This is a genomic window from Pseudomonas sp. SWRI68 (assembly GCF_014269165.1).
In the GTDB taxonomy this organism is placed as follows: domain Bacteria; phylum Pseudomonadota; class Gammaproteobacteria; order Pseudomonadales; family Pseudomonadaceae; genus Aquipseudomonas; species Aquipseudomonas capeferrum.
On sequence record NZ_JABWRU010000019.1, the window covers coordinates 57,672 to 103,686 of the forward strand.

Annotated in this window: 53 protein-coding genes and 4 tRNA genes (1 of these 57 running past the window's edge); 3 read left to right on the forward strand and 54 right to left on the reverse strand. The window is 58.2% G+C overall.

Annotation, left to right across the window (positions count from 1 at the left end):
* Together HU770_RS21835 and HU770_RS21840 are read right to left on the reverse strand one after the other, a co-directional pair.
* Window positions 1–693: the 5' portion of a TSUP family transporter gene (locus HU770_RS21835; protein ID WP_033703479.1), read on the reverse strand. 93 nt of this gene lie to the left of the window's left edge; 693 of the gene's 786 nt are visible here — the first part of the coding sequence; its start codon is at window positions 691–693; the stop codon falls past the left edge of the window.
* Window positions 694–724: 31 nt separating this feature from the next.
* Complete coding sequence (locus HU770_RS21840; protein WP_033703480.1) at window positions 725–1,750, reverse strand: TauD/TfdA family dioxygenase; 1,026 nt, start codon at window positions 1,748–1,750, stop codon at window positions 725–727.
* 442 nt (window positions 1,751–2,192) lie between these two features.
* Here HU770_RS21840 and HU770_RS21845 point away from each other — a divergent pair, with 442 nt between their 5' ends.
* Window positions 2,193–3,581: a PLP-dependent aminotransferase family protein gene (locus HU770_RS21845; RefSeq protein ID WP_186661168.1), complete on the forward strand. Its 1,389-nt coding sequence runs from the start codon at window positions 2,193–2,195 to the stop codon at window positions 3,579–3,581.
* A gap of 128 nt (window positions 3,582–3,709) precedes the next feature.
* Complete coding sequence (locus HU770_RS21850) at window positions 3,710–4,204, forward strand: heme-binding protein (RefSeq protein WP_186665518.1); 495 nt, start codon at window positions 3,710–3,712, stop codon at window positions 4,202–4,204.
* 109 nt (window positions 4,205–4,313) lie between these two features.
* Here HU770_RS21850 and HU770_RS21855 read toward each other — a convergent pair whose 3' ends face one another.
* Window positions 4,314–4,865, reverse strand: a complete 552-nt coding sequence (locus HU770_RS21855) for a single-stranded DNA-binding protein (protein WP_033703483.1) — start codon at window positions 4,863–4,865, stop codon at window positions 4,314–4,316.
* 9 nt (window positions 4,866–4,874) lie between these two features.
* Window positions 4,875–6,269 carry an MFS transporter gene (locus HU770_RS21860; protein ID WP_095065585.1) on the reverse strand — a complete coding sequence of 465 codons (1,395 nt, stop codon included), beginning with the start codon at window positions 6,267–6,269 and terminating at the stop codon, window positions 4,875–4,877.
* Between the two features lie 129 nt (window positions 6,270–6,398).
* On the opposite strand from HU770_RS21860, the gene uvrA reads away from it, so the two are divergent.
* Window positions 6,399–9,233 (forward strand): excinuclease ABC subunit UvrA, encoded by a 2,835-nt coding sequence (gene uvrA / locus HU770_RS21865; RefSeq protein WP_186661303.1) that lies wholly within the window; start codon window positions 6,399–6,401, stop codon window positions 9,231–9,233.
* Window positions 9,234–9,301: 68 nt separating this feature from the next.
* On the opposite strand, the gene bfr is transcribed toward uvrA, so the two are convergent.
* The 50 genes from bfr to birA form a co-directional block, all read right to left on the reverse strand.
* Entirely contained in the window at window positions 9,302–9,766 is a 465-nt protein-coding gene (gene bfr / locus HU770_RS21870) for a bacterioferritin (RefSeq protein ID WP_008089766.1), read from the reverse strand.
* Between the two features lie 162 nt (window positions 9,767–9,928).
* Window positions 9,929–11,368, reverse strand: coding sequence for a catalase (locus HU770_RS21875; RefSeq protein WP_186661306.1), 1,440 nt, complete (start codon window positions 11,366–11,368; stop codon window positions 9,929–9,931).
* A gap of 172 nt (window positions 11,369–11,540) precedes the next feature.
* The gene (gene rplQ, locus HU770_RS21880) at window positions 11,541–11,927 is read right to left on the reverse strand and encodes a 50S ribosomal protein L17 (RefSeq protein WP_003255451.1); all 387 of its coding nucleotides are present in this window, start codon (window positions 11,925–11,927) and stop codon (window positions 11,541–11,543) included.
* A gap of 42 nt (window positions 11,928–11,969) precedes the next feature.
* On the reverse strand, window positions 11,970–12,971 hold the full coding sequence (rpoA, locus tag HU770_RS21885) for a DNA-directed RNA polymerase subunit alpha (protein WP_003255452.1): 1,002 nt from the start codon (window positions 12,969–12,971) through the stop codon (window positions 11,970–11,972).
* A gap of 22 nt (window positions 12,972–12,993) precedes the next feature.
* On the reverse strand, window positions 12,994–13,614 hold the full coding sequence (gene rpsD / locus HU770_RS21890) for a 30S ribosomal protein S4 (protein ID WP_009681977.1): 621 nt from the start codon (window positions 13,612–13,614) through the stop codon (window positions 12,994–12,996).
* A gap of 15 nt (window positions 13,615–13,629) precedes the next feature.
* Entirely contained in the window at window positions 13,630–14,019 is a 390-nt protein-coding gene (rpsK, locus tag HU770_RS21895) for a 30S ribosomal protein S11 (RefSeq protein WP_003255454.1), read from the reverse strand.
* An 18-nt stretch (window positions 14,020–14,037) separates the two neighbouring features.
* Complete coding sequence (gene rpsM / locus HU770_RS21900; RefSeq protein ID WP_003255457.1) at window positions 14,038–14,394, reverse strand: 30S ribosomal protein S13; 357 nt, start codon at window positions 14,392–14,394, stop codon at window positions 14,038–14,040.
* A 131-nt stretch (window positions 14,395–14,525) separates the two neighbouring features.
* On the reverse strand, window positions 14,526–14,642 hold the full coding sequence (gene rpmJ, locus HU770_RS21905) for a 50S ribosomal protein L36 (RefSeq protein ID WP_002555468.1): 117 nt from the start codon (window positions 14,640–14,642) through the stop codon (window positions 14,526–14,528).
* Window positions 14,643–14,670: 28 nt separating this feature from the next.
* On the reverse strand, window positions 14,671–16,002 hold the full coding sequence (secY, locus tag HU770_RS21910) for a preprotein translocase subunit SecY (RefSeq protein WP_003255459.1): 1,332 nt from the start codon (window positions 16,000–16,002) through the stop codon (window positions 14,671–14,673).
* Window positions 16,003–16,437, reverse strand: coding sequence for a 50S ribosomal protein L15 (rplO, locus tag HU770_RS21915; protein ID WP_003255461.1), 435 nt, complete (start codon window positions 16,435–16,437; stop codon window positions 16,003–16,005).
* A gap of 3 nt (window positions 16,438–16,440) precedes the next feature.
* Complete coding sequence (rpmD, locus tag HU770_RS21920; protein WP_008089798.1) at window positions 16,441–16,617, reverse strand: 50S ribosomal protein L30; 177 nt, start codon at window positions 16,615–16,617, stop codon at window positions 16,441–16,443.
* A 2-nt stretch (window positions 16,618–16,619) separates the two neighbouring features.
* Window positions 16,620–17,120 (reverse strand): 30S ribosomal protein S5, encoded by a 501-nt coding sequence (gene rpsE / locus HU770_RS21925; protein WP_003255465.1) that lies wholly within the window; start codon window positions 17,118–17,120, stop codon window positions 16,620–16,622.
* A gap of 3 nt (window positions 17,121–17,123) precedes the next feature.
* A complete protein-coding gene (gene rplR, locus HU770_RS21930; RefSeq protein WP_008089801.1) occupies window positions 17,124–17,474 on the reverse strand; it encodes a 50S ribosomal protein L18 in 351 nt (116 codons plus the stop codon).
* Window positions 17,475–17,484: 10 nt separating this feature from the next.
* Complete coding sequence (gene rplF, locus HU770_RS21935; RefSeq protein WP_003255469.1) at window positions 17,485–18,018, reverse strand: 50S ribosomal protein L6; 534 nt, start codon at window positions 18,016–18,018, stop codon at window positions 17,485–17,487.
* A gap of 12 nt (window positions 18,019–18,030) precedes the next feature.
* On the reverse strand, window positions 18,031–18,423 hold the full coding sequence (gene rpsH, locus HU770_RS21940; protein WP_027594873.1) for a 30S ribosomal protein S8: 393 nt from the start codon (window positions 18,421–18,423) through the stop codon (window positions 18,031–18,033).
* Window positions 18,424–18,632: 209 nt separating this feature from the next.
* Window positions 18,633–18,938 (reverse strand): 30S ribosomal protein S14, encoded by a 306-nt coding sequence (rpsN, locus tag HU770_RS21945; protein ID WP_012316516.1) that lies wholly within the window; start codon window positions 18,936–18,938, stop codon window positions 18,633–18,635.
* A gap of 13 nt (window positions 18,939–18,951) precedes the next feature.
* Window positions 18,952–19,491 (reverse strand): 50S ribosomal protein L5, encoded by a 540-nt coding sequence (gene rplE, locus HU770_RS21950; protein WP_003255474.1) that lies wholly within the window; start codon window positions 19,489–19,491, stop codon window positions 18,952–18,954.
* A 20-nt stretch (window positions 19,492–19,511) separates the two neighbouring features.
* Complete coding sequence (rplX, locus tag HU770_RS21955) at window positions 19,512–19,826, reverse strand: 50S ribosomal protein L24 (RefSeq protein WP_003255476.1); 315 nt, start codon at window positions 19,824–19,826, stop codon at window positions 19,512–19,514.
* An 11-nt stretch (window positions 19,827–19,837) separates the two neighbouring features.
* Window positions 19,838–20,206, reverse strand: a complete 369-nt coding sequence (gene rplN, locus HU770_RS21960; protein WP_002555479.1) for a 50S ribosomal protein L14 — start codon at window positions 20,204–20,206, stop codon at window positions 19,838–19,840.
* 23 nt (window positions 20,207–20,229) lie between these two features.
* Window positions 20,230–20,496, reverse strand: a complete 267-nt coding sequence (gene rpsQ, locus HU770_RS21965) for a 30S ribosomal protein S17 (protein WP_023534981.1) — start codon at window positions 20,494–20,496, stop codon at window positions 20,230–20,232.
* A gap of 2 nt (window positions 20,497–20,498) precedes the next feature.
* Window positions 20,499–20,690 carry a 50S ribosomal protein L29 gene (rpmC, locus tag HU770_RS21970; protein WP_002555481.1) on the reverse strand — a complete coding sequence of 64 codons (192 nt, stop codon included), beginning with the start codon at window positions 20,688–20,690 and terminating at the stop codon, window positions 20,499–20,501.
* Entirely contained in the window at window positions 20,690–21,103 is a 414-nt protein-coding gene (gene rplP / locus HU770_RS21975) for a 50S ribosomal protein L16 (protein ID WP_003255479.1), read from the reverse strand. The genes rpmC and rplP overlap by 1 nt, the downstream gene beginning before the upstream one ends.
* A gap of 12 nt (window positions 21,104–21,115) precedes the next feature.
* On the reverse strand, window positions 21,116–21,802 hold the full coding sequence (rpsC, locus tag HU770_RS21980; RefSeq protein WP_003255481.1) for a 30S ribosomal protein S3: 687 nt from the start codon (window positions 21,800–21,802) through the stop codon (window positions 21,116–21,118).
* A gap of 13 nt (window positions 21,803–21,815) precedes the next feature.
* Window positions 21,816–22,148 carry a 50S ribosomal protein L22 gene (rplV, locus tag HU770_RS21985; RefSeq protein ID WP_003103908.1) on the reverse strand — a complete coding sequence of 111 codons (333 nt, stop codon included), beginning with the start codon at window positions 22,146–22,148 and terminating at the stop codon, window positions 21,816–21,818.
* 11 nt (window positions 22,149–22,159) lie between these two features.
* Window positions 22,160–22,435 (reverse strand): 30S ribosomal protein S19, encoded by a 276-nt coding sequence (gene rpsS, locus HU770_RS21990; RefSeq protein WP_003255482.1) that lies wholly within the window; start codon window positions 22,433–22,435, stop codon window positions 22,160–22,162.
* A 16-nt stretch (window positions 22,436–22,451) separates the two neighbouring features.
* Window positions 22,452–23,276: a 50S ribosomal protein L2 gene (rplB, locus tag HU770_RS21995; RefSeq protein WP_008089816.1), complete on the reverse strand. Its 825-nt coding sequence runs from the start codon at window positions 23,274–23,276 to the stop codon at window positions 22,452–22,454.
* A 14-nt stretch (window positions 23,277–23,290) separates the two neighbouring features.
* Entirely contained in the window at window positions 23,291–23,590 is a 300-nt protein-coding gene (rplW, locus tag HU770_RS22000; RefSeq protein ID WP_003255484.1) for a 50S ribosomal protein L23, read from the reverse strand.
* The gene (gene rplD, locus HU770_RS22005; RefSeq protein WP_003255485.1) at window positions 23,587–24,189 is read right to left on the reverse strand and encodes a 50S ribosomal protein L4; all 603 of its coding nucleotides are present in this window, start codon (window positions 24,187–24,189) and stop codon (window positions 23,587–23,589) included. The genes rplW and rplD overlap by 4 nt, the downstream gene beginning before the upstream one ends.
* A gap of 12 nt (window positions 24,190–24,201) precedes the next feature.
* A complete protein-coding gene (rplC, locus tag HU770_RS22010) occupies window positions 24,202–24,837 on the reverse strand; it encodes a 50S ribosomal protein L3 (protein WP_027594871.1) in 636 nt (211 codons plus the stop codon).
* An 80-nt stretch (window positions 24,838–24,917) separates the two neighbouring features.
* On the reverse strand, window positions 24,918–25,229 hold the full coding sequence (rpsJ, locus tag HU770_RS22015) for a 30S ribosomal protein S10 (RefSeq protein ID WP_003186070.1): 312 nt from the start codon (window positions 25,227–25,229) through the stop codon (window positions 24,918–24,920).
* 141 nt (window positions 25,230–25,370) lie between these two features.
* Window positions 25,371–26,564: an elongation factor Tu gene (gene tuf / locus HU770_RS22020; protein ID WP_028614144.1), complete on the reverse strand. Its 1,194-nt coding sequence runs from the start codon at window positions 26,562–26,564 to the stop codon at window positions 25,371–25,373.
* A 27-nt stretch (window positions 26,565–26,591) separates the two neighbouring features.
* Window positions 26,592–28,736, reverse strand: coding sequence for an elongation factor G (fusA, locus tag HU770_RS22025; RefSeq protein ID WP_033703490.1), 2,145 nt, complete (start codon window positions 28,734–28,736; stop codon window positions 26,592–26,594).
* 30 nt (window positions 28,737–28,766) lie between these two features.
* Complete coding sequence (gene rpsG, locus HU770_RS22030; RefSeq protein ID WP_008089143.1) at window positions 28,767–29,237, reverse strand: 30S ribosomal protein S7; 471 nt, start codon at window positions 29,235–29,237, stop codon at window positions 28,767–28,769.
* 106 nt (window positions 29,238–29,343) lie between these two features.
* Window positions 29,344–29,715 (reverse strand): 30S ribosomal protein S12, encoded by a 372-nt coding sequence (gene rpsL / locus HU770_RS22035; protein ID WP_003255492.1) that lies wholly within the window; start codon window positions 29,713–29,715, stop codon window positions 29,344–29,346.
* Between the two features lie 211 nt (window positions 29,716–29,926).
* A complete protein-coding gene (gene rpoC / locus HU770_RS22040) occupies window positions 29,927–34,126 on the reverse strand; it encodes a DNA-directed RNA polymerase subunit beta' (RefSeq protein ID WP_033703491.1) in 4,200 nt (1,399 codons plus the stop codon).
* A gap of 64 nt (window positions 34,127–34,190) precedes the next feature.
* Window positions 34,191–38,264 carry a DNA-directed RNA polymerase subunit beta gene (gene rpoB / locus HU770_RS22045; RefSeq protein WP_047583916.1) on the reverse strand — a complete coding sequence of 1,358 codons (4,074 nt, stop codon included), beginning with the start codon at window positions 38,262–38,264 and terminating at the stop codon, window positions 34,191–34,193.
* A 220-nt stretch (window positions 38,265–38,484) separates the two neighbouring features.
* Window positions 38,485–38,850: a 50S ribosomal protein L7/L12 gene (gene rplL, locus HU770_RS22050; RefSeq protein WP_033703494.1), complete on the reverse strand. Its 366-nt coding sequence runs from the start codon at window positions 38,848–38,850 to the stop codon at window positions 38,485–38,487.
* A gap of 78 nt (window positions 38,851–38,928) precedes the next feature.
* Window positions 38,929–39,429: a 50S ribosomal protein L10 gene (rplJ, locus tag HU770_RS22055; protein WP_027595468.1), complete on the reverse strand. Its 501-nt coding sequence runs from the start codon at window positions 39,427–39,429 to the stop codon at window positions 38,929–38,931.
* Window positions 39,430–39,626: 197 nt separating this feature from the next.
* Entirely contained in the window at window positions 39,627–40,322 is a 696-nt protein-coding gene (gene rplA / locus HU770_RS22060) for a 50S ribosomal protein L1 (protein ID WP_033703496.1), read from the reverse strand.
* Window positions 40,322–40,753: a 50S ribosomal protein L11 gene (gene rplK, locus HU770_RS22065; RefSeq protein ID WP_028633698.1), complete on the reverse strand. Its 432-nt coding sequence runs from the start codon at window positions 40,751–40,753 to the stop codon at window positions 40,322–40,324. The genes rplA and rplK overlap by 1 nt, the downstream gene beginning before the upstream one ends.
* Window positions 40,754–40,872: 119 nt before the next feature.
* Window positions 40,873–41,406: a transcription termination/antitermination protein NusG gene (gene nusG / locus HU770_RS22070; RefSeq protein ID WP_003255501.1), complete on the reverse strand. Its 534-nt coding sequence runs from the start codon at window positions 41,404–41,406 to the stop codon at window positions 40,873–40,875.
* Window positions 41,407–41,415: 9 nt separating this feature from the next.
* Entirely contained in the window at window positions 41,416–41,784 is a 369-nt protein-coding gene (secE, locus tag HU770_RS22075) for a preprotein translocase subunit SecE (protein WP_027595465.1), read from the reverse strand.
* A gap of 44 nt (window positions 41,785–41,828) precedes the next feature.
* Window positions 41,829–41,904, reverse strand: a tRNA-Trp gene (locus HU770_RS22080).
* Window positions 41,905–41,958: 54 nt separating this feature from the next.
* Window positions 41,959–43,152 carry an elongation factor Tu gene (gene tuf, locus HU770_RS22085; RefSeq protein WP_028614144.1) on the reverse strand — a complete coding sequence of 398 codons (1,194 nt, stop codon included), beginning with the start codon at window positions 43,150–43,152 and terminating at the stop codon, window positions 41,959–41,961.
* 78 nt (window positions 43,153–43,230) lie between these two features.
* Window positions 43,231–43,306 (reverse strand) — tRNA-Thr (locus HU770_RS22090).
* Between the two features lie 29 nt (window positions 43,307–43,335).
* Window positions 43,336–43,409, reverse strand: a tRNA-Gly gene (locus tag HU770_RS22095).
* A 24-nt stretch (window positions 43,410–43,433) separates the two neighbouring features.
* Window positions 43,434–43,517, reverse strand: a tRNA-Tyr gene (locus tag HU770_RS22100).
* 152 nt (window positions 43,518–43,669) lie between these two features.
* Window positions 43,670–44,095, reverse strand: coding sequence for a hypothetical protein (locus HU770_RS22105; protein ID WP_033703501.1), 426 nt, complete (start codon window positions 44,093–44,095; stop codon window positions 43,670–43,672).
* A gap of 7 nt (window positions 44,096–44,102) precedes the next feature.
* Window positions 44,103–44,852, reverse strand: coding sequence for a pantothenate kinase (locus HU770_RS22110; RefSeq protein ID WP_033703503.1), 750 nt, complete (start codon window positions 44,850–44,852; stop codon window positions 44,103–44,105).
* Window positions 44,842–45,801, reverse strand: coding sequence for a bifunctional biotin--[acetyl-CoA-carboxylase] ligase/biotin operon repressor BirA (birA, locus tag HU770_RS22115; protein ID WP_047583918.1), 960 nt, complete (start codon window positions 45,799–45,801; stop codon window positions 44,842–44,844). Before birA ends, HU770_RS22110 begins: the two co-directional genes overlap by 11 nt.
* Between the last annotated feature and the right edge of the window lie 214 nt (window positions 45,802–46,015).

The window sequence follows — 46,015 nt, forward strand, 5'->3', positions numbered from 1 at the left end:
CAGGGCACTGCCCATGTGGTTGCCGAGGATGTTGCAGGCCACCAGTGGCAGGGCAAGCAGGTACACAACCTTGCCGGCCATGATGAACGCCACCAGTGCGCCGATGTTGGAGGCGAAGTTGAAGGTCTTGGAGTTGGCCGAGCTGGAGACCAGGTCCATGCGCAGCAGGTAGTGGAAGGCGATGATGAACATGCTGCCGGTGCCAGGGCCGAAGAAGCCGTCATAAAAGCCGATGGTCAGGCAGGTCAGCGGCACCACGGTGTAAAGCACCCGCGGTGACAGCTCGCGCTCCTCGACCGGGCGGTCCTTGGGGGTGAGGAAAATCAGGATGCCGACCGGGATCAGCGCCAGGATGATCTTGCCCACGGTCTCCTGGGAGATCGACACAATCAGGTGCGCCCCCAGGTAGGCCCCGAGCAACGAGAACGGCACGCCGACCAGCGCCACCTTCCAGACCATCTTGCTGTTGGCCAGAAAGTTGCGAATGGCCGCCAGCGTGCCCAGGGTGCTGACCAGTTTTTCTTGCCCCAGGGCCACTTGCGGCGGCATGCCCACCAGCAAAAACCCAGGGACCAGAAACAGCCCGCCACCGCCGGCAATGCTGTCGACGAAGCCGGCAATGAACGCGATCGCACCCAGCATCAGGATCGCCAGCAGCCAATGTTCCGCCCAGAAAGCGCCTAACAGTTCCATAACATTACGTCCATCGAGTGGTTGAGTGAGATCAGGAGCGCACTTCGTAGAGGTGATCGGCGCGGGTGAAATGCACACGGTTCAGGTCGTTGACCGCGAACAGGCGCATCAGCCAGCGGTCGGCACCGTCGTTTTGCGGCTCGAAGCCATCACGGGCATGCAATACGCGCTGGTTCTTGAACACCATGAAGTCACCCGGCAACAGCAGGTGCGGCTCATCGAAGCGGCGGGTTTCCAGCACGCCGCGCAGGCTGGCCAAGGCTTGCTCGGCGCGCAGGTTCAGCCCGTGGGTGTTTTCACTGTCGAAACGGCACAACCACTCGCCCGCGTTGCCACGTGCCAGCACGGGCAGCTCGGCGGTGCAGCGCCGATTGGCGGTGAACGAGTCGGGGCGGCGAATTTCGAACTGTGGCTGGCAAAGCTCGCGCACGCTGGCCGCGGGCAGCGCCGCCACTACGGCATCGAGGTTGACCAACGTTGTGCTGATACGTGGGTCACAGCGCATGCCGAAGAACGACAGGTACTCCGGGCAGCACGAAGCGCTGCCCAGTGGCTCGGACGACAACGGCAAGTCGGGGTTGTCCACATGATAGGAAAAGCGCAGCCGCGAGCCGTGGGAGCTCTTGTGGCTGGACGAGGTACGCGCCGGGATGACATGGCGGAACAGGCGCCCGTCGTTCTCCCCTTCATAAACGATCGGGTTGATCCCCATCAGGCTCTGCATGGTCAGGCTTACCAGGCAGGCTATCGGCGTGCTGCGCGGGCTGAGTACCCCGGAGTACGGCGTAGGGGGGACGTCGCGGTCGCGTGGGCAGTTGCGCACGATCATGCAGGTCAGCTGCGGGTCTTCGACGAAGCCACGAATCTGTTGGCAGAGTGCTTTGCCCAGCACCTCCTGTGCCTGGTCCTTGAGCTGCGGATAGAGCTCTTTGCTGGTTTCAAAATCGAGGGGGGTATTGTTCAGTACGGTTTGCCAGGCACTTGAAGTCACCCAAGGCAGGCGAATCTCCAGTGAAGTCTGAGGCTCGGCTGCTTGTTGCAGGTGTGCGCTTTCCATTTCGAGTGATAGTCCATTGAGCTAGCTTGTGGCCATTCGGTGTCGTGCTAAGCCGGGCAGAGGCGGCAGACATTGTCTTTTTTTTGAAGCCGTTCACAGCTGTGCGATGGGGTGGCGGAGGCAGAAAGGGCACCCGTCAATTGCATCGACTCAATCATTGTAATTACAAAAATAGAATCGACTCAATTTATTTCATCATCAAGAAAGAACATCGATTGAATCGATTCAATCAACTTATTGATTTCAAAAGATTTCTTGATAATCGAGCGCAGACGCTGGCGCCTGATGACGAGTACAGCCGCAAACCGACTTACCCGCCCTTCCACTTTTGCTTCTCCGAACCACCTCAATCGGTGCAATTTACCCACAAGAAAACACAATTACTCCTATCAGACCTTTCGTGCTAGGCTTTCGCGTTCTTGCAGCTTCTGGTGCCATTTCCATGTGGGTTCCTCACTACAGCGACCTGGCACAGCCGGTCTATCTGATGATCGCCGACGCCCTTGAACAGGACATCGGCAGCGGCCGGCTGACCGCTGGCGAACGCTTGCCAACACTCAAGGACCTGGCCGAATCACTGAACGTGACGCCTGGCACCATCGGCCGAGCCTATGACGAAGCGGCCAAACGTGGCCTGGTGGTTGGCGAGGTAGGGCGCGGCACCTTCGTGCTGCAGCAACGCCAGGCGCAGGCCCCGGCAGCACGCCCCGTACCGGCGCCAGCCGAACGCGAGAGCGGGCAGATCGACCTTTCGATCATCAAGCCCAATGACGCGCACATGACCGACTGGCTGCGCGGGGCAATAAACGAACTGGCCGCGTCACCCGACCTGGCCCAGGTGCTCGATTACGTCACCGAGGGTGGCCATGCGACGCACAAGCAGGCCGGTGCGGCCTGGATCCAGCGCTGGATGCCTGAAGCCAACTGGCAGCAGGTAGTGCTGACCTCGGGTGCCCAGCATGGCCTGCTGGTGGCCATCAGCAGCCTGTCCAAAGGCGACGACGTCATACTGTGCGAGTCGTTCTGCTACCCAGGCATCATTTCGCTGGCCCATAGCATGGGGCGCCGCCTGCGCGGTGTGGCCATGGATGAACATGGCCTGATTCCCGAGGCCTTGCGCGCAGCGTGCGTAGAACACCGCCCTTCCCTGCTGGTGTGCGTCACCACCCACCAGAACCCGACCAACTCGATCATGCCCCACGCGCGCCGCGAAGCCATCGCCGCCATTGCCCGCGAGTTCGACCTGTTCATCGTCGATGACGATATTTACGGCTTCCTGGAGCCAGCACCTGGCTACAAGCCCTTGGCCGCCTATGCACCCGAACGCTCGGTATACCTGACCAGCTTGTCCAAGAGCGTGCTGCCAGCGCTGCGTATCGGCTACCTGTATGCCCCGCCGCAAACCCTGTCGCGGCTGTCGTCGATGGTGCGCAGCAGCGTGTGGATGCCATCGCCGTTGATGGCACAACTGGCCAGCAACCTGATCAACAGCGGCATGGCCGAGCAACTGGTGCAGGTGCAGCAGGACGAAGCGGCCACGCGCCAGCAGATGGCCCGTGAAATCCTTGGCAAGTACAAGATCCGCAGCCAGCCCTACAGTTTTCATATCTGGCTGGAACTGCCCGAGCCCTGGACCAGCGACGAATTTGCCAACCTGGCGCGCAACAATGGCGTCACCGTGGTCAGCGGCAGCCAGTTCCTGCCTGAACGCAGCGCTGCCACCTGTGGCGTGCGTATCGCCCTGATGACGCCGAGCCGTGCGGAACTGGGCTTTGCCCTGACCAAGCTGGTCAGCCTGCTGGATTCGCCGGAGCCGCGGCTTTTCTACTAGGCGAATGACCCTGGACGGCTCGCTGCCGTCCTTTTGAGACAGGCCGACATCAGTTTCAGAAACGGACTACATCAACAAACGCCAGTCGCCTGCTAGGTTGCCCGAAAAATCCTAAGGGTAATGCTTGCATGAAAACCTATTACGGCCGTGCCAGTCTCCTCATGTGCTCGCTGTTGCTGGCGGCACCCTCGCTGGCTGATCCCTTGACAACCGCCCCGCCTCCCTGCGCCTCGATCACTGCCGAAGCCGCCCGGGCAATGGCCTCAGCCGCCGAACGCGCTGCCCAGGCCGAGGGCTTTGCCATCGTCATCAGCATTGTCGACAACCAGGGCAACCTCAAGCACTTCCATCGCATGGACGGCACCAGCAGCGGCAGCATCCAGGTCTCGAAGCTAAAGGCCGCGACTTCCGCCCGTTTCCCGCTTGCCTCCAGAACACTTGCAGAGCGCAGTGCTGGCCTGCCGGCGAACCCCTACGCGTCACTGCCTGGCTTCACGCTACTGGGCGGTGGCCTGCCAATCATGGATGCGAATGGCCAGCATCTCGGCGGCATCGGTATCAGCGGGGCTACGCCGGAGTTGGATGTGCAGTTTGCCCAGGCGGCGCTGGATGGCGATGCCTGACGCTCGGGGGCTTACCTTTCATTTGCGCCCGTGAAGTTTCCTCGCACATAAAAAAACCCAGGGCAAATGCCCTGGGCTTTCGATGTAGCGTGACGCCTAACCGCGCTGATCAGAACGGAATATCGTCATCAAAGCTGTCAAAGTCAGCCGCCGGCTGCGGCGCTGGCTGCTGCGGCGCTGGGCGCTGAGGAGCCTGTTGCGGGCGCTGGGCCTGCTGACGTGGTGGCGCCTGGTTGTATTGTTGCTGCTGGCCACCCTGGTTGTAGTTGTTGCCACCACCCTGGTTGTACTGGTCGCCGCCACCTTGCTGGTTCTGCGGACGGCCGCCCAGCAGCTGCATGGTGCCCTGCATGTCGACGATGATTTCGGTGGTGTAACGCTTGATGCCGTCTTTTTCCCACTCGCGGGTCTGCAGCTTGCCTTCGATGTACACCTGCGAACCCTTGCGCAGGTATTCGCCGGCAATTTCGGCAACCTTGCCGAACATCGACACACGGTGCCACTCGGTACGCTCGACCTTCTGGCCCGACTGCTTGTCGGTCCACTGCTCGCTGGTAGCCAGGCTCAGGTTGGTCACGGCGTTACCGTTGGGCAGGTAGCGGACTTCGGGATCCTGGCCACAGGTGCCGACCAGAATGACTTTGTTAACCCCACGGGCCATAACGTTCTCCTAGGCTTCGCACGCCGAAGAGGCTGGGTTCACCAGACGCTCGAGGGTCGTACGGTCCAAAATTTTCGTATCCAGTTTGATATAGATGGCGGCTTCTTCTGCCACCACAACGGCGTCGGTTACACCCGGCACGGCCATCAGGCGTTCGGTCAACCCGGCTTCCCGGACTGCCTCGGGCGTCAACGGCATGCGCAGGCTGGTCACATACGGCGGCTCGTTCATGCGCAAGGCAACGACCAGCCACACGGCACACAGCGCCGCACAACCCAGAAACACCATGTTCAGCCCACCGTGCTGGAACAACCAGCCACCGAGGATTCCGCCTAGGGCGGCGCCCAGGAACTGGCTGGTGGAATACACCCCCATCGCCGTTCCCTTGCCACCCGCAGGCGACACCTTGCTCACCAGCGAAGGCAGCGAGGCTTCCAGCAGGTTGAATGCAGTAAAGAATACCACGGTGCCAATCACCAGTCCGCGCAAGTTGTCAGCCCACTGCCAGAAGAACACCTCCACCAGCAGCAACACACTGACCGCTCCGGCCAGCACGCGTTTCATCTTGCGCTTCTTCTCGCCGTAGATGATGAACGGCACCATTGCAAAAAATGAGATGAACAGCGCGGTCAGGTACACCCACCAGTGTTCTTCCTTCGGCAGGCCGCCCCGTTCGACGAAGGCCAAAGGCAGGGCGACGAAGCTGGCCATGAGAATGGCATGCAGGATGAAGATACCGACGTCCAGGCGCAGAAGGTCCGCATGGCGCAGGGTCGGGCCGAGTGCCTGGCGCGCGACACCCGACTCGCGGTGCTGCAGGGTGCTGTGGGAATTGGGTACGACGAAGGCAATCAGCAGGATACCGACCAAGGCAAGCCCCGCCGTGGCGAGGAACAATCCTGACAAGCCGAAGGCACTGGTCAACAGTGGCCCGACGACCATGGCGACGGCGAATGACAGGCCGATGCTCATGCCGATCATGGCCATGGCCTTGGTGCGGTGTTGCTCGCGGGTAAGGTCGGACAGCAGCGCCATGACCGCCGCAGAAATCGCCCCCGCGCCCTGCAGAATGCGCCCGGCGATCACGCCCCAGATAGAGTCGGCCTGGGCCGCCAAAATGCTGCCCAAGGCGAAGATCACCAGCCCCAGGTAGATCACCGGACGCCGCCCGATGCGGTCGGACACCATGCCGAACGGGATCTGCAGTACCGCCTGGGTCAGGCCATAGGCGCCAATGGCCAGGCCGATCAGCGCGGGCGTGGCGCCAGCCAGGTCCATGCCGTAGGTGGCCAGCACCGGCAAGACCATGAACATGCCCAGCATACGAAAGGCAAAGACCAGGGCCAGGCCGCTTGCGGCGCGGGTTTCGCTGCCACTCATGCGCTCGTTGTGGGTGTCGTGCATGGATTAACCTCGTGTGAACCGGCGGCGATTCTATCAGTCCGACAGCTAGACGGCATATACGCGACGCTTTGCCGCGTAATGGCAGCGCGCCGTATACTTCCTTGTTTATGCCCGCCGAGCGAGGCCGCAGTGGACAAGATCCTGATTCGTGGGGCACGTACCCACAACCTGAAGAACATCGACCTGACCCTGCCGCGGGACAAGCTGATCGTGATCACCGGCCTGTCCGGATCCGGCAAGTCCTCACTGGCGTTCGACACGCTGTACGCCGAAGGCCAGCGCCGCTATGTCGAATCCCTGTCGGCCTATGCCCGGCAGTTCCTGTCGATGATGGAAAAGCCCGACGTCGACACCATTGAAGGGCTCTCCCCGGCCATCTCCATCGAGCAGAAGTCGACGTCGCACAACCCGCGCTCTACCGTGGGCACGATCACCGAGATCTACGACTACCTGCGCCTGCTTTATGCCCGCGTCGGCACCCCGCGCTGCCCGGACCACGACATCCCGCTGGAAGCGCAGACCATCAGCCAGATGGTCGACCTGGTACTGGAGCGCCCTGAAGGCAGCAAGCTGATGCTGCTGGCCCCGGTAATCCGCGAGCGCAAGGGCGAGCACCTGGCGGTGTTCGACGAGCTGCGCGCCCAAGGCTTCGTCCGCGCACGGGTCAACGGCAAGCTCTACGAGCTCGATGAACTGCCCAAGCTGGACAAGCAGAAGAAGCACAGCATCGATGTGGTGGTAGACCGCTTCAAGGTCCGCGCCGACCTGCAGCAGCGCCTGGCCGAGTCGTTCGAGACTGCGCTCAAGCTGGCCGACGGCATCGCCCTGGTGGCGCCGATGGACGATGAGGAAGGCGAAGAGATGATCTTCTCCGCCCGCTTCGCCTGCCCGGTCTGCGGCCATGCGATCAGCGAGCTGGAACCCAAGCTGTTCTCGTTCAACAACCCGGCCGGTGCCTGCCCGACCTGTGACGGCCTGGGGGTCAAGCAGTTCTTCGACACCAAGCGCCTGGTCAATGCCGAGCTGACCTTGGCCGAGGGCGCGATACGTGGCTGGGACCGGCGCAACGTCTATTACTTCCAAATGCTCGGCTCGCTGTCCGCGCATTACGGGTTCAGCCTGGAGGCGCCGTTCGGCGAGCTGTCGGCCGAGCACCAGAAGGTGATCCTGCAAGGCAGCGGCAAGCAGAGCGTGGACTTCAAGTACCTCAACGACCGGGGCGACATCGTCAAACGCTCGCACCCGTTCGAGGGCATCGTGCCGAACCTGGAGCGGCGCTACCGCGAGACCGAATCGGCCACCGTGCGTGAAGAGCTGGCCAAGCTGCTCGGCACCCAGCCCTGCCCCGACTGCCGCGGTACTCGCCTGCGGCGCGAGGCCCGCCACGTGTGGGTTGGCGAGAAAACCCTGCCGGCAGTTACCAACCTGCCCATCGGTGAAGCCAGCAACTACTTCGGCGAGCTGACCCTGACGGGGCGCCGAGGCGAAATTGCTTCGAAGATCCTCAAGGAAATCTGCGAGCGCCTGCAATTTCTGGTCAACGTCGGCCTGGACTACCTGACACTGGACCGCAGCGCCGACACCCTGTCGGGCGGTGAAGCCCAGCGCATCCGCCTTGCCAGCCAGATCGGCGCGGGCCTGGTCGGGGTGATGTACATCCTCGACGAACCGTCCATCGGTCTTCATCAACGCGACAACGACCGCCTGCTGGCCACCCTCAACCACCTGCGCGACCTTGGCAACACGGTGATCGTGGTAGAGCACGACGAGGACGCTATCCGCCTGGCTGACTACGTGGTGGACATCGGTCCGGGGGCCGGGGTGCATGGCGGCCAGATCGTCGCCGAGGGCACGCCTGAAGAGGTCATGGCGCACCCTGACTCGCTGACTGGCAAATACCTGTCCGGGCGCAAGAAGATCGCCGTGCCAGCCAAACGCACACCGCGCGACAAGAAGCTCTCGCTGAAACTCAAAGGTGCCCGCGGCAACAACCTGCAGAACGTCGACCTGGAAATCCCGATCGGCCTGCTGACCTGCGTGACAGGGGTATCGGGTTCGGGCAAGTCGACGCTGATCAACAACACCTTGTACCCGCTCGCCGCGACCGCGCTGAACGGTGCCAGCAGCCTGGAAGCCGCGCCGCACAGCAGCATGGACGGCATGCAGCACCTGGACAAGGTAGTCGATATCGACCAGAGCCCGATTGGCCGCACACCGCGCTCCAACCCGGCAACCTACACCGGTATCTTCACGCCTATCCGTGAACTGTTCTCGGGCGTGCCCGAGTCGCGCTCGCGCGGCTATGGCCCCGGTCGCTTCTCGTTCAACGTCAAGGGGGGGCGTTGCGAGGCGTGCCAGGGTGACGGCCTGATCAAGGTCGAGATGCACTTCCTGCCAGACATCTACGTGCCGTGCGATGTGTGCAAGAGCAAGCGCTATAACCGCGAAACCCTGGAGATCAAGTACAAGGGCAAGAACATCCACGAGGTGCTGGAAATGACCATCGAGGATGCCCGCGAGTTCTTCGATGCGGTGCCGGCGCTGGCGCGCAAGCTGCAAACGCTGATGGACGTGGGCCTGTCATACATCAAGCTGGGGCAGTCGGCGACGACCTTGTCCGGCGGTGAGGCGCAGCGGGTTAAGCTGTCGCGCGAGCTGTCCAAGCGCGACACCGGCAAGACCCTGTACATCCTCGACGAGCCGACCACCGGCCTGCACTTCGCCGATATCCAGCAGTTGCTCGATGTGCTGCACCGCCTGCGCGACCACGGCAACACCGTGGTGGTGATCGAGCACAACCTGGACGTGATCAAGACGGCCGACTGGCTGGTGGACCTGGGGCCGGAGGGTGGCTCCAAGGGTGGGCAGATCATTGCCAGCGGTACGCCGGAAGAGCTGGCCAAGATGAAGCAGTCCTACACCGGGCATTACCTCAAGCCGCTGTTGGAGCGTGACCGGGCCTGATCCGCCTGTGCATAAAAAAGCCCCTGGTACCGTAGGTGCCAGGGGCTTTTTCGTGGGCTGTGGATAACTTACATCTGCGACTGCAGGTAGTTCTCCAGGCCGATCACCTTGATCAGGCCCTGCTGCTTCTCCAGCCAGTAGGTGTGATCTTCTTCGGTGTCAGCCAGCTGGGCGCGCAGGATGTCGCGGCTGATGTAGTCCTTGTGCAGCTCGCACAGCTCAATGCCTTTGCACAGCGCGGCACGCACCTTGTATTCGAGCTTGAGGTCAGCCTCGATCATTTCCGGCACGGTGCTGCCCACTTCGAGGTCATCGGCACGCATGTCGGGGGTGCCTTCGAGCATGAGGATGCGGCGCATCAGCGCATCGGCGTGCTGCGTCTCTTCTTCCATCTCGTGGTTGATACGCTCGTAGAGCTTGGACAGGCCCCAGTCTTCATACATACGCGAGTGAATGAAGTACTGGTCGCGTGCTGCCAGTTCGCCCTTCAGCAACGTGACGAGGTAGTTGATTACGTCCGGGTGACCTTGCATCGCCCTGCATCTCCATGTGAAAACATCAATGGACATAGTGTGAACCAGGTTTTGCTCGCGGTCACGGATAAACGCGCAATAACAGGCAAAAAATCGGCTAAACAGTAGTGATATTCATTGAAAAACCGCCCAAATGAGGGCGGTTCTTCTTATCACTTCGAGTTAAGCGAGGTTCACGCCCAACGCCTTGGCAATGCCTTCGCCGTAGGCGGCGTCAGCCTTGTAGAAGTACTGGAGCTGGCGCTGGATCACATCCTCGCTCACCCCTGCCATGGCACCGGCGATGTTACTGATCAGCAAGGCCTTCTGCTGTTCGTTCATCAGGCGGAACAACGCACCGGCGTGGCTGTAGTAGTCGTTGTCCTCGCGGTGATCGTAGCGATCAGCCGAACCATTGAGGGCCAGTGCAGGCTCGGCATGGCGTGGCGACTGCTTGGGTGCATCGGCGTAACTGTTGGGCTCGTAGTTCGGCGCGCTGCCGTAACTGCCGGTGGCCATCGAACCGTCACGCTGGTAGCTGTTGACTGGGCAGCGCGGTGCATTGACCGGCAGATGCTGATGGTTGGTACCCACTCGGTAGCGGTGCGCATCAGCGTAGGCAAACACGCGGCCTTGCAGCATGCGGTCTGGCGACAGCCCTACACCAGGGACCATGTTGCTAGGGCCAAAAGCGGCCTGCTCGACTTCGGCGAAGTAGTTGAGCGGGTTGCGGTTGAGCTCCAGCACACCCACTTCGATCAATGGGTAGTCCTTTTGCGACCAGGTCTTGGTCACGTCGAACGGGTTCTCGTCGCGGCTGGCCGCCTCGGCTTCACTCATCACCTGAATGCACACGGTCCAGCGCGGGTAGTCGCCACGCTCGATGGCCTCGAACAGGTCGCGCTGGGCGTAGTCCGGGTCTGTGCCGGCCAGGCGTGCAGCGTCGGCTGGGGCGAGGTTCTTGATGCCTTGCTGGGTCTTGAAGTGCCATTTGACCCAGGTGCGCTCGCCTGCAGCGCTGATCAGGCTGTAGGTGTGGCTGCCGAAGCCGTGCATGTGACGATAGCCGTCCGGAATGCCGCGGTCGGAGAACAGGATGGTGACCTGGTGCAGTGCCTCGGGTGAGTGCGACCAGAAGTCCCACATCATCTGGGCGTTCTTCAGGTTGGATTGCGGGTGGCGCTTCTGGGTGTGGATAAAGTCCGGGAACTTGAGCGGGTCACGGATGAAGAACACCGGGGTGTTATTGCCAACGATGTCCCAGTTGCCTTCCTCGGTATAGAACTTCAGCGCAAAACCTCGCGGGTCACGCTCGGTGTCGGCCGAACCCCGTTCGCCACCGACGGTGGAGAAACGCAGGAAGGTTTCAGTCTGTTTGCCGACCTGCTCGAACAGCTTGGCGCTGGTGAGCTCGGTGATATCGCGGGTGACGGTAAACGTGCCATAGGCGCCCGAACCCTTGGCGTGAACACGACGCTCGGGGATGTTTTCGCGGTTGAAGTGGGCAAGCTTCTCGATCAGGTGGAAATCGTCGAGCAGCAGCGGGCCGCGGGGGCCGGCAGAGCGGGAATTCTGGTTGTCAGCTACAGGTGCACCGCTGGCGGTGGTGAGAATCTTGCTCATGGGCTCTCCTTATCGGTCTTGAAGTGCCGGCTAATCGGCTTGGATAGGAGTATTGACGAGCGGTTGTTTCAGGACAAATTCATTACATGACTTGTATCAATAGAAATTAACAATACGTGCAGAAACAAAAAACCGGGCACTAGGCCCGGTTTTTTGTAGCAGACAGAACGTCTTACTCGGCAGCTTCTACAGCACCACCGACTGGACGATCAACCAGCTCGACGTACGCCATAGGCGCGTTGTCGCCAGCGCGGAAACCGCACTTCAGGATGCGCAGGTAGCCGCCCTGACGGGTGGCGTAACGCTTGCCCAGATCGTTGAACAGTTTGCCAACAGCGGACTTCGAACGGGTACGGTCGAAGGCCAGACGACGGTTAGCAACGCTGTCTTCCTTGGCCAGGGTGATCAGCGGCTCGGCAACGCGGCGCAGTTCCTTGGCTTTCGGCAGGGTGGTTTTGATCAGCTCGTGCTCGATCAGCGACACTGCCATGTTCTGGAACATAGCTTTGCGGTGAGAGCTGGTACGGCTCAGGTGACGTCCACTTTTACGATGACGCATGATTCATTCCTTACCAAACACTACGTTCGGTGATTACGACGATCAGGCGGTCGCCTTGTCGTCTTTCTTAAGACTTGCAGGCGGCCAGTTGTCGAGGCGCATGCCGAGAGACAGACCACGAGAGGCCAGGACGTCCTTGATTTCAGTCAGGGACTTCTTGCCCAGGTTAGGAGTCTTCAACAGCTCTACTTCGGTACGCTGAATCAGGTCGCCGATGTAGTAGATGTTCTCCGCCTTGAGGCAGTTGGCCGAACGTACAGTCAGTTCCAGGTCGTCAACCGGACGCAGCAGGATCGGATCGATCTCGTCTTCCTGCTCGACAACAACCGGCTCACTGTCACCTTTGAGGTCGACGAACGCGGCCAGCTGCTGTTGCAGGATGGTCGCAGCGCGGCGGATAGCCTCTTCAGGATCCAGGGTGCCGTTGGTTTCCAGATCAATGACCAGCTTGTCCAAGTTGGTACGCTGTTCAACACGGGCGTTTTCGACCACATAGGCGATACGACGCACCGGGCTGAACGAAGCGTCCAACTGCAGACGGCCAATGCTACGGCTTTCGTCTTCGTCGGTCTGACGGGAGTCGGCCGGCTCGTAACCACGACCACGAGCTACGGTGAGCTTCATGTTCAGGGCGCCATTCGACGCCAGGTTCGCGATTACGTGATCGGGGTTGACGATCTCGACATCGTGATCCAGCTGAATATCGGCAGCGGTAACCACCCCCGAACCCTTTTTCGACAAGGTCAGCGTAACTTCGTCACGACCGTGCAGTTTGATAGCCAGGCCTTTCAGGTTCAACAGGATTTCAATGACGTCTTCCTGAACACCTTCGATCGCGGAGTACTCATGGAGTACGCCATCGATCTCGGCCTCGACTACTGCACAGCCAGGCATGGAGGACAACAGGATGCGGCGCAGCGCGTTGCCCAGGGTATGGCCGAAGCCACGCTCGAGAGGCTCGAGCGTGATCTTGGCGCGGGTCGGACTGACTACCTGCACATCAATGTGGCGGGGAGTCAGGAACTCATTTACCGAAATCTGCATGGATGCACCTATTTTCTAGCCCTTACTTGGAGTAGAGCTCGACAATCAGGTTCTCGTTGATGTCGGCGGACAGGTCGCTGCGAGCAGGAACGTTCTTGAAAACGCCCGACTTTTTAGCAGCATCCACATCAACCCACTCAACGCGGCCACGCTGGGCGCACAGTTCAAGGGCTTGAACAATGCGCAGCTGGCTCAGCGACTTCTCGCGAACCGCGACCACGTCACCCGGACGAACTTGGTAGGATGGAATGTTTACAGTCTTACCGTTGACGCTGATCGCTTTGTGCGAAACCAGCTGACGGGACTCGGAACGAGTCGAGCCGAAGCCCATACGGTAAACGACGTTATCCAGACGGCACTCGAGCAGTTGCAGCAGGTTCTCACCGGTTGCGCCTTTTTTCGAGGCAGCAGCTTGGTAGTAACCGCGGAACTGACGCTCCAGAACACCGTAGATACGACGGACTTTTTGTTTCTCGCGCAGCTGGGTACCGTAGTCGGACTGACGGCCACGGCGCTGGCCGTGGATACCTGGGGCTGCTTCGATGTTGCACTTCGATTCCAGAGCGCGAACGCCGCTCTTCAGGAACAGATCGGTGCCTTCACGACGAGACAGTTTGCATTTTGGACCAATGTAACGTGCCATTCTTCTGTCTCCTGATTACACGCGACGCTTCTTCGGCGGACGGCACCCGTTATGCGGGATTGGCGTCACGTCGGTGATGCTGGCGATCTTGTAGCCGCAGCTGTTCAATGCACGAACGGCGGACTCACGACCTGGACCTGGACCCTTGACGTTAACGTCGAGGTTCTTCAGACCGTATTCCAGCGCAGCTTGACCAGCACGCTCAGCAGCAATCTGAGCTGCGAACGGGGTGGATTTGCGCGAACCACGGAAACCCGAACCACCGGAGGTCGCCCAGGACAAAGCATTGCCCTGACGGTCGGTGATGGTCACGATGGTGTTGTTAAAAGAAGCGTGGATGTGGGCGATGCCATCAACCACTGTCTTTTTGACTTTCTTACGAGGACGAGCAGCAGGTTTTGCCATGTCTATATTCCTGGGCGGTTACTTGCGGATCGGCTTACGCGGGCCCTTACGGGTGCGTGCGTTGGTCTTGGTGCGCTGACCGCGAACCGGCAGACCTTTACGATGACGCAGGCCGCGGTAGCAACCCAGGTCCATCAAGCGCTTGATCTTCATGTTGATGTCACGACGCAGGTCACCTTCGGTGGTGAACTTCGCGACTTCGCCACGCAGGGTTTCGATTTGCTCGTCGCTCAGATCCTTGATCTTAGCGGCTGGGTTTACACCAGCGTCTGCACAGATCTTCTGCGCAGTTGTGCGACCGACACCATAGATGTAGGTCAGCGAGATAACAGTATGCTTGTTATCTGGAATGTTGACGCCTGCAATACGGGCCATTCAGTGGGACTCCAATTGACAGCTACCTACGCCCCGGAAGCCAAGAAATAGGGCGCGAGATAATATCGCTGTAGAAACGAATAATCAACCCAGCAGCACACTAGCTGCTGGGTTTGAAGCGACGATCACAATCAGCCTTGGCGCTGTTTGTGACGCGGTTCCGCGCTGCAGATCACTCGTACGACGCCTTCGCGACGGATGATCTTGCAGTTACGGCACAGCTTTTTCACCGATGCACGAACTTTCATTACCGACTCCTCGAACCTTAGGGGCGTATCAGCGCAGCAAACCGCTGCCACCGTAGCCTTTCAGGTTGGCTTTCTTCATCAGGGATTCGTACTGGTGCGAAACGAGGTGCGATTGTACTTGGGACATGAAGTCCATCACAACCACTACCACAATCAGCAACGAGGTCCCGCCAAGGTAGAACGGCACATTTGCTGCCACCACCAGGAACTGGGGCAGAAGGCAGACGGCCATCATGTATAGAGCACCGAACATGGTCAAACGGGTCAGAACGCCATCAATGTAGCGCGCCGACTGCTCACCAGGACGGATACCCGGAATAAAGGCACCGGACTTCTTCAGGTTTTCCGCTACGTCTTTCGGATTGAACATCAACGCTGTGTAGAAGAAGCAGAAGAAAATGATCCCTGCACTAAACAGCAAAATGTTCAACGGCTGACCAGGAGCGATCGACTGCGAGATGTCCTGCAGCCAGCCCATACCTTCGGACTGACCGAACCAGGCACCCAGCGAAGCCGGGAACAGCAAAATGCTGCTGGCGAAAATGGCCGGGATAACCCCTGCCATGTTCACCTTCAACGGCAAGTGGCTGGTCTGCGCAGCGAAGACCTTGCGGCCCTGCTGACGCTTGGCGTAGTGAACGGCGATACGACGCTGACCACGCTCAATGAACACCACGAAACCGATAATCGCTACTGCCAGCAAACCGATAGCGACCAGGGCGAAAATGTTGATATCGCCTGTGCGCGCAGACTCGAAAGACTGCCCGATTGCTCTCGGAAGACCGGCAACGATACCCGCGAAGATCAACATCGAGATACCGTTGCCCACACCGCGCTCAGTGATCTGCTCGCCCAGCCACATCATGAACATCGCGCCTGCCACAAACGTGGAAACCGCGACGACATGGAAGCCTAGACCGGCAGAAAACGCCACGCCCTGGTTGGCCAGGCCAATGGACATGCCAATGGCTTGGACCAGCGCCAGAATAACGGTGCCGTAGCGGGTGTACTGGCTGATCTTGCGACGGCCAGCTTCACCTTCCTTCTTCAACTGCTCCAGTTGCGGGCTGACCGCCGTCATCAGCTGCATGATGATCGATGCCGAAATGTACGGCATGATCCCCAGTGCAAAGATGCTCATGCGCTCAAGCGCACCACCGGAAAACATGTTGAACAAGCTAAGAATGGTCCCCTCATTCTGCCGAAACAGATCCGCCAAACGGTCCGGATTGATGCCTGGAACCGGGATATGCGCACCTATCCGATAGACGATGATCGCCATGAACAGAAAGCGCAGACGAGCCCAGAGTTCCGACATCCCGCCCTTACCGAGCGAAGAGAGAGCACCTTGCTTAGCCATTTATTCCTCGAATTTGCCGCCAGCTGCTTCGATAGCCGCACGCGCACCCTTGGTGGCTGCGATGCCCTTGATGGTGACTGCGCGAGTAACTTCGCCAGACAGCATGATTTTCACACGCTGAATGTGCTGGTTGATCACGTTGGCATCCTTCAGGGATTGCACGGAGATCACGTCGCCTTCCACTTTGGCCAGCTCGGACAGACGCACTTCTGCGCGGTCCATGGCTTTCAGCGAAACGAAGCCGAATTTCGGCAGACGACGGTGCAGCGGCTGTTGACCGCCTTCGAAGCCCGGAGCGATCGAACCACCCGAACGGGAGGTCTGACCTTTGTGGCCACGGCCGCCGGTCTTACCCAGACCGCTACCGATACCACGACCCGGACGATGTTTTTCGCGACGGGAACCCGGCGCTGGACTCAGATCATTGAGTTTCATCGATTAACCCTCGACGCGCAGCATGTAGTAAGCCTTGTTGATCATCCCGCGATTCTCGGGAGTATCCTGGACTTCTACAGTGTGACCGATGCGACGCAGACCCAGACCCTTAACGCACAGTTTGTGGTTAGGAATACGGCCCGAGACGCTCTTGATCAGCGTTACTTTAACGGTTGCCATGATCAGAAGATCTCCTCGACGCTCTTGCCGCGCTTGGCAGCAATGGATTCAGGAGATTGCATGGCTTTCAGACCCTTGAAAGTGGCGTAAACCACGTTCACTGGGTTGGTCGAACCGTAGCACTTGGCCAGAACGTTCTGAACACCAGCAACTTCCAGGACAGCACGCATTGCGCCGCCGGCGATGATACCGGTACCTTCCGAAGCAGGCTGCATGTAAACCTTCGAGGCGCCGTGGGCAGCCTTGGTGGCGTACTGCAGGGTAGTGCCCTTCAGGTCAACCTGGATCATATTGCGACGAGCAGCTTCCATGGCTTTCTGGATCGCGGCTGGTACTTCGCGCGACTTGCCACGGCCGAAGCCAACACGACCTTTACCATCACCTACCACGGTCAACGCGGTGAAGGTGAAGATACGGCCGCCTTTTACGGTCTTGGCAACGCGGTTAACTTGAACCAGCTTCTCGATGTAGCCTTCGTCGCGCTTTTGATCGTTATTTGCCATAACTTAGAACTCCAGCCCGCCTTCACGAGCAGCATCAGCCAGCGCTTTGACGCGGCCATGGTACTTGAAGCCGGAACGGTCAAAGGCAACTTGAGATACACCGGCGGCTTTCGCACGCTCAGCTACCAGCTTGCCAACCTTAGTGGCCGCGTCGATGTTGCCAGTGGCGCCATCACGCAGGTCTTTGTCCAAGGTCGAGGCGCTTGCCAGAACCTTGCTGCCGTCGGCCGAAATGACCTGGGCATAGATGTGCTGCGAGGAGCGGAACACGCACAGGCGCACGACTTCGAGTTCGTGCATCTTGAGACGTGCTTTGCGAGCGCGACGCAGTCGAGTAACTTTTTTGTCGGTCATTTGCTAGGCCCTACTTCTTCTTGGCTTCTTTACGACGGACTACTTCGTCCGCGTAACGCACACCTTTACCTTTGTAAGGCTCTGGCGGACGGAAGTCGCGGATTTCAGCGGCCACCTGACCTACCAGCTGCTTGTCGATACCCTTGATCAGGATGTCGGTCTGGCTAGGTGTTTCAGCGGTGATACCGGCTGGCAGTTCGTAGTCCACTGGGTGCGAGAAGCCCAGGGCCAGGTTCAGGACGGTGCCCTTGGCCTGAGCCTTGTAACCAACACCGACCAGCTGGAGCTTACGCTCGAAGCCTTGGCTTACGCCTTGGACCATGTTGTTGACCAGAGCGCGGGTAGTACCGGCCATGGCGCGAGCTTGCTGGTCACCATTGCGAGCGACGAAACGCAGCTCACCAGACTCTTCGGTAACTTCAACAGACGAGTGAACGTTCAGTTCGAGAGTGCCTTTGGCACCCTTCACCGAAAGCTGCTGGCCGGCGAATTTGACTTCGACACCAGATGGCAGCTTAACGGGGTTCTTAGCGACGCGAGACATGTCTATCCCCCCTTAGAACACTGTGCAGAGAACTTCGCCGCCGACGCCGGCAGCGCGCGCAGCGCGATCAGTCATCACACCTTTGTTGGTGGAGACAATAGACACGCCCAGACCGCCACGTACTTTCGGCAGATCGGTGACGGCCTTGTACTGGCGCAGGCCTGGACGGCTGGAGCGCTTCAGTTCCTCGATGACCGGACGGCCTTCGAAGTACTTCAGTTCGATCGACAGGGAGGGCTTGGCTTCGCCACTGACTTGGTAGCCAGCGATGTAACCTTCATCCTTCAGAACTTTGGCAACCGCAACCTTCAGCGTAGAGGAAGGCATGCTCACGACGGACTTTTCAGCCATCTGGGCATTACGGATGCGAGTTAGCATGTCCGCTAACGGGTCCTGCATACTCATGGGCTAGATGCTCCTGATACAAGAATTATTAGCCTTGCGGCTATCACAACCACCCGAGCGGGTTGGGTAAAAAACCCAGGCTCAGGTGAGCCGGTCATTCTAGACACAAGGCAGAAACGAAACAAGCCCCATATAGGGGCTTGTTTGTTGGCGAGGTCACCGGCGGTCGGAAGATTGCTCCCCTTCCGCCGGGATCACACCTGCAGCGATTACCAGGAGGCCTTGACCAGACCTGGTACGTCACCACGCATTGCCGCTTGACGCAGCATGTTACGGCCCAGGCCGAACTTACGGTATACACCGTGAGGACGACCGGTCAGGCGGCAACGGTTGCGCAGACGCGCAGCGCTGGCATCACGTGGCTGCTTCTGCAGAGCGACAACGGCAGCGAAACGCTCTTCAGGAGAGGCGTTCAGGTTGACGATGGTCGCTTTCAGCTCAGCACGCTTTTTGGCGAACTTGGCTACCGTGAGCTGACGCTTCAGCTCGCGGTTTTTCATGCTCTTCTTGGCCATTTTCCTACTCCAATCAGTTGCGGAACGGGAATTTGAAAGCACGCAGCAGAGCGCGGCCTTCGTCATCCGAACGAGCAGTGGTGGTCAGGGTGATGTCCAAACCGCGCAGAGCATCGATCTTGTCGTAATCGATTTCCGGGAAGATGATCTGCTCTTTCACGCCCATGCTGTAGTTGCCACGGCCATCGAAGGACTTGGCATTCAGGCCGCGGAAGTCGCGAACCCGAGGCAGGGAGATCGCCAGCAGGCGGTCCAGGAATTCGTACATCTTGTCGCTACGCAGGGTCACCTTGACGCCGATCGGCCATCCTTCACGGACTTTGAAGCCCGCGATGGATTTACGAGCGAAAGTCACGACCGGCTTTTGACCGGTGATCTTTTCCAGGTCGGCAACAGCGTGCTCGATGACTTTTTTGTCGCCGATCGCTTCGCCCAGACCCATGTTCAGGGTGATTTTGGTAACGCGCGGAACTTCCATCACGTTCGACAGCTTAAGTTCTTCCTTAAGCTTGGGAGCGATTTCGTTCCGGTAAATCTCTTTCAGTCGTGCCATGGTCTTCTACCTAGCAGTGTTCAAGCATCAACCGCTTTTTGGGTCGACTTGAAGACACGAATTTTCTTACCGTCTTCTACTTTGAAACCAACGCGGTCAGCCTTGTTGGTTTCGCCGTTGAAGATGGCAACGTTGGAAGCGTGCAGAGGCGCTTCTTTCTCGACGATACCGCCCTGAACGCCCGCCATCGGGTTAGGCTTGGTATGACGCTTGACCAGGTTCACACCACCGATAACCAGACGGTCATCAGCAAGAACCTTCAGCACCTTACCGCGCTTACCTTTGTCTTTGCCGGCGATCACGATGATCTCGTCGTCACGACGAATCTTTTGCATGTCGGATCTCCTTACAGCACTTCAGGGGCGAGCGAGACGATCTTCATGAACTTCTCAGTACGAAGTTCACGGGTCACTGGCCCGAAGATGCGAGTGCCGATCGGCTCTTGCTTGTTGTTCAGCAGAACAGCAGCGTTGCCGTCGAAACGAATGATGGAACCGTCAGCGCGACGCACACCGTGACGGGTACGGACGACAACAGCGGTCATCACCTGGCCTTTTTTGACCTTACCGCGCGGAATTGCTTCCTTGACGGTTACTTTGATGATGTCACCGATGCCAGCGTAACGACGGTGCGAACCGCCGAGTACCTTGATGCACATGACGCGACGAGCGCCGCTGTTATCGGCCACATCGAGCATGGATTGAGTCTGAATCATAAAATTTCTCCGACCCCTAGCCCTTAGACTTCAACAGCGCGTTCGAGGACTTCAACCAGTGCCCAGGACTTGGTCTTGGCCAGCGGACGGGTTTCGGTAATCGAAACTTTGTCGCCGATCTTGCACTGGTTGGTTTCGTCGTGCGCGTGCAGCTTAGTCGAACGCTTAACGTATTTACCGTAGATCGGGTGCTTTACGCGACGCTCGATCAGAACGGTGATGGTCTTGTCCATTTTGTCGCTGACGACACGGCCAGTCAGCGTACGGACGGTTTTTTCAGCTTCAGCCATGATCACTTACCTGCCTGCTGGTTGAGCACAGTTTTCACGCGAGCGATGTCACGCTTAACTTGCGAGAGCAGGTGCGACTGCCCCAACTGGCCAGTTGCTTTCTGCATGCGCAGATTGAACTGGTCGCGCAGCAAGCCGAGCAGTTGCTCGTTCAGCTGCTGTGCCGATTTTTCACGAAGTTCATTCGCTTTCATCACATCACCGTCCGCTTAACAAAGGAGGTGGCGAGAGGCAGCTTTGCAGCAGCCAGGGCGAAAGCTTCGCGCGCCAGCTCTTCAGAAACACCCTCGATCTCGTACAGGACTTTGCCTGGCTGGATCTGGGCAACCCAGTATTCCACGGAGCCCTTACCTTTACCCATACGAACCTCGAGAGGCTTCTTGGAGATCGGCTTGTCCGGGAACACACGGATCCAGATCTTGCCGCCACGTTTAACGTGACGGGTCAGAGCACGACGTGCCGACTCGATCTGGCGGGCGGTGAGGCGACCGCGAGCAACAGCTTTCAGGGCGAATTCGCCGAAGCTGACTTTGCTACCGCGCAGTGCCAGACCACGGTTGTGGCCAGTCATCTGCTTGCGGAATTTTGTACGCTTTGGTTGCAACATTTGGCGTACCCCTTACTTAGCAGCTTTTTTACGAGGCGCTGGTGCTTGTGGTTTCAGTTCTTCTTGGCGACCACCAATAACTTCGCCTTTGAAGATCCAAACCTTCACACCGATCACACCATAAGTGGTGTGAGCTTCGTAGGTGTTGTAGTCGATATCGGCACGCAGGGTGTGCAGAGGCACACGACCTTCGCGATACCACTCGGTACGAGCAATCTCGGCGCCGCCGAGACGACCGCTCACCTGGATCTTGATGCCCTTGGCACCAATACGCATGGCGTTCTGTACGGCGCGCTTCATGGCGCGACGGAACATTACGCGGCGTTCCAGCTGCTGAGCTACGCTCTGCGCAACCAGCATAGCGTCGAGCTCCGGCTTGCGGATCTCTTCGATGTTGATGTGCACAGGCACACCCATCTGCTTGGTCAGGTCCTGACGCAGCTTCTCGACATCCTCACCTTTCTTACCGATAACGATACCGGGACGAGCAGTGTGGATGGTGATGCGTGCAGTTTGAGCCGGACGATGAATATCGATACGGCTTACGGACGCGCTTTTTAGTTTGTCTTGGAGGTACTCACGTGTTTTCAGATCCTTCAACAGGTAATCTGCGTAAGTAGCACCGTCTGCGTACCAGACGGAGGTGTGCTCCTTGACGATTCCCAGGCGAATGCCAGTGGGATGTACTTTCTGACCCATCTGATCGACTCCGTTACTTGTCCGCAACCTTGACAGTGATATGGCAAGACCGCTTGACGATGCGATCAGCACGGCCTTTGGCACGTGGCATGATGCGCTTCAGCGAACGCCCTTCGTTGACGAAGACGGTGGAGACCTTCAGGTCATCAACGTCTGCGCCTTCGTTGTGTTCGGCGTTGGCAACGGCCGACTCGAGGACTTTCTTCATGATTTCAGCGGCTTTTTTGCTGCTGAAGGCCAACAGGTTGAGCGCTTCGCCCACCTTCTTCCCGCGGATCTGGTCGGCGACCAAGCGGGCTTTCTGGGCGGAGATGCGAGCGCCCGACAACTTAGCGGCTACTTCCATTTCCTTACCCCTTAACGCTTGGCTTTCTTGTCAGCCACGTGCCCGCGATAGGTGCGGGTACCGGCGAACTCGCCCAGTTTGTGGCCGACCATGTCTTCGTTCACGAGAACTGGGACATGTTGGCGACCGTTATGAACCGCGATGGTCAGACCGACCATTTGTGGCAGGATCATCGAGCGACGCGACCAGGTTTTAACTGGCTTGCGATCGTTCTTCTCCACCGCCACTTCGACCTTCTTCAACAGGTGAAGATCGATAAAAGGACCTTTTTTCAGAGAACGTGGCACTGTCGTATCCCTCTAGTTACTTGCGACGACGGACGATCATGTTGTCGGTACGCTTATTACCACGGGTTTTAGCACCCTTGGTTGGGAAGCCCCATGGCGATACCGGATGACGACCACCAGAGGTACGACCTTCACCACCACCATGCGGGTGGTCAACCGGGTTCATGGCAACACCACGAACGGTTGGGCGAACGCCGCGCCAGCGTTTGGCACCAGCTTTACCCAGCGAACGCAGGCTGTGCTCGGAGTTCGAGACTTCGCCCAGGGTCGCACGGCACTCAGCCAGTACTTTACGCATCTCACCGGAGCGCAGACGCAGAGTCACGTAGACGCCGTCACGAGCGATCAGCTGAGCCGAAGCACCAGCGGAACGAGCGATCTGAGCACCTTTACCCGGCTTCAGTTCGACGCCGTGAATGGTGCTACCTACTGGGATGTTGCGCAGCTGCAGGGAGTTACCGGCCTTGATTGGGGCCAGGGCACCTGCGATCAGCTGGTCGCCAGCGCTCACGCCTTTAGGGGCGATGATGTAGCGACGCTCACCGTCTGCGTAGCACAGCAGGGCGATGTGAGCAGTACGGTTTGGATCGTATTCGATACGCTCGACAGTGGCTGGGATGCCATCTTTGTCGTTGCGACGGAAGTCGACCAGACGGTAATGCTGCTTGTGACCACCACCAACGTGACGAGTGGTAATGCGGCCATTGTTGTTACGACCACCAGACTTCGATTTCTTCTCGAGCAGCGGTGCGTGAGGAGCGCCTTTATGGAGCTCCTTGTTGACCACCTTGACCACGAAACGGCGGCCAGGGGAAGTCGGTTTGCATTTAACGATTGCCATGATGCACCCCTTCCTTACTCAGCACTGCTGCTGAAATCGAGATCTTGGCCTGGCTGAAGGGAGACAATTGCCTTCTTCCAGTCATTACGCTTGCCCAGACCACGTGCGGTACGCTTGGTTTTACCCAGAACGTTAACGGTCGACACGTTTTCAACTTTTACGTTGAACAGGCCTTCGACAGCTTTCTTGATTTCCAGCTTGGTTGCGTCGGTAGCAACCTTGAATACGAACTGGCCTTTCTTCTCAGCCAGAACGGTAGCCTTCTCGGAAACGTGCGGGCCAAGGAGGACTTTGAATACGCGTTCCTGGTTCATCCCAGCAGCTCCTCGAATTTCTTCACGGCCGAGACAGTGATCAACACTTTCTCGTATGCGATCAGACTGACCGGGTCGGAACCTTGAACGTCACGTACATCGACGTGCGGCAGGTTGCGAGCAGCCAGGTACAGGTTCTGATCAACAGCGTCCGAAACGATCAGAACGTCGCTCAGACCCATGCCGTTCAGCTTGTTCAGCAGATCTTTGGTTTTCGGTGCTTCAACAGCGAAGTCCTGAACCACGACCAGACGGTCGCTACGCACCAGCTCAGCGAGGATGGAGCGCAGTGCTGCGCGATACATCTTCTTGTTGAGCTTTTGCGAGTGATCTTGAGGGCGAGCTGCGAAGGTAACACCACCGCCACGCCAGATCGGACCACGAGTGGTACCAGCACGAGCACGGCCAGTACCCTTCTGACGCCATGGGCGCTTACCGCCACCAGCCACGTCGGAACGGGTCTTTTGCTGCTTGGTGCCCTGACGGCCGCCGGCCATGTAGGCCACGACTGCTTGGTGAACCAGCGTCTCGTTGAATTCGCCACCGAAAGTCAGTTCGGAAACTTCGATCGCCTGAGCGTCATTTACATTAAGTTGCATGTCAGTTTCCCCTTAACCGCGAGCCTTGACAGCCGGACGTACAACCACGTCGCCGCCAGTAGCGCCAGGAACGGCACCCTTGATCAGCAGCAGGTTGCGTTCAGCGTCTACGCGTACTACTTCCAGGGACTGAACAGTCACGCGCTCGGCGCCCATGTGGCCGGACATTTTCTTGCCCTTGAACACACGACCAGGAGTCTGGCACTGGCCGATGGAGCCTGGGACACGGTGCGACACGGAGTTACCGTGGGTGTTGTCCTGACCACGGAAGTTCCAGCGCTTGATGGTACCGGCGAAGCCTTTACCTTTGGACTGACCAGTAACGTCTACCAGCTGGCCTGCAGTGAAGAGTTCAGCTTTGATCGAGTCGCCAGCCTGGAACTCGCCTTCTTCAAGGCGGAACTCCCAGACACCGCGACCAGCGGCAACGTTCGCTTTAGCGAAGTGACCTGCTTGAGCAGCAGTCACACGCGAAGCACGACGCTCGCCGACAGTGACTTGCACTGCACGGTAGCCATCGGTTTCTTCAGTCTTGAACTGGGTGACGCGATTCGGCTCGATCTCAATGACCGTGACCGGAATGGAGACACCTTCTTCGGTGAAAACGCGGGTCATACCGCATTTACGACCGACTACACCAATAGTCATGTTGTAACCTCATGAGTGTACGGGGCTTTCACCCGCTATGGCCGCCCATTTCAGAGCGTTACACGGACAAGACCGAAGTCTTAGCCGAGGCTGATCTGCACTTCCACACCTGCCGCGAGATCAAGCTTCATCAGCGCATCAACGGTTTTATCCGTTGGCTGGACGATGTCCAGAACGCGCTTATGAGTGCGAATCTCGTACTGGTCACGCGCGTCTTTGTTGACGTGCGGGGAGACCAGAACGGTGAAACGCTCTTTGCGGGTAGGCAGTGGAATTGGACCACGCACTTGTGCACCAGTACGTTTCGCGGTTTCCACGATTTCCTGGGTGGATTGGTCGATCAGGCGATGGTCGAAAGCCTTCAACCTGATACGGATTTGCTGATTTTGCATTGGATTTCAGACTCCAGGCTGTTCCCAACGGACGCACTACGCCCGCTAAAAGGAGGCGTGATTCTATAGACGGCTCAATTTAGTGTCAACCCAATAAAAAAAACCCCCGCTGAGCGGGGGTTTTTTCAATCGATCGAGTGATTACTCGATGATTTTGGCTACGACGCCGGCGCCGACGGTACGACCGCCTTCACGGATAGCGAAGCGCAGACCGTCTTCCATTGCGATGGTCTTGATCAGCGTGACAGTCATCTGAATGTTGTCACCTGGCATTACCATTTCAACGCCTTCCGGCAGTTCGCAGTTACCGGTCACGTCAGTGGTACGGAAGTAGAACTGAGGACGGTAGCCTTTGAAGAACGGAGTGTGACGGCCGCCTTCTTCCTTCGACAGGACGTAGACTTCTGCGGTGAACTTGGTGTGCGGCTTGACCGAACCTGGCTTGACCAGAACCTGGCCACGCTCAACGTCGTCACGCTTGGTACCACGCAGCAGAACGCCGCAGTTCTCGCCAGCACGACCTTCGTCCAGCAGCTTGCGGAACATCTCAACACCGGTGCAGGTGGTGGTGGTGGTGTCACGCAGACCAACGATTTCCAGCGGATCCTGAACGCGGACGATACCACGCTCGATACGACCGGTAACAACGGTACCACGACCCGAGATCGAGAATACGTCTTCGATTGGCATCAGGAACGGCTTGTCGATAGCACGCTCTGGCTCTGGGATGTAGCTGTCCAGAGTTTCAACCAGCTTCTTGACGGCAGTGGTGCCCATCTCGTTGTCGTCTTTGCCTTCCAGCGCCATACGAGCCGAACCGATGATGATCGGAGTGTCGTCGCCTGGGAAGTCATAGGTGGACAGCAGGTCGCGAACTTCCATCTCGACCAGTTCCAGCAGCTCAGCGTCGTCTACCAGGTCAGCCTTGTTCAGGAAGACCACGATGTACGGAACGCCAACCTGACGGGACAGCAGGATGTGCTCACGGGTTTGTGGCATCGGGCCATCAGCGGCCGAGCAAACCAGGATCGCGCCGTCCATCTGGGCAGCACCGGTGATCATGTTCTTCACGTAGTCAGCGTGACCTGGGCAGTCGACGTGAGCGTAGTGACGAATGTTCGAGTTGTACTCGACGTGAGCGGTGTTGATGGTGATACCGCGCGCTTTTTCTTCCGGAGCCGAGTCGATCTTGTCGAACTCAACGACTGCCGAACCGAAAACTTCGGAGCAGACGCGAGTCAGAGCTGCGGTCAGAGTGGTCTTACCGTGGTCAACGTGGCCGATAGTGCCGACGTTAACGTGGGGAAGGGAACGATCAAATTTTTCTTTAGCCACGACAGTGAACCTCTTGCCTAAAGGGGATTAGCCTTGTTTTTTAACGAGTGCTTCGACGATGTTCGACGGAGCTTCGGCGTATTTGGAGAATTCCATGGAGTAGCTTGCGCGACCCTGAGACATGGAACGAACGTCGGTCGCATAACCGAACATCTCTCCGAGCGGTACCTCAGCAGTGATTACCTTGCCGGACACCGAGTCTTCATTACCCTGGATCATCCCGCGACGACGGCTCAGGTCACCCATCACGTCACCCAGGTAGTCTTCCGGAGTTACAACTTCGACCTTCATGATCGGCTCAAGCACCACGCCACCACCCTTCTGGGCCAGTTGCTTGGTCGCCATCGAAGCGGCGATCTTGAACGCCATTTCGTTGGAGTCGACGTCGTGGTACGAACCGTCGAATACCGTAGCCTTCAGGCCGAGCAGCGGATAGCCGGCAACAACGCCGTTTTTCATCTGCTCTTCGATACCCTTCTGGATCGGGGCGATGAATTCCTTAGGAATCACACCACCAACGACTTCGTTGGTGAACACCAGACCTTCGGTGATGTTGCCTTTCTCGTCGACGTCCGGCTCCGAGAAACGGATCCAGCAGTGACCGAACTGACCACGACCGCCCGACTGACGAACGAACTTGCCTTCGATCTCGACGTTGGACTTGGTGATCTTCTCGCGGTACGAAACCTGAGGCTTACCGATGTTGGCTTCGACGTTGAACTCGCGCTTCATGCGGTCAACGAGGATATCCAGGTGCAACTCACCCATGCCCGAGATGATGGTCTGACCAGTCTCTTCGTCGGTCTTGACGCGGAACGACGGGTCTTCCTGGGCCAGCTTGCCCAGAGCGATACCCATCTTCTCCTGGTCAGCCTTGGTTTTCGGCTCTACGGAGAGCGAAATAACCGGCTCAGGGAAGTCCATACGCTCAAGGATGATTGGCTTGTCAGCGTTGCACAGGGTTTCGCCTGTGGTCACGTCCTTCATGCCGATCAGGGCCGCGATGTCGCCAGCGCGTACTTCCTTGATCTCTTCACGCTGGTTGGCGTGCATCTGCACCATACGACCAACGCGCTCTTTCTTGCCCTTGACCGAGTTGATGACGGAGTCACCGGAGGTCAGAACACCCGAGTAGACGCGAACGAAGGTCAGAGTACCCACGAACGGGTCAGTCGCGATCTTGAACGCCAGAGCCGAGAACGGCTCGTCGTCGTCAGCGTGACGCTCGTCTTTACGAACAGCCGGATCGTCTTTGTCCAGATCCTTGTCGTCCGGGTTGATACCCTGGATTGCAGGAATCTCGGTCGGAGCAGGCAGGTAGTCGATGACGGCGTCGAGAACCAGGGGAACGCCCTTGTTCTTGAACGACGAACCGCAGACGGCCGGTACGATTTCGCTGGCCAGGGTGCGCGCGCGCAGACCGGCTTTGATTTCGTCGACGGTCAGCTCTTCGCCTTCCAGGTACTTGTTCATCAGCTCTTCGCTGGCCTCGGCAGCCGCCTCAACCATGTTGGAGCGCCACTCTTCAGCCAGCTCCAGCATATCGGCAGGAATTTCTTCCTCGCGATAGGTGGTGCCTTTGTCGTCGTCGTTCCAGTAGATAGCCTTCATCTTGATCAGGTCGACCTGACCCTGGAAGTTATCTTCCGAACCGATGGCCAGCTGAACAGGAACCGGGGTGTGACCCAGACGGTTCTTGATCTGACCTACGACGCGCAGGAAGTTTGCACCGGCACGGTCCATCTTGTTCACGTAAACAACACGTGGAACGCCATATTTGTTGGCCTGACGCCATACGGTTTCGGACTGAGGCTCAACGCCGGAGGTACCGCAGAACACAACGACCGCGCCGTCGAGTACACGCAGCGAACGCTCTACTTCAATGGTGAAGTCGACGTGGCCGGGGGTATCGATGACGTTTACGCGGTAGTTGTCATACTGACCAACAGAACCTTTCCAGAAGGTGGTAACGGCAGCGGAGGTAATGGTGATACCCCGCTCCTGCTCCTGCACCATCCAGTCGGTGGTCGCGGCGCCGTCGTGCACCTCGCCCATCTTGTGGCTCAGGCCTGTATAGAACAGGATCCGCTCGGTAGTGGTGGTCTTGCCCGCGTCAACGTGGGCACAGATACCAATGTTACGGTAGCGGTTAATTGCTGTAGTACGAGCCATAAAGCCCTCGCAAAATGATTGATGCTTGAATTAGAAGCGGTAGTGCGAGAACGCTTTGTTGGCTTCGGCCATACGGTGAACGTCTTCACGCTTCTTGACTGCAGCACCTTTGCCTTCAGCAGCATCCAGCAGCTCGCCAGCCAGGCGCAGAGCCATCGACTTCTCGCCGCGCTTGCGGGCGTAGTCTACGAGCCAGCGCATTGCCAGAGCATTACGACGGGATGGACGAACTTCAACCGGGACCTGGTAAGTGGCACCGCCGACACGACGGGACTTTACTTCGACCAGCGGAGCGATGGCGTCGAGAGCTTTCTCGAAGATTTCCAGGGGGTCGCTGTTCTTGCGCTCTTTGACCTTGTCCAGTGCACCGTAAACGATGCGCTCGGCCACGGCCTTTTTGCCGCTTTCCATCACGTGGTTCATGAACTTGGCGAGGATTTGGGATCCGTATTTAGGATCGTCCAGAATCTCACGTTTTGCTGCTACACGACGTCTTGGCATGATAAGCCCTCAAACGGTCTTCAGGTTAGCCCGGGACGTGGGTCTGCGACCCCTGCCCGACCTTACTCTTATCGACTCAAAAAAATGGATGTGTGCAAACGGCCGATTACTTCGGACGCTTGGTACCGTACTTCGAACGACCCTGGTTACGGCCTTTAACGCCCGAAGTATCCAGAGAGCCGCGAACGGTGTGGTAACGAACACCTGGCAAGTCTTTTACACGGCCGCCACGGATCAGGACGACGCTGTGCTCTTGCAGGTTGTGGCCTTCACCGCCGATGTACGAGGAAACCTCGAAACCGTTGGTCAGGCGAACACGGCAAACTTTACGCAGTGCCGAGTTAGGTTTTTTCGGCGTGGTGGTGTACACGCGGGTGCACACGCCACGACGTTGCGGGCAGTTCTGCAGCGCAGGAACGTCGGACTTCTCGACCGAACGCTTACGCGGCTGACGTACCAGCTGGTTGATAGTTGCCATCTACTAGCTCCACTGATTGTCTTGCGACTCTATTGTCTTGCAAGAAAGCCAAAAATTGGCGAGACGGAGCCTCACCAAATTTAAGGGTACAAAAGTCTACGGAGGATCTTGCACCCAGTCAAGACGAGGCCCCGGCCATCCCCGCCCGGTCATCGGCAACAATTTATGTCGCCGACGGCCGTTCGGGGCTTGCCGGGGCCCTGCCCTGTACTTAGTTACCGCTGGAATTCAGCGCTTCGGTCAGTGCGGCTTCAACCTCACTGGCGCTCACACGCAGCGGTTTGTCGGCTTCACGGCGACGCTTGCGCTCGCTGTGGTAGGCCAGACCGGTACCGGCCGGGATCAGACGACCCACGACCACGTTCTCTTTCAGGCCGCGCAGGTAATCGCGCTTGCCGGTGACGGCCGCTTCGGTCAATACGCGGGTGGTTTCCTGGAAGGAAGCCGCGGAAATGAACGATTCGGTCGACAGCGACGCCTTGGTGATACCCAGCAGCACGCGCGAGAACTTCGAGATGAACTTGTCTTCGCTGGCCAGACGCTCGTTCTCGACCAGTACGTGAGTCAGTTCCATCTGGTCGCCCTTGATGAAGCTGGAATCACCCGACTCGGCAATCTCGACCTTACGCAGCATCTGACGCAGGATGGTCTCGATGTGCTTGTCGTTGATCTTAACGCCTTGCAGACGGTAAACGTCCTGAATCTCGTTGACGATGTACTTCGCCAGCGCGCTCACACCCAGCAGACGCAGGATGTCGTGCGGATCGCTCGGGCCGTCGGAGATAACTTCGCCGCGGTTTACCTGTTCGCCTTCGAAGACGTTCAGGTGGCGCCACTTCGGAATCAGCTCCTCGTACGGATCGCTACCGTCGGTCGGAGTAATGACCAGACGACGCTTGCCCTTGGTCTCTTTACCGAACGCGATGGTGCCGCTGACTTCAGCCAGAATCGAGGCTTCTTTCGGACGGCGCGCTTCGAACAAGTCGGCGACGCGTGGCAGACCACCGGTGATGTCACGGGTTTTCGACGTTTCTTGCGGGATACGCGCGATAACGTCACCCACACCGATCTGAGCACCGTCAGCCACGCCGACGAGGGCGTTGGCCGGCAGGAAGTACTGAGCCGGTACGTCGGTACCTGGCAGGTACAGGTCCTTGCCGTTGGCATCGACCATCTTGATTGCCGGACGGATTTCCTTGCCTGCGGCAGGGCGATCCTTGACGTCCAGAACTTCGATGTTGGTCAAACCCGTCAATTCGTCGGTCTGACGCTTGATGGTGATGTTTTCTTCCATGCCCACGAAGGTCACGGTACCTTTCAGCTCGGTAACGATCGGGTGGGTGTGCGGGTCCCACTTGGCGACGATGGCGCCAGCTTCGACCTTGTCACCTTCCTTGACCGAAATCACCGCACCGTAAGGCAGCTTGTAACGCTCACGCTCACGACCGAATTCATCGGCAATGGCCAGCTCGCCGGAACGCGATACGGCAACCAGGTTGCCATCGGCGCGCACGACATGCTTCAGGTTGTGCAGACGCACCATACCGCCGTTCTTCACCTGGACGCTGTCGGCAGCCGAGGTCCGGCTTGCAGCACCACCGATGTGGAACGTACGCATGGTCAGCTGGGTACCCGGCTCACCGATCGACTGTGCAGCGATAACGCCGACAGCTTCACCGATGTTGACCTGGTGACCGCGAGCCAGGTCACGACCGTAGCACTTGGCGCAGATGCCGTAGCGAGTTTCGCAGTTGATCGGCGAACGCACGATAACTTCGTCGATGCTGTTCAGCTCGATGAACTCGACCCACTGCTCGTCGACCAAGGTACCGGCCGGAACGATGACGTCCTCGGTGCCTGGCTTGAACACGTCACGGGCAATGACACGGCCCAATACGCGCTCACCCAGCGGCTCGACAACATCACCGCCTTCGATGTGCGGCGTCATCAGCAAACCGTGGTCGGTGCCACAGTCGATCTCGGTCACGACCAGATCCTGCGCAACGTCTACCAGACGACGAGTCAGGTAACCGGAGTTCGCAGTCTTCAGTGCGGTATCCGCCAGACCCTTACGAGCACCGTGAGTCGAGATGAAGTACTGCAGTACGCTCAGACCTTCACGGAAGTTCGCGGTGATCGGCGTCTCGATGATCGAGCCGTCCGGCTTGGCCATCAGACCACGCATACCTGCCAGCTGACGGATCTGTGCAGCGGAACCCCGCGCACCGGAGTCAGCCATCATGTACATCGAGTTGAAGGACTCTTGCTCGACTTCGTTGCCTTCGCGGTCGATGACCTTCTCTTTCGAGAGGTTGGCCATCATCGCCTTGGACACTTCGTCGTTCGCCTTGGACCACAAGTCGATGACCTTGTTGTACTTCTCGCCCTGGGTTACCAGGCCGGAGGCGTACTGGCTCTCGATTTCCTTCACTTCGTCGGTAGCGGTACCGATGATGCGGGCTTTTTCGTCCGGGATAACGAAGTCGTTAACACCGATCGAAACGCCGGAAATGGTCGAGTAGGCAAAACCGGTGTACATCAGCTGGTCAGCGAAGATAACGGTCTCTTTCAGACCAACCACGCGGTAGCACTGGTTGATCAGCTTGGAGATCGCCTTCTTCTTCATCGGCTGGTTGACCACGTCGTACGGCAGACCTGCCGGCACAACCTGGAACAGCAGCGCACGGCCGACAGTGGTGTCGACGATGCGGGTGTTCTTGGTGACGCTACCATCGCGGTCGTTCACGGTCTCGTTGATACGGACCTTGATTTTCGCGTGCAGGGCAGCTTCGCCGGCGCGGAATACGCGGTCGACTTCCTGCAGGTCAGCGAATACGCGACCTTCGCCCTTGGCGTTGATGGCTTCACGGGTCATGTAGTACAGACCCAGTACAACGTCCTGCGACGGAACGATGATTGGCTCACCGTTGGCTGGCGACAGGATGTTGTTGGTCGACATCATCAGCGCGCGCGCTTCGAGCTGGGCTTCCAGCGTCAGCGGCACGTGAACAGCCATCTGGTCACCGTCGAAGTCGGCGTTGTACGCCGCACAGACCAACGGGTGCAGCTGGATCGCCTTACCTTCGATGAGCACAGGCTCGAACGCCTGGATACCCAGACGGTGAAGGGTCGGTGCACGGTTGAGCAGCACGGGGTGTTCGCGGATGACCTCGGCGAGCACGTCCCACACCTCTGGCAGCTCGCGCTCGACCATCTTCTTGGCAGCCTTGATGGTGGTCGCCAGACCACGCATTTCCAGCTTGCCGAAAATGAACGGCTTGAACAGCTCGAGGGCCATCTTCTTCGGCAGACCGCACTGGTGCAGACGCAGGGTCGGGCCAACGGTAATTACCGAACGGCCGGAGTAGTCCACACGCTTACCGAGCAAGTTCTGACGGAAACGACCTTGCTTACCTTTGATCATGTCAGCCAGGGACTTCAGCGGACGCTTGTTCGAGCCAGTGATGGCGCGACCGCGACGGCCGTTGTCCAGCAGGGCGTCGACCGCTTCCTGCAGCATGCGCTTTTCGTTGCGCACGATGATGTCCGGCGCCGACAGATCGAGCAGGCGCTTCAGACGGTTGTTACGGTTGATCACCCGACGATACAGGTCGTTCAGGTCGGAGGTCGCAAAGCGGCCGCCATCCAGCGGAACCAGCGGACGCAGGTCCGGCGGCAGTACTGGCAGGACGGTCAGGACCATCCACTCAGGCAGGTTACCCGAGCCCTGGAAAGCTTCCATCAGCTTCAGGCGCTTGGACAGCTTCTTGATCTTGGTTTCCGAGTTGGTCTGCGGAATCTCTTCGCGCAGGCGGCCAATCTCGTGCTCCAGGTCGATAGCGTGCAGCAGCTCGCGGACAGCCTCGGCACCCATGCGGGCGTCGAAGTCGTCACCGAACTCTTCCAGCGCTTCGAAGTACTGCTCGTCGTTCAGCAGCTGACCCTTTTCCAGGGTGGTCATGCCTGGGTCGATAACGACGTAGCTCTCGAAGTAGAGAACGCGTTCGATATCACGCAGGGTCATGTCCATCAGCAAACCGATACGGGACGGCAGCGACTTCAGGAACCAGATGTGGGCAACCGGCGAGGCCAGTTCGATGTGCGCCATGCGCTCACGACGAACCTTGGCCAGGGCAACTTCAACGCCGCACTTCTCGCAGATCACACCGCGGTGCTTGAGGCGCTTGTACTTGCCGCACAGGCACTCGTAGTCCTTGACTGGGCCAAAGATCTTGGCGCAGAACAGGCCGTCACGCTCAGGCTTGAACGTACGGTAGTTGATGGTTTCCGGCTTCTTAACTTCACCGAACGACCACGAACGGATCATTTCAGGCGACGCCAGACCGATGCGGATGGCGTCGAACTCTTCGACTTGACCCTGGTTTTTCAGCAAATTCAGTAGGTCTTTCAAGGCCTTTCCTCCTGGCGGAGCAGGAAGCGGGCTGTGCCAGCCCCGCTCCCCTTCGCGTCACGTGTTATTCGGTTTCCAGATCGATATCGATACCGAGCGAACGGATCTCTTTGATCAACACGTTGAAGGACTCGGGCATGCCCGGCTCCATACGGTGATCGCCATCCACGATGTTCTTGTACATCTTGGTACGGCCGTTCACGTCGTCCGACTTCACTGTGAGCATTTCTTGCAGGGTGTATGCCGCGCCGTATGCTTCCAGCGCCCACACTTCCATCTCCCCGAAACGCTGACCACCGAACTGCGCCTTACCACCCAGCGGCTGCTGAGTAACCAGGCTATAGGAACCAGTGGAACGCGCGTGCATCTTGTCGTCCACCAAGTGGTTCAGCTTGAGCATATACATGTAACCAACGGTCACAGGACGCTCGAATTTGTTGCCGGTACGGCCGTCGAACAGCACCATCTGGCCGCTTTCTGGCATGTCTGCCAGTTTCAGCATGGCCTTGATCTCGCTTTCCTTGGCACCGTCGAAGACCGGGGTAGCCATAGGCACGCCCTTCTTCAAGTTGTGCGCCAGGGCGAGGATCTCTTCGTCGGTGAACTCTTCCAGGCTTTCCTGACGACCGCCGATCTCGTTGTAGATCTCGGTAAGGAACACGCGCAGCTCAGCAGCTTTGCGTTGCTCTTCGATCATCCGGTCGATCTTCTCGCCCAGGCCTTTGGCCGCGAGGCCCAGGTGGGTTTCAAGGATCTGTCCGACGTTCATACGCGAAGGTACGCCCAGCGGGTTCAGTACGACGTCGACCGGAGTACCGTTGGCGTCGTGCGGCATGTCTTCGACCGGCATGATCACCGAGACCACACCTTTGTTACCGTGACGACCAGCCATCTTGTCGCCCGGCTGGATGCGGCGGCGGATAGCCAGGTAGACCTTGACGATCTTCAGTACGCCCGGTGCCAGGTCATCGCCTTGCTGCAGCTTGCGCTTCTTGTCTTCGAACTTGTCATCCAGCAGACGACGGCGATCGACGATGTAAGCCTGGGCTTTTTCCAGCTGCTCGTTCAGAGCATCTTCGGCCATGCGCAGTTTGAACCACTGGCCGTGCTCCAGACCGTCCAGTACTTCGTCAGCGATCACGGTGCCTTTCTTCAGGCCCGCACCACCGTCGACCACTTGGCCGTTCAGGGCGGAACGCAGACGCTCGAAGGTTGCACCTTCGACGATGCGGAACTCTTCGTTGAGGTCCTTGCGGATCTCGTCCAGCTGCATCTTCTCGATGGCCAGGGCGCGGCTGTCGCGCTCAACGCCGTCACGGGTGAAGACCTGAACGTCGATGACAGTACCTTTGGTGCCGGTTGGCACACGCAGGGAGGTGTCTTTGACGTCGCTTGCCTTCTCGCCGAAGATTGCGCGCAGCAGCTTCTCTTCCGGAGTCAGCTGGGTCTCGCCTTTCGGAGTGACCTTGCCGACCAGGATGTCGCCAGCGCCGACTTCGGCACCCACGTAGACGATACCGGCTTCGTCCAGCTTGTTCAGCGCAGCTTCACCCACGTTCGGGATGTCTGCGGTGATTTCCTCTGGGCCAAGCTTGGTGTCACGCGCCACACAGGTCAGTTCCTGGATGTGGATCGTGGTGAAGCGGTCTTCCTGAACCACACGCTCGGACAGGCAGATGGAGTCTTCGAAGTTGAAGCCGTTCCACGCCATGAACGCGATGCGCATGTTCTGACCCAGTGCCAGTTCACCCATATCGGTGGACGGACCGTCGGCCATGATGTCGTGACGCTTGACCACATCACCTTTGCTGACCAGCGGACGCTGGTTGATGCAGGTGTTCTGGTTGGAGCGGGTGTACTTGGTCAGGTTGTAGATATCTACACCTGCTTCACCGGTCTCGACTTCGTCATCGGCAACACGCACGACGATACGGCTGGCATCGACCGAGTCGATCACGCCGCCACGACGGGCTACGACGCAGACGCCGGAGTCACGGGCAACGTTGCGCTCCATGCCGGTACCTACCAGCGGCTTGTCAGCGCGCAGGGTCGGTACAGCCTGACGCTGCATGTTCGAACCCATCAGTGCACGGTTGGCGTCGTCGTGTTCGAGGAACGGAATCAGCGACGCTGCGACCGAGACAACCTGCTTCGGCGAAACGTCCATCAAGGTGACGTCTTCCGGCGCCTTGACGGTGAATTCGTTCAGGTGACGAACCGCTACCAGCTCATCGATCAGTTGCTTCTTCTCGTTCATCGCGGCCGAAGCCTGGGCGATGACGTGATCCGCTTCTTCAATGGCCGACAGGAACACGATGTCGTCGCTGACCACGCCTTCCTTCACCACGCGGTACGGGCTTTCCAGGAAGCCGTACTGGTTGGTGCGGGCATAGGCCGCCAGGGAGTTGATCAGACCGATGTTCGGACCTTCAGGGGTCTCGATCGGGCACACGCGGCCGTAGTGGGTCGGGTGTACGTCACGGACTTCGAAGCCAGCACGCTCACGGGTCAGACCGCCAGGGCCGAGTGCAGAAACACGGCGCTTGTGGGTGATCTCGGAGAGCGGGTTGTTCTGGTCCATGAACTGCGACAGCTGGCTGGAACCGAAGAACTCTTTCACCGCCGCCGCTACCGGCTTGGCGTTGATCAGGTCTTGCGGCATCAGGCCTTCGCTTTCAGCCATCGACAGACGTTCCTTGACCGCACGCTCGACGCGCACCAGGCCAACACGGAACTGGTTCTCGGCCATCTCGCCAACGCAACGAACGCGACGGTTACCCAGGTGGTCGATGTCGTCGACGATACCTTTGCCGTTACGGATGTCGACCAGGGTCTTGAGGACCTCGACGATGTCTTCCTTGCTCAGCACGCCCGAACCTTCGATCTCGGTACGACCGATACGACGGTTGAACTTCATGCGGCCTACGGCGGACAGGTCGTAACGCTCGGCGCTGAAGAACAGGTTGTTGAACAGGGTCTCGGCAGCATCCTTGGTTGGCGGCTCGCCTGGACGCATCATGCGATAGATTTCGACCAAGGCTTCCAGCTGGTTGCTGGTGGTGTCGATCTTCAGGGTGTCGGAGATGAACGGACCGCAATCGATGTCGTTGGTGTACAGGGTCTCGATACGGACAACCTGCGCCTTGGCGACCTTGATCAGCAGCTCGGTGGTCATCTCGGTGTTGCACTCGGCGAGGATCTCGCCGGTAGCCGGATGCACGATAGCCTTGGCAGTGGTGCGACCCAGGACGTATTCCATAGGAACGTCGAGCTGCTTGACGCCGGCTTTCTCGAGCTGGTTGATGTGGCGCGCAGTGATACGGCGACCCTGCTCGACAATGACCTTGCCGGTTTCGTCATGGATGTCCATGACCGCGACTTCACCACGCAGACGCTGCGGTACCAGTTCCAGGCTCAGTTTTTCGCCGGAAACGTGGAACACGTTGGTGGTGTAGAAGGTGTTCAGAACCTCTTCGGTGCTGTAACCCAGCGCACGCAGCAGTACCGATGCCGGCAGTTTGCGGCGACGGTCGATACGCACGAATACGCAGTCCTTCGGGTCGAACTCGAAGTCCAGCCAGGAACCACGGTAAGGAATGATGCGAGCGGAGTACAGCAGCTTGCCGGAGCTGTGCGTCTTGCCACGGTCGTGGTCGAAGAACACACCAGGCGAACGGTGCAGCTGGGAAACGATCACACGCTCGGTACCGTTGATTACGAAGGTACCGTTCTCAGTCATCAGGGGGATTTCACCCATGTAGACTTCTTGCTCTTTGATGTCCTTGATCGCTTTGTTCGACGATTCCTTGTCGAAGATGATCAGGCGCACCTTGACCCGCAGTGGGACCGCGAAGGTCACGCCACGCAGGACACATTCCTTCACATCGAAGGCGGGTTCGCCCAGGCGATAGCCTACGTACTCCAGGGCAGCATTGCCGGAGTAGCTGATGATCGGGAATACCGATTTGAAGGCCGCGTGCAGGCCGACGTCGCGGAACTGATCCTTGGATGCTCCCGCTTGCAGGAATTCGCGATACGAATCCAGCTGGATGGCCAGGAGGTAAGGCACATCCATGACGTCCGGCAACTTGCTAAAGTCCTTGCGGATACGTTTTTTCTCAGTGTATGAGTAAGCCATCAGCGTTCCCCAGCTTGGTCACCTGCTTGTTTGGCTTCTCCCGGCGGGAGCAGCCAGAAAATCGTGCAAACCCCTTGGTTTGCGCCACCCACATGGGTGTCTTGCAGCTCGCTATCGGGGCCGATCTGATCGGCCACCAATAACGGAAAAAGGCCGGTGGCATAAGCCACCAGCCATCAGCCTTGTGCTCAACGCTCAGGCTGGCATCGCAAAGTCGAAATTACTTCAGCTCGACTTTAGCGCCTGCTTCTTCCAGCTTCTTCTTAGCGTCTTCAGCGGCTTCTTTCGAAACGCCTTCAGCTACGACCTGAGGAGCGCCGTCGACTTTCTCTTTGGCTTCTTTCAGGCCCAGACCGGTCAGTTCACGAACGGCCTTGATCACGTTTACTTTCTTCTCACCGGCTTCAAGCAGAACAACGTTGAATTCGGTTTGCTCTTCAACAACGGCAGCAGCAGCAGCTGGGCCAGCAGCGGCAACAGCAGCGGTAACGCCGAAGGTTTCTTCCATAGCTTTGATCAGCTCAACAACTTCCAGAACGGTTTTCTGGCCGATTGCTTCGATGATTTGCTCGTTAGTCAGGGACATGACTTAAATCCTGTATTGGGGTGACAGCCTTCGCAGCCATCAAATTAAACAAATGATTTTGAAAGAGGTTACGCCGCCTTAGGCAGCAGCAGCTTCTTTCTGGTCGCGAACGGCCGCCAGAGTACGAGCCAGCTTGCTGGTAGCGCCTTGAATCACGCTCATCAGACGTGCGATAGCTTCGTCACGGGTCGGCAAGGTAGCCAGTACATCGATCTGGTTGGCGGCAATGAACTTGCCGTCAAACGCAGCTGCCTTGATCTCGAACTTGTCCTGACCCTTGGCGAACTCTTTGAACAGACGAGCAGCAGCGCCCGGGTGTTCGTTGGAGAAAGCGATCAGGGTCGGGCCAGTGAAGGCGTCGTTGAGGACACTGAATTCAGTATCAGCAACAGCGCGCTTGAGCAGGGTGTTACGTACGACACGTACGTAAACGCCAGCTTCACGAGCCTCTTTACGGAGTCCGGTCATTGCGCCTACAGTCACACCACGGGCATCAGCCACGACAGCGGACAGAGCGACTTTGGCAGCCTCGTTGACTTCAGCGACGATGGCCTTCTTGTCTTCGAGTTTAATTGCCACGGGTTTACTCCTGGTTTCTACCGTTTCATCTGGCCGAAGCCGGATGTCGTTTTGGTGTCTGATTCGATAACGAATCGGGAGCACCATCTGCGTAGGCTGGTGGTTTAAGACTTGCGTCGCCTACGGTCTTGGATAGCCCCCGCCAGGCAGGGACCCCAATTTTTGCTGGCAGCACGACACGTCGTGCCGCCATGGTCTTACGCGTTCAGCGAACCTTGGTCGATGACCAGGCCTGGGCCCATGGTGGTGCTCAGGGTAACGCGCTTGACGTAAATACCTTTCGAAGAAGCTGGCTTGATACGCTTCAGATCAGCGATCAGGGCTTCAACGTTTTCCTTCAGCTTGACGGCTTCGAAGCCGACTTTGCCAACGGAGGTGTGAATGATACCGTTCTTGTCGGTACGGTAGCGAACCTGACCAGCCTTGGCGTTTTTGACAGCGCCGGCTACGTCTGGAGTCACAGTACCAACTTTCGGGTTAGGCATCAGGCCGCGAGGACCCAGAACCTGACCCAGCTGACCTACAACGCGCATGGCATCAGGCGATGCGATAACAACGTCATAGTTCAGGTCGCCGGCTTTCATTTCAGCAGCCAGATCGTCCATACCTACACGGTCAGCGCCGGCAGCCAGAGCGGCCTCAGCAGCTGGACCCTGGGTGAAGACGGCAACGCGTACGGTCTTGCCAGTGCCGTGTGGCAGCACAGTAGCGCTACGAACGACCTGGTCGGATTTACGCGGGTCAACGCCGAGATTGACAGCAACGTCGAAGGATTCGCTGAACTTCACGGTGGACAGTTCGGCCAGCAGCACGGCTGCTTCTTCGAAGTTGTAGACTTTGCCAGCTTCGATTTTCGAAGCAATAGCCTTTTGGCGCTTGGTCAGCTTAGCCATTACACACCCTCCACGTTCAGGCCCATGCTGCGGGCAGAGCCAGCGATGGTGCGCACAGCAGCGTCCAGGTCAGCAGAGGTCAGATCAGCCTGTTTGGTCTTGGCGATCTCTTCGAGCTGAGCACGGGTCACGGTACCAACTTTGACGGTGTTCGGACGAGCCGAACCACTGGTCAGGCCAGCAGCTTTCTTCAGCAGAACCGAGGCAGGGGTGCTCTTGGTCTCGAAAGTGAAGCTACGGTCGCTGTAGACAGTGATGATCACAGGAGTCGGCAGGCCGGCTTCTTGACCCTGAGTACGGGCGTTGAAGGCCTTGCAGAATTCCATGATGTTCACACCGTGTTGGCCCAGTGCTGGACCAACGGGTGGGCTTGGGTTGGCCTGGCCGGCCTTAACTTGCAGCTTGATGTAAGCCTGAATCTTCTTAGCCATGAGCTACTCCAAAATCGGGTACGAACGCCAGAAGGCTCCCCGGATGACTTGCGTTTTATCCCAGTGACGACAAAACCCCGCAGCACACAGGGCTGCGGGGTATGGGATGCTTCGTCCGCCTAGACCTTTTCGACCTGGCTGAACTCGAGCTCTACCGGGGTAGAGCGACCGAAAATGAGCACCGCCACCTGGAGGCGACTCTTTTCGTAGTTAACCTCTTCGACACTGCCATTGAAGTCTGCGAACGGACCGTCAATGACTCGAACCACTTCACCTGGTTCGAACAGCGTCTTCGGCTTCGGCTTGTCGCTACCGTCGGCAACGCGACGCAGGATAGCCTCAGCTTCTTTATCAGTGATTGGCGCAGGCTTGTCTGCGGTACCACCGATGAAGCCCATCACACGAGGGGTATCCTTGACCAAGTGCCAAGTCCCTTCGTTCATCTCCATCTGGACCAGTACATAGCCAGGGAAGAATTTGCGCTCACTCTTGCGCTTCTGGCCGTTACGCATTTCAACGACTTCTTCGGTCGGAACCAGAATTTCGCCGAAACCGTCTTCCATGCCAGCCAGCTTGACGCGCTCGATCAGCGAGCGCATCACATGCTTCTCGTAACCCGAGTAAGCATGCACTACGTACCAACGCTTAGCCACGGGACACCCTTAGCCAACAATCAAGGAGACCGCCCAGCCGAGCAGGGAATCAAGACCCCACAACAGCAGCGCCATAACCAGAACTACAGCCACGACAATCAGCGTGGTCTGAGTGGTTTCTTGGCGGGTCGGCCACACGACTTTACGGATCTCGGTACGAGCTTCCTTCGCCAACGCAAAGAACGACTTACCCTTCGCAGTCTGCAGGGCAACAAAGCCAGCAGCCGCAGCCAGGGCGAGCAATGCAAGGACGCGATACAGGATTGGGGAGGCGGAGTAATATTGATTACCCACGACGCCAACAACCACCAAAGCAACTACAGCCAGCCACTTGAACAGATCAAAACGCGATTCTTGGGCTTCAGTTTTGGGAGTCATCGGGGAGGATCCTGTGAGAAGAAAGCCAATCACACCGAGGTGAATGGCAGGTCAGGAGGGAATCGAACCCCCAACCTACGGTTTTGGAGACCGTCGCTCTGCCAATTGAGCTACTGACCTGTAACGCTGTATCAGGCCGGCCATTATACCGGCCTGATCAAGTAAATCAACTACTTATTCGATAATTTTTGCTACGACGCCGGCGCCGACGGTACGACCGCCTTCACGGATAGCGAAGCGCAGACCGTCTTCCATTGCGATGGTCTTGATCAGCGTGACAGTCATCTGAATGTTGTCACCTGGCATTACCATTTCAACGCCTTCCGGCAGTTCGCAGTTACCGGTCACGTCAGTGGTACGGAAGTAGAACTGAGGACGGTAGCCTTTGAAGAACGGAGTGTGACGGCCGCCTTCTTCCTTCGACAGGACGTAGACTTCTGCGGTGAACTTGGTGTGCGGCTTGACCGAACCTGGCTTGACCAGAACCTGGCCACGCTCAACGTCGTCACGCTTGGTACCACGCAGCAGAACGCCGCAGTTCTCGCCAGCACGACCTTCGTCCAGCAGCTTGCGGAACATCTCAACACCGGTGCAGGTGGTGGTGGTGGTGTCACGCAGACCAACGATTTCCAGCGGATCCTGAACGCGGACGATACCACGCTCGATACGACCGGTAACAACGGTACCACGACCCGAGATCGAGAATACGTCTTCGATTGGCATCAGGAACGGCTTGTCGATAGCACGCTCTGGCTCTGGGATGTAGCTGTCCAGAGTTTCAACCAGCTTCTTGACGGCAGTGGTGCCCATCTCGTTGTCGTCTTTGCCTTCCAGCGCCATACGAGCCGAACCGATGATGATCGGAGTGTCGTCGCCTGGGAAGTCATAGGTGGACAGCAGGTCGCGAACTTCCATCTCGACCAGTTCCAGCAGCTCAGCGTCGTCTACCAGGTCAGCCTTGTTCAGGAAGACCACGATGTACGGAACGCCAACCTGACGGGACAGCAGGATGTGCTCACGGGTTTGTGGCATCGGGCCATCAGCGGCCGAGCAAACCAGGATCGCGCCGTCCATCTGGGCAGCACCGGTGATCATGTTCTTCACGTAGTCAGCGTGACCTGGGCAGTCGACGTGAGCATAGTGACGAATGTTCGAGTTGTACTCGACATGAGCGGTGTTGATGGTGATACCGCGCGCTTTTTCTTCTGGAGCCGAGTCGATCTTATCGAACTCAACGACTGCCGAACCGAAAACTTCGGAGCAGACGCGAGTCAGAGCTGCAGTCAGAGTGGTTTTACCATGGTCAACGTGGCCGATAGTGCCAACGTTCACGTGTGGTAGGGAACGATCAAACTTTTCCTTAGCCATCGATACAATCCTCCGCAGAAGAAATAGTCTTACGCTGATAAAACAAAGGCAGATATTTTCATATCTGCCTTGTTTATATGGAGCTCTTGAGCGGACTTGAACCGCTGACCTCACCCTTACCAAGGGTGTGCTCTACCAACTGAGCTACAAGAGCGAAACACTTTGCGCAAAACCCAGCAAACTTGGAGCGGGTAGCGGGAATCGAACCCGCATCATCAGCTTGGAAGGCTGAGGTTCTACCACTAAACTATACCCGCGGAGCTTGCGGCTCTCGCTAAAACTGGTGGAGGGAGAAGGATTCGAACCTTCGAAGCTCTCGCAACGGATTTACAGTCCGTCCCCTTTGACCGCTCGGGAATCCCTCCAGATGTGGCCGGCATTTTATTTGGCTGCCGCCCTAGTGTCAAGCTATTTTTCAAATTTTTTCAATCAAATCTGAAACTTAGCTACGTTGACACCGCTTCCAGTTCCGCCACCTGAGTGGTGTTCCCTGTGAAGCGGGCGCCATTCTATCAAGCTATTCGCCAGTTGCAATACCCTGGCAGAAAATAATTTTATGTTTTAAGTCTTTGAAATCACTGGAAAGTGCGGCGAGTACGGTTTGGTCCAGCAACCGCTCGCTTTCCGGGGAAACCTTAAGCCAGAGACCATCGGCCCCCGGCAGCTGACCCGACACAGGCAATGCATTGATATCCAGGCTCAGCAAGCGCTGACGCAGTGCATCAAGCTGCTCTTTACCCGCCAGGCCACCGACAACCAGGCACTCATCGCGACGTCGGGCCGGTGTGGACACGCCTGTTTCACGCAGCAGGCGGATCTCTTGTTGGTTACCTTTGTACAACGATAGCGGGGCGACATCCTTGACCTTGAGCGGGGCTTCCTGTTGATGCCAGACGTAATAGAAGACGTTGAGCACCAGCAACAGCAGAAACAACCAACGCATAAGCACCTCAGTCCAATGGGCAGGCCATTGCCAGGCCAACGAATACCAGGTCAGGGACTACCCGCGCCTGCGGCGCAGCTTCACGCACCAACGGCGCATCCCCGCCGGTAAGGAACACGGTAAAATCCTCCCCCCACAGCGCACGCGCCTGTTCGAGCTGAGTCCGAGCAAAGCCTTGCAGCATTAATACACAACCACGCTCCACAGCCTCGACGGTTGAGCGCCCCGGGGCAAGGCTGGTCAATGCACGCGCTGCCGAAGCATCGTCATAGCGGATACGCCGGGTATGTGTACGCAACTGACTACGCATCAGCGGCATCCCCGGACAGATATAACCACCCAGGTGCTCGCCATCGGCGGCGATGAAGTCAGCCTTGGCAGCGGTCCCCAGGTCGATCACCAGGCAAGCACCCTTGGCCAGGTGAAACGCACCCAACGCTGCGAGCCAGCGATCCATGCCCAGGCGTTGATAGTCTTCATAGCCGTTACGCACCCCAGCTGCTTGCTGCGCAGGCTCTGCGACTTGCGCCACCACACGGAATGCCTGGCCGATCAGTGCACAAAGTGCAGCAGTTTCTTCCTCGCTGCGCACACTGACAATACGGCAACCCGACAAACGCAGCGACGCCAAGGTACTGACCTCGGCCACCAGCGACTGGTCCGAATCGACAATACCGCCGCCCACGATCGTAGCGTCGCCAGCATGAATGACCCGCCACTTGATAAAGCTGTTACCGCAATCGAGCTCAAGAATCATCACGCAACCTCAAACTGAGCTCACCACCGCTGAAGCTCTTTTCCACACCGTCGACCTCAAGGCGCAAGCCGCCCTGCCCGTCCACACCAAGCACCACCCCATCGATCCGGGTGCTGCCGGCAACCAGCGATACGTTACGCCCCTGCCATAGATGCGCTTGCTCCCACTCCTCCTGGAATGCGGCAAAACCATAGCGGCGGTGACGCGCCAATTCATGTTGCAGTTGCTGGCTGAGCATCGCCACCAAGTGATTGCGATCAATTGCGGCGCCAACCTCACGTCGCATCGAGGTCCACGCCTGGTCGACCTGGTCATTGGTCTGCATGTTCACATTAATGCCAATACCAAGCACCACGTGACAGACGTCTGCGGGGTCGCCGACCAGCTCAAGCAAGATGCCCGTGATCTTCTGCCCACGCACAAGCACATCATTGGGCCATTTAAGCCCCACATCCTTTACGCCGAAACCTTGCAGCGTACGCATTACCGCCAACCCCACCACCAGGCTCAGCCCTTCGAGCTGGCGCATGCCACCTTCGACACGCAAGACGAGGCTGTAATAGAGGTTCTCTGCGAAGGGGCTTACCCATTGACGACCACGGCGGCCACGCCCGGCATTCTGGCGCTCGGCCAGTACCAAAAAAGGAGCAGCCTGCCCCTCACCCGCAAGCCGCAGCCCTTCGGCGTTGGTCGAATCAATGGTTTCGTGGATGAAAACTGGCCACTGCTCGCCCTCGGCAAACTCGGCGATCGCCTTCGCTTCGAGCAGGGCCAGAGGCGCCGCTAACTGGTAGCCGCGGCCACGAACCTTGTGAATGGTGAGGTTCAACTCAGTCTCCAGGTGCTGCAGCTGCTTCCAAACGGCGCTGCGACTCACCCCGAGGGCTGCCCCCAAGGCTTCTCCGGAATGGAACCGGCCATCCTTGAGGAGATTCAACAACTTCAGCATGCCAGTCTCGACTTGGAATAAGGCTGGCATGATAGCTATGGGTAGTGGCCTTGCATAGGAAAAGGGCCGCCCGCAGACGCTACCAACAGGGAGTTTTCCAGCCCAAAGACAAAACCCCTACCTGCTCGCGCAGATAGGGGTTTTGCGAAATGAATCTTGACGATGACCTACTCTCACATGGGGAGACCCCACACTACCATCGGCGATGCATCGT

Coding starts and splice junctions, on each gene's coding strand:
- HU770_RS21840 (WP_033703480.1), bottom strand. CDS start 1,750: ATGGAAAGCGCACACCTGCAACAAGCAGCCGAGCCTCAGACTTCACTG.
- HU770_RS21845 (WP_186661168.1), top strand. CDS start 2,193: ATGTGGGTTCCTCACTACAGCGACCTGGCACAGCCGGTCTATCTGATG.
- HU770_RS21850 (WP_186665518.1), top strand. CDS start 3,710: ATGAAAACCTATTACGGCCGTGCCAGTCTCCTCATGTGCTCGCTGTTG.
- HU770_RS21855 (WP_033703483.1), bottom strand. CDS start 4,865: ATGGCCCGTGGGGTTAACAAAGTCATTCTGGTCGGCACCTGTGGCCAG.
- HU770_RS21860 (WP_095065585.1), bottom strand. CDS start 6,269: ATGCACGACACCCACAACGAGCGCATGAGTGGCAGCGAAACCCGCGCC.
- bfr (WP_008089766.1), bottom strand. CDS start 9,766: ATGCAAGGTCACCCGGACGTAATCAACTACCTCGTCACGTTGCTGAAG.
- HU770_RS21875 (WP_186661306.1), bottom strand. CDS start 11,368: ATGAGCAAGATTCTCACCACCGCCAGCGGTGCACCTGTAGCTGACAAC.
- rplQ (WP_003255451.1), bottom strand. CDS start 11,927: ATGCGTCATCGTAAAAGTGGACGTCACCTGAGCCGTACCAGCTCTCAC.
- rpoA (WP_003255452.1), bottom strand. CDS start 12,971: ATGCAGATTTCGGTAAATGAGTTCCTGACTCCCCGCCACATTGATGTG.
- rpsD (WP_009681977.1), bottom strand. CDS start 13,614: ATGGCACGTTACATTGGTCCAAAATGCAAACTGTCTCGTCGTGAAGGC.
- rpsK (WP_003255454.1), bottom strand. CDS start 14,019: ATGGCAAAACCTGCTGCTCGTCCTCGTAAGAAAGTCAAAAAGACAGTG.
- rpsM (WP_003255457.1), bottom strand. CDS start 14,394: ATGGCCCGTATTGCAGGCGTCAACATTCCAGATAACAAGCATACTGTT.
- rpmJ (WP_002555468.1), bottom strand. CDS start 14,642: ATGAAAGTTCGTGCATCGGTGAAAAAGCTGTGCCGTAACTGCAAGATC.
- secY (WP_003255459.1), bottom strand. CDS start 16,002: ATGGCTAAGCAAGGTGCTCTCTCTTCGCTCGGTAAGGGCGGGATGTCG.
- rplO (WP_003255461.1), bottom strand. CDS start 16,437: ATGAAACTCAATGATCTGAGTCCAGCGCCGGGTTCCCGTCGCGAAAAA.
- rpmD (WP_008089798.1), bottom strand. CDS start 16,617: ATGGCAACCGTTAAAGTAACGCTGATCAAGAGCGTCTCGGGCCGTATT.
- rpsE (WP_003255465.1), bottom strand. CDS start 17,120: ATGGCAAATAACGATCAAAAGCGCGACGAAGGCTACATCGAGAAGCTG.
- rplR (WP_008089801.1), bottom strand. CDS start 17,474: ATGACCGACAAAAAAGTTACTCGACTGCGTCGCGCTCGCAAAGCACGT.
- rplF (WP_003255469.1), bottom strand. CDS start 18,018: ATGTCTCGCGTCGCTAAGAACCCCGTTAAGCTGCCATCTGGTGTCGAA.
- rpsH (WP_027594873.1), bottom strand. CDS start 18,423: ATGAGTATGCAGGACCCGTTAGCGGACATGCTAACTCGCATCCGTAAT.
- rpsN (WP_012316516.1), bottom strand. CDS start 18,938: ATGGCCAAGAAGAGCATGAAAAACCGCGAGCTGAAGCGTCAGCTCACG.
- rplE (WP_003255474.1), bottom strand. CDS start 19,491: ATGGCACGACTGAAAGAGATTTACCGGAACGAAATCGCTCCCAAGCTT.
- rplX (WP_003255476.1), bottom strand. CDS start 19,826: ATGCAAAAGATTCGTCGTGACGACGAGATCATCGTGATCGCCGGCAAA.
- rplN (WP_002555479.1), bottom strand. CDS start 20,206: ATGATTCAGACTCAATCCATGCTCGATGTGGCCGATAACAGCGGCGCT.
- rpsQ (WP_023534981.1), bottom strand. CDS start 20,496: ATGGCTGAAGCTGAAAAAACCGTCCGTACGCTGACTGGCCGTGTCGTC.
- rpmC (WP_002555481.1), bottom strand. CDS start 20,690: ATGAAAGCGAATGAACTTCGTGAAAAATCGGCACAGCAGCTGAACGAG.
- rplP (WP_003255479.1), bottom strand. CDS start 21,103: ATGTTGCAACCAAAGCGTACAAAATTCCGCAAGCAGATGACTGGCCAC.
- rpsC (WP_003255481.1), bottom strand. CDS start 21,802: ATGGGTCAGAAAGTACATCCCACTGGCATTCGCCTGGGAATCGTCAAG.
- rplV (WP_003103908.1), bottom strand. CDS start 22,148: ATGGAAGTAGCCGCTAAGTTGTCGGGCGCTCGCATCTCCGCCCAGAAA.
- rplB (WP_008089816.1), bottom strand. CDS start 23,276: ATGGCAATCGTTAAATGCAAACCGACTTCCCCTGGCCGCCGTTTCGTG.
- rplW (WP_003255484.1), bottom strand. CDS start 23,590: ATGAACCAGGAACGCGTATTCAAAGTCCTCCTTGGCCCGCACGTTTCC.
- rplD (WP_003255485.1), bottom strand. CDS start 24,189: ATGCAACTTAATGTAAATGACGCTCAGGCGATCGAAGTTTCCGAACTG.
- rplC (WP_027594871.1), bottom strand. CDS start 24,837: ATGACTATTGGTGTAGTCGGTCGTAAATGCGGTATGACCCGCGTTTTC.
- rpsJ (WP_003186070.1), bottom strand. CDS start 25,229: ATGCAAAATCAGCAAATCCGTATCAGGTTGAAGGCTTTCGACCATCGC.
- fusA (WP_033703490.1), bottom strand. CDS start 28,736: ATGGCTCGTACTACAGCAATTAACCGCTACCGTAACATTGGTATCTGT.
- rpsG (WP_008089143.1), bottom strand. CDS start 29,237: ATGCCAAGACGTCGTGTAGCAGCAAAACGTGAGATTCTGGACGATCCT.
- rpsL (WP_003255492.1), bottom strand. CDS start 29,715: ATGGCAACTATCAACCAGCTGGTACGTCAGCCGCGTAAGCGTTCGGTC.
- rpoB (WP_047583916.1), bottom strand. CDS start 38,264: ATGGCTTACTCATACACTGAGAAAAAACGTATCCGCAAGGACTTTAGC.
- rplL (WP_033703494.1), bottom strand. CDS start 38,850: ATGTCCCTGACTAACGAGCAAATCATCGAAGCAATCGGCCAGAAAACC.
- rplA (WP_033703496.1), bottom strand. CDS start 40,322: ATGGCTAAGCTGACCAAGCGCCAAAAGGCTATTGCTTCGAAAATCGAA.
- rplK (WP_028633698.1), bottom strand. CDS start 40,753: ATGGCTAAGAAGATTCAGGCTTACATCAAGCTGCAAGTTAAGGCCGGC.
- secE (WP_027595465.1), bottom strand. CDS start 41,784: ATGACTCCCAAAACTGAAGCCCAAGAATCGCGTTTTGATCTGTTCAAG.
- tuf (WP_028614144.1), bottom strand. CDS start 43,152: ATGGCTAAGGAAAAGTTTGATCGTTCCCTACCACACGTGAACGTTGGC.
- HU770_RS22105 (WP_033703501.1), bottom strand. CDS start 44,095: ATGCGTTGGTTGTTTCTGCTGTTGCTGGTGCTCAACGTCTTCTATTAC.
- HU770_RS22110 (WP_033703503.1), bottom strand. CDS start 44,852: ATGATTCTTGAGCTCGATTGCGGTAACAGCTTTATCAAGTGGCGGGTC.
- birA (WP_047583918.1), bottom strand. CDS start 45,801: ATGCTGAAGTTGTTGAATCTCCTCAAGGATGGCCGGTTCCATTCCGGA.